Below are 57,671 nucleotides of genomic sequence, written 5' to 3'. Positions count from 1 at the left end.
GCTGAGCGATAAATTTATCGAGTCGCATGAGAGTGATTTTGCCTGTAATAATACGGAAATCGAGCGTTTCGCCCGAAAATTGAAGCCGTTATCCGCTCAGTATAACGGGCTCTATACTTCGCTCAAGGGAAATGATTCATGGCATACTAAACGCGGGATTCATTATCGCAGCGAGACCATGATTTTTACACTTCGTCCTTACCAGAAAGAAGCCGTGGATGCCACGCTCAACCATTTTCGCCACCATCGTTCCCCAGCGGTCATTGTCTTACCAACCGGCGCAGGAAAAAGCCTGGTGATCGCCGAACTGGCGCGCGTAGCGCGTGGGCGAGTGCTGGTACTGGCGCATGTAAAGGAACTGGTCGCGCAGAACCATGCAAAATATTGTGCGCTGGGTCTGGATGCCGATATCTTCGCCGCTGGATTAAAACGTAAAGAAAGCCACGGCAAAGTCGTCTTTGGCAGCGTACAGTCGGTCGCCCGCAATCTGGAACATTTTCAGGGTGAATTTTCCCTGTTGATCGTTGATGAATGCCATCGTATTGGCGATGACGAAGAGAGCCAGTATCAGCAAATCCTCACTCACCTGAGTCAGGTTAATCCTCATCTTCGTTTGCTCGGTTTAACCGCCACGCCATTTCGCCTGGGCAAAGGCTGGATTTACCGTTTCCATTATCACGGTATGGTACGCGGCAACGAAAACGCGATTTTTCGCGACTGTATTTACGAACTGCCGCTACGCTACATGATCAAGCACGGCTATCTGACGCCGCCGGAGCGCCTGGACATGCCGGTCGTCCAGTATGATTTTAGTCGTTTGCAGCCACAGAGTAATGGCCTCTTTAGCGAAGCCGACCTCAATCACGAGCTGAAAAAACAGCAGCGAATTACGCCGCATATCATCAGTCAGATAGTTGAGTTTGCCCAGACACGTAAAGGGGTGATGATTTTCGCTGCCACCGTTGAACATGCAAAAGAAATTGTTGGTTTGCTGCCCCGCGATGACGCGGCCCTGATCATTGGCGATACGCCGGGTGCTGAACGCGACACGCTGATTGAAGACTTCAAAGCACAGCGCTTTCGGTTTCTGGTCAACGTTGCGGTGTTGACGACCGGTTTTGACGCCCCGCATGTCGATCTCATCGCTATTTTACGCCCCACGGAGTCCGTCAGCCTTTACCAGCAAATCGTAGGACGCGGCCTGCGCCTGTCACCAGGGAAAACCGACTGCCTGATCCTCGATTATGCCGGTAACCCTCATGACTTATACGCGCCGGAAGTTGGCGCGCCGAAAGGGAAAAGCGACAACGTGCCCGTTCAGGTCTTCTGCCCTGCCTGTGGCTTTGCCAACACATTCTGGGGAAAAACCACCGCCGACGGCACGCTGATTGAGCACTTTGGCCGTCGCTGCCAGGGATGGTTTGAAGACGATGAGGGTCATCGTGAACAGTGCGATTTTCGCTTCCGCTTTAAAAACTGCCCGCAATGTAACGCGGAAAACGACATTGCGGCACGTCGCTGTCGCGAGTGCGATACCGTACTTGTCGACCCGGACGATATGCTGAAAGCGGCGCTAAAACTCAAAGACGCGCTGGTTCTCCGCTGCAGCGGCATGGCGATGCAACACGGTCAGGATGAAAAAGGCGAGTGGCTGAAAATCACCTATTACGATGAGGACGGCGCCGACGTCAGCGAACGATTTCGCCTGCAGACACCCGCTCAGCGCACCGCGTTTGAGCAGTTGTTTATTCGCCCCCACACCCGCACGCCTGGCGTTCCGTTACGCTGGATAACCGCCGCAGATATTCTCGTGCAACAGCCGCTGTTACGGCATCCCGATTTTGTTGTTGCACGCATGAAAGGCCAGTACTGGCAGGTACGTGAAAAAGTCTTCGATTATGAAGGCCGCTTCCGCCGGGCACATGAATTACGCGGATAATCGTACTTTTGATTGATGTGACGGGCATTTGAGTATAGAATTCCGCCCGCTTTTGCATACGCAAAGCAGATCACTTACCTGTTGCTGGGTCGCCTGTAGCAGGAATTATTTAAGAGAGATTTAAATGTTTACTATCAATGCTGAAGTACGTAAAGAGCAGGGTAAGGGTGCGAGCCGCCGCCTGCGTGCCGCTAACAAGTTCCCGGCAATCATCTACGGTGGCGCAGAAGCCCCGATTGCTATCGAACTGGATCACGACTCTGTGATGAACATGCAAGCTAAAGCTGAATTTTACAGCGAAGTTCTGACCATCGTTGTTGACGGTAAAGAAGTTAAAGTAAAAGCTCAGGCTGTACAGCGTCACGCTTACAAGCCGAAGCTGTCTCACATCGACTTCGTTCGCGCGTAATCGCCAATAAGTTGAAGAAAAACCCCGCTCCGGCGGGGTTTTTTTATGGCTCCTGGTCGGATAAGACTCGCTAGCATTACCATCCGACTGTGCGTTATTGCCTGATGACGCTACGCGTATCAGGCCTGTGACGGTATTCTCCAGCTTGTTAATTTCCGCCTGACGTCCGGCGTTGTAGCTGATCGCGCAGATTCGGCGGCGTGCCTTTGATGGTTAAGGTGTCGGTCGCTGGATCCCAGAAAATACGCTCACCTAACAGCATGGCGTCAAAGTTAATGGTTAACCCACCGCCGCTACCGGCGTATTTGGTCAACTGGCGTAATGTACTGCGATCGGCCGGGAAACTCTCTTCCAGCTCATAGCCTTTATCCGCCGTAAACTCACTGAAGCTGACCTCACTCACGCCAGAAAGCTCTTTTGACAGCGACTCGAGTTCAATCTCTTCACCCGCCTGAAGCTGTTCATTACAGTAGCTGTACACTTGCTGACGCACATTTTGGCGTTCTGCTTTCCCCAGTTGTGCTTCTGCCGTGAAGTCATCCACCGCCTGCAGCAGACCCCGGTTCTGCGCTTTCGCGTTAAGCCCTTCGCTCGCGCCGAGGAAATCCATAAAGAAATCAGCAACCTTACGCCCTACCCGACCTTTCAGGAAGGTCAGATATCGCGTGGATTCCGGATTGGTCTCCCACTCGGTTAAATCAATACGTGCAACAATATCTGCATGATTGATGTCCAGGTAGTGCGTCGGGTTAATGTCCAGATTCTCATTCACACGCATACTGCTTAAGTTGTTCAGCACCGCGACCAGCAGATATTCTACAGCCAGATAACGGTAGTGGCAGAACAGAACAATACCGCCGTCAGCAAACGGATACTTCGCCAGTTCATCACGTAAACGACCGGTTGCCGCACGGCTAAAAGCAAGAAAATCTTCCTCGCCCTGACGCTGTAACCGCAGCGTTTGCGCCAGTTCGCTCTCTTCGCTGAACAGGCCATACGCTTTGTTTTTCGCGCTATAAACCCGATGTAGTTCAGCCACCATCTCGACAACAGTGGTTGTCGGTTCCAGTAATGAATCGCGCAGGACCAGCTCAAGGTTTTGCTCATCACGCTTGATAAGCTGGTGCAGGGCAATCTGGTTGATATCCAGACTCATGATAAACTCTCCTTTAAGACCGGGCGGTATTCAACCACCAGCTGGTCAGTGACGCAATAGAAGATAAAAAAGCAGAAAAAAAACTGTTGCTACGGTAATATGTTGCCCTTTCATGAACAAACTGATTTCGATTTATGCCACAACACTCCCGCTACAGTGACGAACACGTTGAACAATTACTGAGTGAACTGCTCAACGTACTGGAAAAACATAAGGCGCCGACCGATCTTTCCCTGATGGTATTGGGAAACATGGTGACGAACCTGATAAACACCAGCATCGCTCCGGCCCAGCGCCAGGCGATTGCAGATTCTTTTGCCCGTGCCCTGAAGTCCTCGGTTAACGAAGACAAAGCGCACTAAGAACCGGTTCCGGGGAAAATAACGACAGTTTATGGTAACTCATCGTCAGCGCTACCGTGAAAAAGTCTCTCAGATGGTTAGTTGGGGGCACTGGTTTGCTCTGTTCAACATTCTGTTGGCCATGGTGCTTGGCAGTCGTTATCTTTTTGTCGCAGACTGGCCGACAACGCTTGCGGGTCGTATCTACTCCTACCTGAGCATTGTCGGGCATTTCAGTTTTCTGGTGTTTGCCACCTATCTGCTGATTCTGTTTCCCCTGACGTTTATTGTCATGTCCCAGCGGCTGATGCGCTTCTTATCAGCCATACTGGCGACAGCGGGCATGACGCTGCTGTTGATCGACAGCGAAGTCTTCACCCGCTTCCACCTGCATCTTAATCCCATTGTCTGGGAGCTGGTCATTAACCCAGACCAAAACGAGATGGCGCGTGACTGGCAGCTGATGTTTATCAGCGTGCCCATTATTTTGCTCATAGAAATGCTGTTTGCGACCTGGAGCTGGCAGAAGCTACGCAGCCTGACGCGACGTCGCCATTTTGCCAGACCGCTTGCCGCCTTCCTTTTTGTCTCGTTTATTGCTTCGCACATGGTGTACATCTGGGCTGATGCTAACTTTTATCGCCCGATCACCATGCAACGCGCAAACCTACCGCTCTCTTATCCGATGACTGCACGCCGCTTTCTTGAGAAACACGGTTTGCTGGATGCGCAAGAATATCAGCGACGTTTGGTGGAACAAGGGAATCCGGAAGCGGTATCCGTACAGTATCCATTGAGCGATCTGCAATACCGTGACATGGGAACAGGGCAAAACGTTCTGTTGATTACCGTGGATGGTCTGAACTATTCCCGTTATGAAAAACAGATGCCCGCGCTTGCCCGTTTTGCGGAACAGAGTATTTCGTTCACCCGTCATATGAGCTCGGGCAACACCTCGGACAACGGTATTTTTGGTCTGTTCTATGGCGTCTCCCCCAGCTATATGGACGGCATTTTGTCGACCAGAACGCCAGCAGCCTTGATTTCAGCACTGAATCAGCAAGGCTATCAGTTAGGCTTATTCTCGTCTGACGGATTCACCAGCCCGCTCTATCGCCAGGCGCTACTGTCAGACTTCTCGATGCCGACGATTCAGACTCAGTCTGATGCGCAAACGGCGAGTCAGTGGATTAACTGGCTGAGCCGCTACGCCCAGGAAGATAATCGCTGGTTCTCGTGGGTCTCCTTCAACGGCACTAACATTGACGACAGCAACCAGAAGAATTTTGCAAAACGGTATGCCCGCGCCGCGGAAGACGTCGATGCGCAAATTAACCGTGTGCTTACCGCGCTACAAGACGCCGGTAAACTGAACAACACGGTTGTGATCATTACTGCGGGTCGAGGTGTGCCGCTGACTCAGGAAGAGAACAATTTTGACTGGTCCCGCGGACATCTGCAGGTGCCGTTGATCATCCATTGGCCAGGAACACCAGCGCAGCGTATTAACAGCCTGACTGACCATACCGACCTGATGACGACATTGATGCAACGGTTACTGCATGTGAGCACGCCGGCTAACGAGTACTCTCAGGGGCAGGATCTTTTCAATGCGAAGCGCCGCCATTACTGGGTGACGGCAGCCGACGGCAGCACAATGGCGGTGACCACTCCGGAAATGACGCTGGTGCTGAATAATAACGGCAACTATCAGACGTATGATCTGCATGGTGAGAAGATAAAAGACCAGAAGCCGCAACTGAGTCTGCTGTTGCAGGTGCTGACGGATGAGAAACGGTTCATTGCTAACTGATTAATTATAAATCAGTTAGCAAGACATCCCCTTGCATTCGTGGTGGAAAACGGTAGTATTAGCACCCACGAGTCGGCACGTAGCGCAGCCTGGTAGCGCACTGTCATGGGGTGTCAGGGGTCGGAGGTTCAAATCCTCTCGTGCCGACCAAAATTCCCCAGGAAAACCAGCCTTTTATGGCTGGTTTTTTTATGCATGTAATTTTTTCCTATGACACCATTATGAAAGCTCAATTACTGGAAACTATTTTTTGAGTTGATCACGACTCAGCCGCTCATATTGAACCGACCAAAATGGAACATCACACTCAGTCTGAAGCGCTCCCTGTTCCGGTATCTTCTGGATTTTATTCTTAGTAACCTGATCTTTCTGTTCAGTGCTTCGGCATTCCCCTTTTAGGCATTGTGCCGCATTTCGTTCAGTATTCTGTATAACCTTCGAGTGACAGTTCCGGCCATGTATCTCATCACCAGTACATAGCAACTTCTCGCCAACGCGATCTACTGCTGCCCACTCTGAATGGTGTTTATCGCTCCACAGAATATTTTACCCATAGACGTGCTTAGCTCTTTTAGGGTTACGTGAGGCGCCAGTAAGGATTAATAAGTCGCATTGTCGCACCTAACGGCTCAAGCTGGCTTTCCGCTATCAGGCAGTGCCACGAAACGGGTTACACAGAAAAAAACAAGTTGTAGAAACACTTAAACCACTTCCCACCTTTGCTTAAACATTCCTAACTTTCAGAATTCACCCTGAATATTTCTTTCATCTCGTCCTTTTCTTAGGAGTACGATATGTAATCAGTAACAATGGATTTTATTGTGAGGGATTGAGAGATTTCAACAATCACTTACCGCACCCTACGAGACTACAACACCATAGCGAGAGGAAACGATAAGTTATGGTAGATAGCATTGAAGAGCGGGTATATGAGTTTGTCCGTCCCTATGCTGGAACGTACCTCTTTAACTGGAAGCCAGTAGAACTCTTATCAGAAACAGACCTCGACACTGATTTACAGATTGATGATGCTGAAATCGAAGATTTTATGAATGATTTCTTCAAAAAATTCAATGTTGAACGCGGTAACTTCAATATCGAAACCTATTACCCCAATGTGCCTTTTTCATGGAATCCTTTCAAAAAAACAGAACCCGTCCCCGTCCCTGATTTCACAGTAGGAATGTTGATCGAATCAGCAAAGGCCGGGAGGTGGTTGTACGACTAAATGCAGGAAAAATGGCGTATGACGAATGGGTCATTCTTATTTTCTGGCCCTAATTTCAATCTCAACTTTCGTATCACAGGTTGCAGTTTTTTTTAGGAAGCCCTTCCCCCACACAGGTTTTACTACGTACCCATAGATAAATTAGGGTAAAATTTACTATCTCATCAGCGTGACGAATCTGAACGTATGACACGCTGAAAACAATACGGATTCTAATAATCGCAGGAGAACAGCATGCCTGAAGCAACCCCTTTTCAGGTGCTCATTGTGGATGATCATCCGCTTATGCGGCGAGGTATTCGTCAATTACTGGAGCTGGATAACGCATTTAACGTTGTTGCCGAAGCCGGTGATGGCGCGAGTGCTATCGATCTGGCAAACCGTCTTGATATCGATTTGATCCTGCTTGATCTGAATATGAAAGGCATGAGTGGACTGGATACCCTGAATGCGTTGCGTCGGGATGGCATCACCGCGCAAATCATTATTCTCACTGTCTCTGACTCTGCCAGTGACGTTTATGCATTGATCGACGCAGGTGCTGATGGTTATTTGCTGAAAGACAGCGACCCTGAAGTTCTGCTGGACGCTATTCGCAAAGGCGCGAACGGCGGCAGCGTCTTCAGCGATCGCGTCAGTGAATACCTGCGCGAACGGGAAATGTTTGGCGCTGAAGAAGACCCCTTCAGCATGCTGACCGAGCGTGAACTGGATGTTCTGCATGAACTTGCTCAGGGACTGTCTAACAAGCAGATTGCCGCTGTGCTGAACATCTCAGAACAAACCGTCAAGGTGCATATCCGCAATCTGTTGCGTAAGCTCAATGTGCGTTCACGCGTTGCTGCGACGATTCTGTTTCTGCAAACACGCGGCCTGCATTAAAGAACAGCATGCCGGATAAGGCTGCTTATCCGGCAATTAGTCGATTACTCAGCCTGGGGCGACAGTTGCTGCATCGCCTGTTTAATACTGCGCTCAAGCACCGCCCTGCGCGTATCGTTGGCAGGCAGCATTTTCAGCATCATCTCCCAGGCCGCCACCGCCTCACCATACCGCTGCTGTTCAAAGGCATTAAACGCATACATGCTCAGCACCCGGACGTTCGCATGATCGCTTCTCACCAACTGGCGCAGTAACTCTCCTCCCTGTCGATTATCATCAGGATCGGAAGAGCGCGTTAACGCTTCTGCATAACCCAGCGCCGCGTCACTGTTTTTAGGATCCAGCCGGTAGGCATTGGCATAGGCTTGCGTCGCCGTGCTGGCATTTCCCAGCACCATACCGATACGCCCAAGCATAATCCAGCCTTCGGTATTACCTTCATCACTTTGCAGGCGAGTACGTAAACCCAGCGCCAGGCGCGTCATCTCTTCTTCATTGAGCGGTTGAGCCTTCGGATCCAGCGCGCGTTCAAGCAGAGCTGGCGTCTGTGCGGTGGCCTGTTGCCAGATTTTCACCTGCGCATAATTGCCGGTCTGATAATAACTGACCGCCCCCACGACAAGGGCAATCACAACCCCTGGAATATAGATACCCAACCCGGCACGTTTCTCCCCGGTGGGGAGTTCGTCAGGAAACGCTTCCCGTTTCAATCGTACACGGCGACGCGAACGGGCAAAAATAATCCAGCCCCCCGCACCGATAGCGACCGCTGGCAGTACCCACAGCAGTAAGGTCAGCGGGGTTAACGGGGGATCGTAGGTGACGAAATTACCGTAACGCGCCACCATATAATCGACGACCTCTTGCTGGCTTTTTCCTTCCTGCATGAGCTCGTACACTTTTTGCCGCAGATCGGTGGCAATCATCGAGTTGGAATCGGCAATGCTGTTGTTCTGGCATTTCGGGCAACGCAATTGCTCGGTAAGCTGACGGAACTGTTGTTCCTGCGCCTCATCCTTAAACTGCATCACATCAATGGTGGCCAGCGCCGAACCGGAGATCACCAGCATCAGCACCCCCAATAAAAATCTCATTGCGCGGCCTCCTTGCTGTATTTCTCCCACAGCGGCTTGATTTCGCTTTCCCACACCCGCGCGTTAAGATCGCCCGCATGACGGTAGCGAATGATCCCCTTACCGTCGATCAGGAAGGTTTCTGGCGCACCATAGACCCCCAGATCGAGACCAAGCATGCCGTCACCATCAAACAGACTTAAGGCGTAAGGGTTGCCTAGCTCTTTCAGCCAGACAATCGCTTTCTGGCGATCATCTTTGTAGTTCAGCCCCACCACCCGGATCCCCTGCGCCGAAAGCTGATTCAGATACTGATGTTCCGCACGACAGGTCGGGCACCAGGTCGCCCAGACGTTAAGCAATACCGGTTTGCCCTGGGTTAAGACGTCCGCCTGATAATGTTGACCAGGATTTTCCAGCGATTCCAGCCGGAAAGTCGGTACCGGTTTGCCAATCAGCGCGGATTCCAGATTGGTCGGATCGTCCCCCTTCGCATTACGCGCCAACTGCCATAACAGCGCAGCGGCGATGACGAGGAAAATAACAAAAGGTATCAACAGTACGTTACGCTTCATGCAGCCTCCGGCGCGGTGTTACGCGAACAAGCACGCTTGCGATAACGTGGGTCAAACAGGCAGAAAAGCCCGCCCAGCGCCATCAGCAACCCACCCGCCCATATCCAACGAATAAACGGTTTGTAATACAACCGCACGGCCCATGCGCCGTTTTCCAGCTCTTCGCCCAGCGCGGCGTACAAATCACGGGTGATCCCGCCATCAATCGCGGCTTCCGTCATCATCGAACGGCTGCTGTTGTAAAAGCGTTTCTCCGCATGGAGCGTTGCCTCGGCTTTCCCCTCTCGCGCCACATCAATGATGGCCACACCACCGCGATAGTTGGGTCCGGTGACCTCTTTCACTTCACGGAACGTAAAGCGATATTCGTGAATATCCACGCTATCACCCGCCTTCATGCGCACATCACGTTCAACGCTGTAGTTCTGGCTAAAAGCAATTCCCACCAGCGTCACCGCCAACCCGACATGTCCGGCCACCATCCCCCAGTGGCTGAGGCTCATTTTTGTGCCACGCGAAATACGCAGCGCCACTTCCGCCATTGCCAGCACAAAAACCCAGCTTGCCATTGCCAGTCCGACCACCGTCATCGCGACAATTTTGTTCTCAAACAACCAGGGGAGTAACAGTGAGAGCACCAACGTGGTGACAAACGCGATAACCAGTAACATTTTGATTTTACGCGGTCTATCGCGGCCCCAGCGTACCAGCGGCCCAATCCCCAGCAGCAGGGCGAATGGCGCCATCAGCCAGGTAAACATGGTATTGAAGAACGGTTCGCCGATTGAAATGCTACCCAGTCCTAACTGCTTATGCACCAGCGGCAGCAGCGTACCCAGTAATACCACCAGCATGGCGGCAATGAGCAGAACATTGTTGCCCAACAGCAGGGACTCACGCGACCACAGGGCGTTATTCACCCGCGAGCGTACCTTGTGCCCGCGCGTGGCGAACAGCAGCAACGAGCCGCCAATTACCAGCACCATAAAGGCGAGAATGAACATCCCGCGGGAAGGATCAGAGGCAAACGCGTGCACAGAGACCAATACGCCTGAACGCACCAGGAAGGTCCCCAGCAGACAAAGCGAGAAAGCGCAGATCGACAGCAGCAACGTCCAGGCTTTAAAGCTGGCGCGCTGTTCTGTCACCGCCAGCGAATGCATCAGCGCGGTTCCCACCAGCCACGGCATAAATGAGGCGTTTTCCACCGGATCCCAGAACCACCACCCGCCCCAGCCCAGCTCATAATACGCCCAGGCAGAACCCAGCACGATTCCAAGCGTCAGGAAAACCCACGCCGCCAGCGTCCAGGGGCGGGAGAAGCGAGCAAACGTGCTGTCCAGACGCCCACTCATCAACGAGGCGATAGCAAAGGCAAACGCTACCGAGAAACCCACATAGCCCATATACAACAGCGGTGGATGGAAGATAAGGCCAGGATCCTGCAACAGCGGATTTAAATCGCGCCCTTCAATGGGGAAGTCCGGCAATGTACGGGCGAAAGGATTTGAGGTGAACAGAATAAACAGCAGAAAACCGACGCTCACCATGCCCATGACCGCCAGCACGCGAGCGACGATGTCCAGCGGCATCCGCTGGCTGAACAGCGCGACGGCAAACGTCCAGCCGCTCATCAGCAGCACCCACAACAGCAGTGAGCCTTCATGCGCCCCCCAGGTGGCCGCCACACGATACCAGACCGGCAGTTGCGTGTTGGAATTACTGGCCACGTAGGTCACGGTAAAATCGTTCACCACGAATGCATTCACCAGCACCATGAAGGCACCCACGACACAAATAAACAGCAGCCATGCGAAAGGTCGCGATGACGCCATCATTCGCACATCGCCGCGCGCCACGCCCCATAGCGGGTAAATCGAGAGCAATAACGCTACGCCAAGCGCCAGGCACAGCAGTGCGTTGCCAATCTCAGGCATCATGAGGCTTTATCCTTGTAGACGCTTTCCGGACGACGATGGTTTTCCTGCATCGCTTTTTCAACTTCGGGCGGCGTGTAGTTTTCATCATGTTTGGCCAGTACTTCTTTTGCCTGAACATGATTGCTCTCCCCGAGCACTCCCTGTACCACGACCCCCTGCCCTTCGCGGAACAGGTCTGGCAGAATGCCCTCGTAAGTGACATCCACCACGCCTTCAGCGTCATAAATACTGAAGTTAACTTTGAGCGAATCCGGGGAGCGTTTCACACTGCCTGGCATCACCATTCCACCGACACGCAAGCGTTGGCCGACTTCTGGCAACTGCTGCGTTTCGCGCTTGCCATAAATAATTTCGCCCGGCGTGTAAAACAGATCGATGTTGGAACGCAGCGCATACAGCACCAGCGTGATGGTCAGCGCAAGACCGCCCAGTACGGCAACGGCTATCCACAAGCGATTTTTACGTCGAATATTCACGCAACCTCCTGTTGCGTCTGCACCGCACGCATTCGGGCTTCGCGCGCGTTTTGTTGCGCCACGCCAAGTAAAATCGCCCGGTGCTGTAAGACGGTATGCGCCACCAGCCCCACCAGCGGGATCAGCGTCATCACGACCGCCAGCCAGACATAAAAGGCGTAACCGCCCATTGCGAAGAAATCACTCCAGGATGCAAATGCGCTGGTCATTGGCGGCCTCTTTTTAATATCAGTTCACCCACCCACGGGCGGCGTTTTTCCATCATCAGAATCAGGTTGCGCATACGCATCAACGCCAGGGTCATAAACAGCAACAAATACCCCACAATCGCCAGACGAAGCGGGGAACGCATCGCCGGATCAATGCTTTGTTGCATACGCGTCGAGCCTTGATGAAGCGTGTTCCACCACTCCACCGAGTAATGAATAATCGGTAAGTTAACCACGCCAATCAGCACCAAAATACCTGCCGCACGGCCCGCCAAACGGCGGTCGTCAAACGCATGCCACAGTGCAATGGCACCCACATAGAGAAACAGCAGCACCAGCTCTGAGGTGAGTCGGGCATCCCATACCCACCAGGTTCCCCACATCGGTTTGCCCCATGCGGAACCGGTTACCAGCGCAATAAAGGTAAACACAGCACCAATCGGCGCCATCGCCGCCACCGCCAGGTTGGCCATTTTCATCTGCCAGACCAGGCCGATAAACGCGGCAACCGCCATTGAGGCATAGATCCCCATCGACCAGATCGCCGCCGGCACATGCAGATAAATAATCCGGTAACTTTGTCCCTGTTGATAATCCGCAGGGGCGAAGCCGAATCCCCAGATCCAGCCCGTTGCCAACACCACCACGGTGGCGATAGCCAGCCACGGCACAAAATAACCACAGATCTGATAGAGCCGTGGCGGGATCGCAAGTTGATGAAGTGTTTTCCACATAATTCAGTCACCAGACTCAAACAAAACCAATAAAAACCACGTTACTGCAAACTGATGCGTAACGCTGCCGCCGTCGCAAAAGGACTTAACGTCGCACTGCCTGCCAGCAGCGCGCCGAGGATCGCCATGTATCCCTCAACAGGCAAATGCATGGATGCCGCATCCATTGCGGCGGTTGCAAAAATTAATAATGGGATCGTCAGCGGCAACACCAGCACGCTCAACAGCACACCACCGCGTTTGAGCCCGACTGTCAGCCCCACGCCCGGCGCACCAAGAAAGCTCAGCGTCGGCGTCCCCAGCAATAATGTCAGCGCCATTATCTTCCAGCCGTAGACGTCCATTCCCAGCAGCAACGCCACCAGAGGGGAGAGGATCAGCAACGGAAGCCCCGTCACCATCCAGTGCGCCATCACTTTGGCCAGCACCACCGCCGGTAACGGCAACGGCAACAGCATCAACTGCTCAAGACTGCCATCCTGTAAGTCGTCGCGGAATAAGCGCTCCAGCGCCAACAGCGATGAGAGCAGCGCAGCAACCCAGATAATGCCAGGCGCAATGCGTGCCAGCAGTTGCGGCTCCGGGCCAATACTTAGCGGGAACAGGGTGATAACGATCAGAAAGAACCATAATGGATTGGCGATCTCCGCACTATGACGGAACGCAACCCGCAGTTCGAGACGGAAAATTCGCCACATCATTGCCCTGCCCTCTCACTGGTCAATGCAATGCGGCGGATCCTGTCGGTGTCGACATTCATCGGCTGGTGGGTGGTCAAAATCACGATCCCGCCCTGGTCGGTATGATGCGCCATCCGCTGCGTCAGACGTTCCACGCCGTTGACATCGATGGCGGTAAACGGTTCGTCGAGGATCCAGAGCGTGGCTTGTGTGAGCCACAGACGCGCCAGCGCAACGCGGCGCTGCTGCCCGGCAGAGAGTTGGTTAACAGGAATGTCTTCGTAGCCGGCAAGCCCGGCCTGCGCCAGAGCCTCCAGACACTGCGCGACATCGCCGTCCTGATGGAAAAAACGCAGGTTCTCCAACGCCGAAAGCCGGGTTTTAATCCCCGGCTGATGTCCGATCCACAGAAGATCCTGATGATAGCTCTCCCGCACGTTGCGTAGCGGTTGTTCTTGCCAGTAGACCTCCCCGGCATCAGGGCGAGCCAGCCCGGTAAGCAAGCGCAGGAGCGTGGTTTTCCCTGCGCCGTTGCTTCCGGTAATTTGTACCCATTCCCCGGCCTTCACGCAAAACGACAGTCCGCTGAACAGTGTTCTGTCGTCTCGCTCGCAGAGGAGTTCTCTGGCTTCAAGTATTCCCACTCATCAACATCCTGTTAAAAGCCTGGTTTCACGTCGCGCATATCCGGGAGTTTATGCGCTATACCTTTGTGACAATCGATACAGGTTTGCCCTTCTTTCACCGCCTGATCGTGCATTTTCGCCGCGACGCCTTTCTGGGCCGTTAAATCCATAAATTCGAAGTTGTGGCAATTGCGACACTCTTGCGAATTGTTGTCTTTCATGCGCCGCCACTCATTTTGCGCCATGGTCAGTCGATGAGCTTCAAATTTCTGCGGTGTGTCTATGAGACCAAATGCCTTTGCATACAGCTCTTTACTGGCTTTGATCTTACGGATCATTTTCGGGCCCCACTCGTGTGGGACGTGACAATCGGGACACGTTGCCCGCACGCCGCTGCGGTTGTTGTAGTGTACGGTTTCCATATATTCCTGATATACCGTATTACGCATTTCGTGGCAGCTAATGCAGAACTCTTCGGTGTTGGCTTTTTCCATACCGGTGTTGAAACCGCCCCAGAAAATAATGCCGCCGACAAAACCGATTAACAGTAACGTCCCCAGCGCCAGACGGCTGGGTCGACGCCACCATTGCCAGACGCGCTTAATGACACCCGGTTTACGGTTAGAATTTTCCATGATGACCTCTTATTTCCCGTAACCTTTCGAGGGCGTAAACGTGTTTTCAACAATCGGCGCCGCGTCTGCCTGTGGTACGTGGCACTGCAAACAGAAATAGCGGCGTGGCGCGACGTCACTGGACACTTTGCCGTCGCTGTCCATAAAGTGCGTTGGGCTGATACGCGGTGCCCCCGTTGTGCGATAGCTTTCTACGCCGTGGCATTGCAGACAGCGGTTGGTATTGGTTGTTACCTGGTATCCATCTACGCTGTGCGGAACCATAGGGGGCTGATTGACATAGTTCAGCGGCAGGCGCTCCTGCTCTTTAGGCATATGAATTGCCCCTTCCTGCGTCCCAGACACTTCTGGCGACTGGCTCAGATCTACTCCGTTTGCTGCCCAAACCGCACTACTGACAACCAGGGCCAGCCCGGCCGTCCACTGACACAGTGCTTTAATCAGGTCATGGCTTTTCATGATTTCGCTCCCGAACTCCATCGTGTTGTTATTGTAAAAACGTCCTCAGAACAGACATCCACACAGCGACCGCAAGTTATGCAGTCGCGGCTGGTGACCTGCACCGGGCTTTGCTCATCCAGCACCGGCGCACGTAGCACATGCGGTTCCGGGCAAACATGAAAACAATCCATACAGCGGTTACATTTCTGTCTGTCTTTCGCCGTAACGGTCAGCGCGCCGTGACTTCCCAGCACGCCATACAGTGCGCCTAAAGGACAGAGATGCCCGCACCAGCCGTGTTCAACGACCAGTAGATCAAATAAAAACAGAGCGATAATCAGCAGTGCGCCGCTACCGAATCCCATCACCAGGCTTCGACCCAGCAGAGAAACCGGATTGATCCATTCCCACAGTAGCGTTCCAGTCAGGGCCGAGCCTACCAACACCACAACCAGAAGCACGTACCGTATATGACGAGGAAGGCTCGCGGACTGATTCAGGTCAAACCTTCTGCGTAGCCAGTTCGCAAAATCGGTAACGGGATTCAGAGGGCAGACCCAACTGCAAAATAATCGCTTTCCGGCAAGGGCATACAGCACCGTGATGATCACCGCCCCGCTCAGCGCAACCGTGGCGGGTAAATGCCCGCTGGCCAGGCTTTGCAAGACAATCAGTGGATCGGTCAACGGGATGGTGTCGAACAGCAAACTGCTGCTGTAGTTGCCGTGGAGGATCCACACACCCAGCCACGGGCCGCTAAGAAACATTCCCAGCACCATCAGTTGACTCACGCGACGAAAAACCAACCAGCGATGGCTACGCCACCACCCTTTTTTTACCCGGGCTTCACGCCCGGCATCACGTTTACGATTTGCCATCGTTTCCCTCCAGCCAGCCAAAACGGTAGTGGTGACCCAACTCCCCTTTCGCCAGCGACAGCGGCAATACTTTTATTGCCGGTTGTTCCAGTACACAGACTTTTTCGCACTTACCGCAGCCAGTGCAGGCGTCGCTGTGAACAGTAGGAAGGAAACGCGCATGCTTGCCTGTGCGCATATTGCGCTCCAGTTCCAGGGTGATCGCCTCATCGATTTTCGGGCATTCGCGGTAGCAGACGTCGCAACGCAATCCCTGAAAGTTGAGGCAATTCTCCTGATCCAGCAATACCGCCAGCCCCATGCGGGAATCATCAATTGAGCGAATCTCCCGGTCCAGCGCCCCACTCGGGCACACTTTGGCGCACGGAATGTCTTCACACATTTCGCAAGGGATGTCGCGGGCGATGAAATACGGCGTTCCGGCTGCCAGCCCGGAGGCCAGCGTCGCCAGTTTTAGTGTGTCATACGGGCATGCCTGAACGCACTGCCCGCACCGGACACAGGCGCTGGCAAACGCGTTTTCAGCGATGGCGCCTGGTGGTCGCAACCGCACACCCGTTGCGCGTGCGGTTTGCTGCTGTAACCCCAGCGCCACGCCAACAACAGCCAGCCCGCCTGCTGCGCGAACCATATCGCGCAGAAAGCGGCGGCGGCCATTTTGCGATTTCGCTGACCGGGACATACCGAATTACACCTTCGCCAGTTTCACTGCGCACTTCTTGAAATCCGTCTCTTTGGAGAGGGGATCCGTCGCATCCAGCGTCAGGTTATTCACCAGCTGTGCGGCATCGAAGAACGGCATATACACCAGCCCCTGCGGCGGACGGTTACGTCCACGCGTTTCGACAATCGAAATCACCTCGCCACGACGAGACACCACTTTCACTTTGTCGCCACGGCGCAGGTCACGGGCTTTCGCATCCAGCGGATGAATGAACAGCACCGACTCCGGAAACGCACGGTGCAGCTCAGGCACACGACGCGTCATACTGCCGGTGTGCCAGTGTTCCAGCACACGACCGGTAGAAAGCCACAGGTCGTATTCTTTATCCGGCGCTTCCGCCGCAGGTTCAAACGGCAGCGCGAAGATCACCGCTTTGCCATCCGGTTTGCCATAAAACTTGTAGCCTTCACCCGCTTTCACGTATGGATCGTGGCCTTCGCTGTAACGCCATAACGTTTCTTTCCCATCGACCACCGGCCAGCGTATACCACGCGTTTTGTGGTAATCATCGAACGGGGCGAGGTCATGACCGTGTCCGCGACCAAACCAGGCGTACTCTTCAAACAACCCTTTTTGCAGATAGAAACCCAACTCGCGGGATTCATCATTGAGTTGATCTTCCGCCAGTTCTGTCAGTGGGTATTTGCTTACCGCAGGGGTGGCGAATAGCACGTCATACAACGTTTTACCGCGCAGTTCCGGTTTCTGCGCCAGCAGCGCTTCCGGCCAGACCTCTTCGGTTTTGAAACGGCGTGAGAACTGGACCAGTTGCCACAGGTCAGATTTCGCTTCACCCGGCGCTTTAATCTGTTGGCGCCAGAACTGGGTACGGCGCTCGGCGTTGCCGTAAGCCCCTTCTTTTTCAACCCACATCGCCGTCGGCAGGATCAGGTCGGCGGCCAGCGCGCTGACGGTTGGGTAAGGATCAGAGACAATGATGAAGTTGCGCGGATCGCGCCAGCCCGGCATACGCTCCTGGTTGATGTTCGGTCCGGCCTGCATGTTGTTGGTACACATCGTCCAGTAAACGTTCAACTTACCGTCTTTCAGCGCACGGTCCTGCGCTACCGCGTGCAAACCGATTTTGGCTGGAATGGTGCCCGTTGGGATCTGCCAGTGTTTCTCGCAGATGTCACGGTGCTTCTCATTGGTCACCACCATATCCGCAGGCAGACGGTGGGCGAAAGTCCCCACTTCACGGGCGGTACCACAGGCGGAGGGCTGACCGGTCAGGGAGAACGGTCCGCAGCCAGGTTGCGAAATTTTACCGGTCAGCAGGTGCAGGTTGTAGACCAGATTGTTGGCCCACACGCCGCGCGTATGCTGGTTAAAGCCCATCGTCCAGTAAGAGATGACTTTCTTCTTCGGATCGGCATACAACTGCGCCAGCTGTTCCAGCTGATCTTTCGGTACGCCGGTCATTTCGGCGGTTTTCTCCAGCGTGTACTCCGCGACAAACGCTTTGTACTCGTCGAAGCTAATTGGCTCAGAGGCGTCAGAACCTGGGTTTTTCGCGGCTTTCTCCAGCGGGTGGGTCGGACGTAAGCCATAGCCGATGTCCGTCGCCCCTTTGCGCAGGTTGACGTGTTTACTGAAGAAATCCTGATTAACAGCGTCGTTCTGAATAATGTAATTCGCGATGTAGTTAAGGATCACCAGATCGGTTTGCGGTGTGAACACCATGCCGTTATCGGCCAGCTCAAAACTGCGATGCTGGAAGGTGGACAGCACAGCCACGTTCACATTGGGATCGGACAAACGGCGGTTGGTAATGCGCGACCACAGAATCGGGTGCATCTCCGCCATATTGGCGCCCCAAAGCACAAATGCATCGGCCTGTTCGATATCGTCGTAGCAGCCCATCGGCTCATCCATACCGAAGGTACGCATAAAGCCCACCACCGCCGATGCCATGCAGTGGCGCGCGTTCGGATCGATGTTGTTCGAACGGAAGCCGGCTTTGAACAGTTTCGCCGCCGCGTAACCTTCCCAGACCGTCCACTGACCGGAACCAAACATCCCAACCGATTCTGGCCCTTTCTCCTTCATAGAGGTTTTGAATTTCTCTTCCATGATGTCAAAGGCCTGGTCCCAGCTAATCGGGGTAAACTCGCCTTCTTTATTGAACTTGCCGTCTTTCATACGCAGCATCGGCTGCGTTAAACGGTCTTTTCCGTACATGATTTTCGGCAGAAAGTAACCCTTGATGCAGTTAAGCCCACGGTTAACGGGTGCATCAGGATCGCCCTGACACGCCACAACGCGCCCCTGCTGAGTCCCCACCAGCACGCCGCAGCCCGTTCCGCAAAAACGGCACGGCGCTTTGTCCCACTTGATGGCTTCCTGCTGACCGACCACGGCGCGGGCAACGCCCGGCACGCTGAGTCCGGCAGCCGCCGCAGCGGCCGCAACGGCGTTAGCTTTCATAAAGCTACGACGACTGATTTTCATGGTGTTTCCTCACCTTGCTCATCCTGCTGGTGATAAACCAGCGACACCGCCAGCACGCCTGCAACGTTGCGTACCGACTCAATTGTTTGCATCAGCGTTTCGCTGTGTTCTGCTTCTACCACCACGATCAACTGACCGCTTTCCACATCACTAAGGGCAACTTCGCAGCCAGAAAACTGCTGTAATTGCGCGCTGATGTCGGTGATATGCTGGCTTTTTGCCTGAACGACCAGGCTACAAACCTGCCAGTTAGTGTGCATGGTTGTACTCCGCATTTATGGCTGACACCGGGCAACTGGCGACACACGCCCCGCATCCCCTGCACGCCTGATTGTTAAGTTGCGGTTGATAAATACCCGACAGCGTGGGCCGAAAGGTAATAGCCATTGGTTCACAGCTGTCCTGGCAGCGATGGCACTCAACAGACTGATATGCCAGGCAATCTTGCCCAAGGGTAAAATTCAGATCCCAGGCCCTGGTGTGGCGCGGAAGAAAAAGAGATTCGGTACAGGCTTGCGCGCAGGCATAACAAAAGCTGCACTCGCCCTGTTTGAAATTTACGTTTGGGTAGCCGCCCTGGCCTCGCTGCAGGATGTTGTTCTCACATGCCTTAATGCAGGCGTCGCAACGGGTACAATTTGCCAGAAAGTGTGAGACTTCCCCGCTCCACGGCGGACAGATCCCCTCGCTGGCTTTGCGCCAGGCGCCTGTCAACATACCTCGACGGGATAGTTCAACCATGACATTGTCCTTCCATAACGACGTTCATTCAGGAGGGTGAACGACAATAAAAACCGCACTTTTTATGAGTTGTTATTTTAACGTGTACATTATTTCAGGATGTGATAGAGGTGCATACCCCGATAGGGGTAAATGCTGTTGCCGGATCAAAAGAGTGTAGGATTGCCGTGAGGTAATGTGCATTTGCTCACATTTCAGCAGGTTATCTTTAAACCATCACCCGCAAACCACAAAACAGAGAGTCATCCTATTTACATAATTATTATCAGCATATAAATCCAGTCAATTAAGTAAAACCCTCATTCATACACTTAAAATATAAGTAAATTTAGATTAATACGACTCATGAATGTGTTACGCTGCGCGAAATCGTTCATAAGCGAGAAAAGGAAATAGCGTGAACACTACACTGAAGACCCTTGTTCCTGCGGTACTACTGGCCGCTTTCGCCAGTACTTCAACCATGGCAGCCACTCAAGAGACCAATTCTCAGCCGCTGGAAAAAGTCGCGCCCTATCCGAAGGCAGAAAAAGGCATGAAACGTCAGGTTATCCAGCTCACACCTGAGCAGGATGAATCTACCCTCAAAGTAGAACTGCTGATTGGTCAAACACTGGAAGTCGATTGCAACCGTCATCGTCTTGGCGGACAGCTGGAAAGCAAAACGCTGGAAGGCTGGGGCTACAACTACTATGTCGTCGATAAAGTCTCGTCCCCTGTTTCAACCATGATGGCCTGCCCGGATGGCAAAAAAGAGAAAAAATTCGTCACGGCGTACCTGGGCGATGCCGGAATGCTGCGCTACAACAGTAAACTGCCAATCGTGGTATATGCCCCCGATAACGTAGAAGTGAAATATCGCATCTGGAAAGCTGACGAGAAAGTTCAGAACGCGGTAGAGCGTTAAGACGTTTATTTCAGAGATAAAAAAAACCTGCCGAGGCAGGTTTTTTTATTTTACAGCAAGATATCTGCTTACAGCGCGATATCTGCGACTGCTTTACGCTCGGGCTGAGCCTGAGGTTTCAGTTGCGGTGTCGGCGCAGCGTCCGCCACCTGAGGTTTGTCATATTTCAGACCCAGCACCTCGCTGGTGTACTGCAACTCTTGTTCCGTCGCCTCAACGTTGCCGTTCAGTTTTGTTCCGTATGACGGCACAATCGTTTTCAGCTTCGCCTGCCATTGCTCAGTGGCGACTTTATCTTTAAACACTTTTTCCATCAGATGCAGCATGATCGGTGCCGCGGTTGACGCACCCGGTGACGCGCCCAGCAACGCCGCAATGGTACCGTCTTTGTCGCTTACCACTTCGGTGCCCAGACGCAATACGCCGCCTTTGTCTGCATCACGCTTGATGATTTGCACACGCTGACCCGCCTGCCACAGACGCCAGTCTTCTTTCTTCGCCTGCGGATAGTACTCTTTCAGCGCCTCAAAACGGTCGTCATCGCTCAGCATGACCTGGCTCAGCAAGTATTTCACCAGATCAAAGTTGTCCAGCCCCACGTTTACCATCGGCATAAAGTTCGAGGTCGTGGTTGAACTCATCAGATCCCACAGCGAACCGTTTTTCAGGAATTTAGTGGAGAAGGTCGCAAATGGCCCAAACAGCACAACACGTTTACCGTCCAGAACGCGGGTGTCGATATGAGGGACCGACATCGGCGGTGCGCCGACAGAGGCCTGACCGTACACTTTCGCCAGGTGTCGATTCACGACATCCGGATTATCCGAAACAAGGAACTGACCGCCTACCGGGAATCCGGCATAGCCATCGGCTTCCGGAATTCCGGACTCCTGCATCAGTTTCAGCGCCGCACCACCTGCACCGATAAAGACAAACTTCGCTTTGATGTCGTGCTCTGCTTCACCGTTTTTCAGATCGGCAACCGTCACAGTCCAGGAGTTATCCGCGTTACGCTTAAAGCCACGCACTTCCGTGTTCAGTTGCAGCGCAAAGTTCGGTTTTTTCTGTAAAGAAGCGATCATCTGACGGGTAATTTCACCGTAGTTCACGTCAGTACCGATTTCAGTACGCGTGGCGGCCACTTTCTGTTTCGGATCGCGTCCTTCCATGACCAGCGGCGCCCACTCTTTGATCTGTGCGTGATCTTCGGAGTAACGCATACCACGGAACAAGGTGCTCTGCTGGAGCGCCGCATAACGGGCACGCAGGAAGTTCACGTTCTCATCGCCCCAGACAAAGCTCATGTGCGGAACGGTCGTGATAAAGGAACGCGGATCGTGAAGGACGCCGCTGTTAACCTGATGTGCCCAGAACTGGCGAGATATCTGGAAGGATTCATTGATGTCGACGGCTTTTTCAATGCTGATGGAGCCATCGGCTTTCTTCGGCGTATAGTTCAGCTCCATGAGCGCTGAGTGGCCTGTCCCGGCGTTATTCCAGCCGTTTGAGCTCTCCTGCGCAACCCCATCCAGCCGCTCGACCATGGTCATGGACCAGTCCGGTTCCAGCTCCTGTAGATACGTCCCCAGGGTGGCGCTCATAATACCGCCGCCAATCAACAGGACATCCGTCTCCTGCTCTTCGGTCGCTTTCGCTTTTGCTGCCATAGAAACAACATTCAGCCCCACGGCCAGGGTGAAGAGCATGGCCGTCGCTTTTTTCATCATGTTAATGCCTTACTTTGAGTATCGCTTTTTGCTTTTCGCAGGTGAAAATCAATCGGCATTAACGTTAACATTTAAGTCATAAAATTTAAATATTGTTTATAAATTATATTAAAATTTTAAAGTTATTGTTGCTTATTTGAATATTTATCAACCTACAGAAGAAAAATGGTCGCCAGTCCCAGAAAAATGAAGAAGCCGCCGGTATCCGTCAGCGCCGTGATCATCACGCTTGAGCCCACCGCCGGGTCGCGCCCAAACTTCAGCATCGCCATAGGAATGATGACCCCCATCAACGCGGCGACCAACAGATTGAGCACCATTGCCAGCGTCATCACGGCCCCCAGCGCCATGTCGTCATACAGCCACCAGGTCACGCCCCCCATGATCCCGCCCCAAACCAGGCCATTGATCAACGCGACGCCCATCTCGCGCAGGATCAGGAAGGTTAAATTCCCCGGCTGAATATGTTGCAATGCCAGCGCCCGCACGATCATGGTGATGGTTTGATTCCCGGTATTCCCCCCGATCCCGGCGACGATCGGCATCAGAGAGGCCAGCGCGACCAGTTGTGAAATGGTGTGTTCAAATCCATCAATCACCCGGGAGGCGATAAACGCAGTACACAGATTGATCGCCAGCCACGCCCAGCGGGTTTTTACGGCTTTCGTGACCGGGGCGAAGACGTCTTCCTCCGCACTTAACCCCCCCATGCGCCGCAGATCGGTATCCGTTTCTTCATAGACCACATCGACAATTTCATCGATGGTTAAGCGGCCCATCAACTTACCGGATGTATCCACCACCGCCGCGCTAACCAGGTTTTCACGTTCGAAGGTTCGCGCCGCGTTTTCGGCTTTGTCTTCCGGGGCGAAGGTCATCGGGTCATCATCCATGACCTCACTCACCTTTTTCTGCGTATCGTTGAGCAAAATACAGGTTAACGTCAGCTCACCGACGAGCGTTTTTTTCCGATTGATAACAAAGAGTTTATCGGTGTTTTCCGGCATTTTTCCCAGTCGGCGTAAATAGCGCTGTACCGCTTCTAAGGTCACATCCGGGCGCACCGTAATGACTTCGAATTCCATGATCGCGCCAACGCGATTTTTCTCGTAGTGCATGACCTGACGCACGCGGGCACGCTCTTCCGGCGGCAATGTCGCCAGCAGTCGCCCAGTGAGATTACGCGGCAAATGCTGCACCAGATAAATCTGTTCATCGATGTCGAGATACTGCAATGCATCCAGCAACGCACGGTCGGTCATTTCGTCAATCAAATCGTCCCAGACGTTTTCTGAGGCTTCAATCAACACTTTGCCGCGTTTTTCACTGTCAACCAGTCGCCACAGGGCGTGACGCTCTTCGGAAGGTAACGCTTCCAGGGTGTCGGCGAGATCGGCAGGCGGCAGGCGGGCGACCAATGCCCCTACCTCAGCAATATCGTCGGATAACGTACCGACGTCATATTGCTCAGCCAGGGTAAGTTTGCCTAACAGGGTAGAAATAATGGCTTTGTCGGTGGTCAGCAACCAGATGAGGCGGGCACGCTCTTCATCACGTTGCCTGGCGGTATTTTTCGTTGTTACGGTCATGAGTTATAAATCCAAATTATGGAATGCCAATAAGGATGGTCTCCAAAAATGTAAATAACAATAAACGGTTAACGTGGTTGGAGAAAAAAACGGCGAATGCCCGGCCTGTGGGCCGGGCTCCAGATGATGGCGGTGTTTTATTCAGTGAATAAACGGTTACGCAGTACGGGCTACCGCGTCACGCGAGGCGGCATCGCGCTCATCACCCACCAGTTCGCTGAGCTGCCCATTGCGCATTTCGAGCAGACGGTCGGCGTGGATGAAATAGTGATCATCGTGGCTGATGGCAAAAATGGTTTTTCCCATTTCCTGCATCAACGGCAATAACACCTGGTAGAATTCGCGACGGAAATGCGGGTCCTGATCGGCTGCCCACTCATCCAGCAGGATGATGTCACGCTCTTCCGCCAGCGCCAGCAGCAGCGCCACGCGTTTTTTCTGCCCCTTCGACAGCTTCAGGTTGAGAATACGCCCATCGCTTAACTCGAGTTTGTGCGCCATTTTCAGGTGTTCAAGCCATTTATCTACCAGTGCAGAATCGGCGGGTTTTCCTTCCGGTCCCAACAGCTGATCAAACAACCAGACATCGGTAAATACCGCGGAAAAAAGCTTACGATAGTCTTCGGCGTTATCCGCCGGGATCGCTTCGCCATCCAGCAAAATCTCGCCGGATTGCGGCTGGTATAATCCGGTCAACAGCATCGCCAGCGTCGATTTTCCACTCCCGTTGCCGCCAATCAGGAACAGCAACTCTCCCCGATGGATGGTCAAATTGACCGGCCCCACCGAAAACGCATTGTCCTGGTAGTGGAACATGACATTGCGCAATTCCAGCGTTTTCCAGTTTGGGAATGCTTTGGGGCGTGGAAATTCCGCTTTAAAAGGTGCCAGAGAAAATTTATTGAGCTTATTAAACGCCACCTGCGCGGTGAGCAATGTCGGTAACGCCCCCACCGCAGATAACAGCGGCGTACGCAGGAAAAGCAGCGTCAGAGAGTAGGTCGCGGCCACGTTAGTGTCTGCCCAACCGAGACTATTTGCCATCCAGAAGACCAGACCAATAGCCCCTAACATCATGATATTCGACCAGTTGACGGCACTGAGATGGAAGGTGTCCGCGCGAATAATGTGGTGGCGATACTCTTTCGCATCCGGCAGATACAACTGGTTAAAAATATGTTCCGCACGCTCACGGTTCAGCGTCAGCTCTTTACGCCCTTCCAGCACGGTCTGATAGTCGTTATACAGTTTGTCTTCCGTTTCGCGCAGTGTCGCCATATGTCTGTACACCCGCGCGACCAGCACGAAGCCCCCCCAGATAGTTACCGCCACCCAAATTGCAGTGACCAGCAACATCTTGGTTGAGAGCATGGCGAGATAGGCCGCAGATCCGAGGGTCAGGATGATACCCTGCACCAGTTCAGGCAAGCGCACAAACGCAATGGTGATATTGCGGATGTCGCTGGTTAAGCCTGCGAGTAACGAAGCACTGCCCAGTTGTTCGATACGTTCAACACGGGTATCCAGAATACGTTTGATGAACTCGCTGCGCAGACGGTAGACAAAATGGTGTCCCAACGTCGTCAGCGCCAGCTGGGATCCAAGCGTCACCGCCATCAACAACAGCAGCAATCCGAGAAATTCCGGTAATACCCTCAGCGAGATGTCGACCGTTTCGATCAAGCGTTGATTGATAAACGCAATCAGCCCGATTCCCAGCGCAGCGCTGGCGAGGCTGAGCGCCATGACGCTGATAAATGGCCAGCGATACTGCCGCCAGACAAGAAGAAGAAGTTCCATTCAGACAACCCGGACAAGTAATAACAGCCCGCAGTTTAAACATCTCAACGCCGACAGCAATAATAATTCTTATTTTTATTCCCTTTTACCCGCCTGACGAAATGTCAGATTGTAGCGATAGTCGGCGGTCAAAGGATGAAAGCCCGATTTAATCGGTTGTATACCATGATAAAACAATCGCGATTCACCGCCCCAGACCACAACATCGCCATGCTCCAGCAACAGCCGTTTTAACGGGTCATTGCGATGTAAACCACCAAACAGGAAGACAGCCGGTAGCCCAAGGGAAACCGAGACGATAGGCGCTCGCAGATCCGGTTCATCTTTATCCTGATGCAGCGACAACTTCGCCCCTGGCGCATAGCGGTTGATAAGACAGGCGTCTGGCGTAAAGTCAGGATAACCTGCTGCGGTTGCTGCCTGTTGGCACAGGCTGGCGAAAGCCTCAGGCAATGGCGGCCAGCGTTCGCCTGTCAACGGGTCGATCGGCGAGTACAGATAACCGTGCTGATCGGTGGTCCAGCCCAGCGGACCGCAGTTGGTCATCGCCACTGACATGGTGTACCCGCCGGGTGTGATCATATGGCGAAACGGTGACTGGCGGGTAATGGTTAAAATGTCCTGCAACAGTCTCTGCGCCGCGCTGAAAGCAAAACGACGCAGGATAACCGCGCCTGGTGCCAGCGGCTCTTGCCAGGGCTCAGCGTCCGCAAACAGATCCAGCATCATGACTCCTCAGATTGCGTCTCGCGCTTGAGCAATTGCGCCTTACGCGCCACGCCCCAGCGATAGCCAGAAAGCGAGCCATCTCTCCGCACCACGCGATGACAAGGGATCACTATCGCCAGTTTATTTGCCCCACAAGCGCTGGCGACGGCACGGACCGCTTTCGGTTTTCCGATGGCGTTGGCGAGCTGCTGATAGCTGACCGTTTCGCCGCAAGGAATGGTGCGCAATGCCTGCCAGACCTGTTGCTGAAACGCCGTCCCCTGGATGTCCAGCGGTAACGCCAGCGGGGTGTTGCGGGCGTTGATACTGGTAATCACCTGTTGTACCCGTTGCTGAAAATCCGCATCGGCAGGTTCATCACGTGCGGCGGGAAACAGTTCGTGCAGTCCGGCGATAAGCCCGGCATCGTCGTCACCTAACAGGATCGCACAGATCCCGCGTTCGCTTTCCGCCACCAGGCAGCGACCCAATGTACAGTCCGCCATGGCATAGCGAACGGTAACGTTGTCGCCGCCTTTACGAAACTGCTTCGCCGTCATGCCTAATGTTTCATCAGCTTTACGATAATAACTGCTGCTATCAGGATAACCCGCGTTGAGAACCGCCTGCGTCACCGACTCCCCTTTTACCAGCGCGTCACGCAAACGGCGGGCACGCCAGGACTGCTGCCACGCTTTCGGGGTCATTCCCGTCGTCGCTTTAAACAAACGGTGTAAATGAAACGGGCTCATGGCAACGTTCTGCGCCAGAGCCTCCAGTGTGATGGGCGTATCCTGTTCCAGCAAATGGCACGCGCGGGTGATTTTATCCAGCCGCTGTTGATGAGCATTTTCTTTGTCTGGCTGGCAACGTTTGCAGGGACGGAACCCGGCGGTCAGCGCATCACGGGCATCGACGAAAAAACGGACGTTTTTACGCAGGGCATGCTTCGCCCGACAGGAGGGCCTGCAGAAGATCCCCGTCGTCGTCACCGCAAAGACAAACTGGCCGTCAGCAGCAGGATCACGATCCATTACCGACTGCCAGCGTTGATCATCGTTTACTCGTAAGACATTTTTCATCATGGACTCCTTCGGTAAGCATAGTGCTTAGTGTGTCCACAAACCATCGAACGAAAACCCGCAATCTTGCTTTTTAATTTTTCTCGCTGATGAGGAAACCCTTAAACTGCGGCGACATCCAGGTTTTAAACCCGTCGTCTTCTTTGACGATCATGTAAACAGCCAGCCCTTCACGGCGAACCACTTCTTTCGCTTTTTCCGTGCCGAGCACCATCAGCCCGGTATCCCAGCTATCGGCTTCCAGCGCCGTCGGGGCGATCACCGTCACCGACACCAGATTATGCTCAATAGGACGTCCAGTTTGCGGATCAATAACATGAGATACGCGTTTACCGTCCAGTTCATAATAGTTGCGATAGCTTCCGGAAGTGCTGATGCCATGCCCATTGATATCGACAATCGCCTGTACCGCATTCTCCTGATCGGTCGGTTTCTGGATAGCCACCCGCCACGGATGCCCTTCGGCATTCATTCCCCGACTGCTCAGCGCACCGCCAACAGAAACCAGATAGCGGGAGATACCTTCCTGCTCCATAAGATGCGCCAGGTGATCCGCCGCATATCCCTCGCCAACGGTGGAGAGATCAACGTACAAGCCCGCGATATCTTTTTGCAGATACTGTTGCCGCGCCTGCTCAATAACCGTCAGATGCTCCAGCCCGGTTTTAGCTTTTGCGACACGAATCTGTTCCTCCGTTGGGATCGTCACCGGCTGTTGTTCTGGGCCAAAGCCCCACAGATTGACCAGCGGACCGACGGTAATGTCCATCGCCCCATCCGTTTTCGCGCCAATACGCAACGCGGTGGTGATAATATCGGCCATCGCTTCACTGACGGGCCAGGGTGAGAGACTTTGCGACTGGTTAAAGCGCATTAATGCGGAGTCATTTTTATAGGTGGAGAGCAGTTGGTCATCAGCATCAAGCTGGGTCTGAATCCGAACCTTTAGTTCCTGGAAGCGTTTAGCGTCGACACCCACCACACTGACGCGCCAGAAGGTTCCCATCGTTTTACCTTCCAGCACCTGCGCCTCGGGAACCGGCTTAACCGGTTTTGGAGTGTTATCGCACCCCACAAAAAAGATCGTGACAGTCAACAGGACTGTTCGAAAAAAAGTCATTTCCATACGTGATTATCCTCATGCGAACGCGCGCAAGAGTACACCAAAAACCGTTGTTTGTACGCCGGAATAAAGGCATTAAAAAAGGGCCCGCAGGCCCTTTGGTCGACAAAACCGACAATTAGAACTGGTAAACCAGGCCCAGAGCGACGATGTCATCGGTGCTGATACCAGCATCGCGAGTGAAGTTGTTGTCATCCAGCAGGTTGATTTTGTAATCAACATAGGTGGACATGTTTTTGTTGAAGTAGTAAGTCGCGCCAACATCAACATATTTCAGGATATCTTCATCGTCGTAGTTACGACCGTTGATAGTCCCCAGGTCTTTACCTTTGGACTGCAGATAAGCCACGGACGGACGCAGACCGAAGTCGAACTGGTACTGTGCAACCACTTCGAAGTTCTGTGCTTTGTTTGCCCAACCTTCACCGCTCACACGCGTCGCGTTGTAAGTCTGGGTGTATTGCGCAGCCAGGTAAACGTTGTTGGCGTCATATTTCAGACCACCGGTATAGGTTTCAGCACGAGAGCCGGTACCGATATAAGTGCCATCGTTCTGATCATGGGTACGGTTAGAACCAGAAACCGCCGCACCGATACCGAAGCCTTCACCGATATCATAAGTGATAGAACCGCCTACCCCTTCGTCATTCTGGCGCAGAGCTTCACGGCTGTTGTTAGTTTGGTCTTCACCGCTCGGACCACCGTTTTTACCCTGATACTGAATAGCGAAGTTCAGGCCATCAACCATGCCGAAGAAGTCAGAGTTACGGTAGGTCGCAAAGCCGTTACCACGCTGTTGCATGAAGTTGTCAGAACCGTAGGTGTCGCCGCCGAATTCCGGCAGAACGTCGGTCCAGGAGGTCACGTCGTAAACCACACCGTAGTTACGACCATAGTCGAATGAACCTGCATCACCGAATTTCAGACCCGCAAACGCCAGACGGGTCCAGGAATCATTTTGGTTTTCAGAGGTGTTACCCTGAATCTGGTATTCCCACTGGCCGTAACCGGTCAGTTGATCATTGACCTGGGTTTCGCCTTTGAAGCCAAGACGCATGTAGGTCTGATCGCCATCAACGCTGTCATCATCGGAGAAATAGTGCAGACCGTCGACTTTACCGTACAGATCTAATTTGTTGCCGTCTTTGTTATAAATTTCAGCCGCATTCGCGGTACCCGCTACCAGCAGAGCCGGTACCAGGAGGGACAGTACTTTAACTTTCATTTTGTAAACCCTCTGTTATATGCCTTTATTTGCTTTTTTTATTGCCACTGCATACTGGTTAACCCTCATTAACCAGTCGGCAACTTCATTCTCCTCAAAATGACAAAATAATCCAACACGAATATGATACTAAAACTTTTAAAATGTTTCATTTATCCATACAGATGTTTCAAAATGTTAATTTCATGGAACTTTTTTAAAATAGGAAAATGATAAAAATAAGCACAAACTAACAAGATGATTTATTTTTTACTTTAAATTCAGGACATTACCCAACAAAACCCCATAGCACTGAATGATAAAACAAAATACTCGCTGGCCATTAAAATAAACACGCTATCATCATTAACTTTATTTATTACCGTCATTCATTTCTGAATGTCTGTTTACCCCTATTTCAGCCGAATGCACTGCATTCGGTTTTTTTTTACCCTTCTTTACACTACATCCCTCTACATTGTGCTATCGGATAAAAAGAATTATTGAAATTCAGCACTTACTTCCACATTCGCGCGGAATTAACGTCAAAAATATTTTCTTGCTATTTAATGCTACATTTTTCAGTATTTTCCTAAATATGTGTACCTCATTTCATGCGATGTACATATTTATGCGGTAAGAAGGGATCCCCCTCAGGTAGACAGAAATGCGGCGTTTGTAAGAGGCGAGAGTCTGGAAATTCACACATTACCCTTTATACTGCCCTATCCCCTTTCGCCTTGTTAACAGGTCATAAACACGAATGCGTCAGACTGACACAACGGTTTCTACCCGATTCTCCCTGCTGCCGGGAAGCATTACCCGTTTCTTCTTATTACTGATCATTGTGTTGCTGGTGACGATGGGTGTTATGGTGCAAAGCGCTGTGAATGCCTGGTTGAAAGATAAGAGCTATCAGATTGTCGACATTACTCATGCACTGCATAAGAGGGTTGATACCTGGCGCTACGTAACGTGGCAGATTTATGACAACATCGCCGCAACAGCGAACCCTTCAACGGGGGAAGGTCTGCAAGAAACGCGGCTGAAACAAGACGTCTACTATCTGGAGAAACCGCGTCGTAAGACCGAGGCCCTTATTTTTGGCTCCCATGACAGCTCAACGCTGGAAATGACCCAACGTATTTCAACCTATCTGGATACGTTGTGGGGTGCCGAGACAGTACCGTGGTCCATGTATTACCTGAACGGGCAGGACAATAGCTTAATCCTCATCTCTACGTTACCGCTTAAAGATCTCGCGTCCGGCTTTAAAGAGTCGACCATTGGCAATATCGTCGACTCACGACGCGCGGAAATGTTGCAGCAGGCAAACGCGCTTGATGAAAGAGAAAGCTTCTCTTCTCTGCGTCATCTGACATGGCAAAATGGCCATTACTTTACGTTACGCACCACCTTTAACCAACCCGGGCATCTGGCGACCGTAGTCGCATTCGATCTGCCCATTAACGATCTGATCCCGCCCGGCATGCCGCTGGATAGCTTCCGTCTTGAGCCCGACGCAACGCCAACGACGGTACATAATAATGAAAAAGAGTCGCCAGATAGCGTCAGCATCAGTTTCAACAGCGCAAAAATTGAGATTTCATCCGCCCTGAACTCAACGGACATGCGTCTGGTGTGGCTGGTACCTTTCGGGACGCTGTTGCTTGATACGCTGCAAAATATCCTGCTGCCGTTGCTGCTCAATATTGGCCTGCTCGCGCTGGCGTTATTTGGTTACACAACCTTCCGCCATCAGCCCGGCCGCTCGACGGACGTTGCACCCAATACAGCGGCCAATAATGAACTGCGTATTCTGCGTGCAATAAATGAAGAGATCGTCTCCCTGTTACCGCTCGGTCTGTTGGTTCATGACCAGGAAGCCAATCGGACGGTGATCAGCAATAAAATTGCCGATCATCTGCTGCCGCACTTAAATTTGCAGAACATCACCAGCATGGCGGAACAGCATCAGGGGGTCATTCAGGCCACCATCAATAACGAGCTGTATGAAATTCGCCTGTTTCGTAGCCAAATTGCGCCTCGAACACAGATCTTTATCATTCGTGATCAGGATCGCGAGGTGCTGGTTAATAAGAAACTTAAGCAGGCGCAGCGGTTGTATGAGAAAAACCAACAGGGCCGTGCCACATTTATGCAGAATATCGGCGCGGCCTTGAAAGAACCGGTACGTATGCTGGCGGTTAATGCCGCCGCATTGAATACACCTGACAGCCAAAAACTGGCTAATCAGGCTGATGTGCTGGTACGTATGGTGGACGAAATTCAACTCGCGAACATTCTGGAGAATGATAGCTGGAAGAGTGAACCGACACTGTTCTCGATTCAGACGCTGATCGATGAAGTGGTACCGGAGGTCCTGCCGGTGATTAAGCGCAAAGGCCTGCAACTGTTGATCAATAATCATCTTAGCGCCAGCGACGAGCGCCGTGGCGATCGCGACGCTTTGCGCCGGATTTTGCTGCTGCTCATCCAGTACGCCGTTACCACGACACAGATTGGCAAAATCACTCTCGAAGTTGATCAGGACGAGTCCGCAGAAGAACGCCTGACCTTCCGCATTCTCGATACCGGTGAAGGTGTGGCGCCGAATGAAATTGATAATCTGCATTTCCCGTATATTAATGAAACGCAGAGCGACCGTTACGGCAAAGCGAACCCGCTCACCTTCTGGTTGTGCGATCAATTAGCCCGCAAACTCGGCGGTCATTTGAACATCAAAACGCGGGAAACGCTCGGCACGCGCTATACCGTCCATGTAAAAATGACGCCGCATGACCAGCATGCTGACGTCGAAGAGCGCCTGCTTGATGACGTTTGTGTGATGGTAGATGTCACCTCTAACGACGTGCGTAACATTGTTGTTCGCCAACTGGAAAACTGGGGAGCGACGTGCCTCACGCCGGACGAACGGCTGGTAAGTCAAGAATATGATCTCTTTTTAACGGATAATCCGTCTAATCTTACTGCCTCAGGCTTGCTTTTAAGCGATGATGAGTCAGGCGTGCGAAAAATCGGCCCAGGCCAACTGCGCGTCAACTTTAATATGAGCAATGCTATGCAGGAAGCTGTCTTACAACTTATCGAAGAGCAACTGGCGCAGGAAGAGATCCCTGAGTCCCCTCTGGGAGGAGATGAAAACGCCGAACTTCATGCCAGCGGTTATTACGCGCTATTTGTAGACACAGTACCGGATGATGTTAAGAGGTTGTATACTGAGGCGGAAACCAGCGATTTTGCTGCGCTGGCCCAAACGGCCCACCGCCTGAAAGGGGTGTTTGCCATGCTTAATCTGGTACCCGGCAAGCAGTTATGTGAAACGCTGGAACATCTTATTCGTGAGAAAGATGCTCCAGGTATAGAAAAATACATCAGCGACATTGACACCTATGTCAAAAGCTTGCTGTAGCAAGGTAGCCCAATACATGAACAATATGAACGTAATTATTGCCGATGACCATCCGATTGTACTGTTCGGTATTCGCAAATCACTTGAACAAATCGAGTGGGTGAATGTTGTCGGCGAATTTGAAGACTCCACAGCACTGATCAACAATCTCCCTAAACTGGATGCACATGTTTTGATCACCGATCTCTCCATGCCAGGAGATAAATACGGCGACGGGATCACCTTGATCAAATATATCAAACGCCATTTCCCGAGCCTGTCGATCATTGTTCTGACCATGAACAACAACCCGGCGATCCTGAGCGCCGTGCTGGATCTCGACATTGAGGGCATTGTCCTGAAACAAGGTGCCCCAACCGACTTGCCAAAAGCGCTGGCCGCGCTGCAAAAAGGCAAAAAATTCACCCCGGAAAGCGTTTCTCGTCTGCTGGAGAAAATCAGCGCGGGCGGCTACGGTGACAAGCGTTTGTCACCGAAAGAGAGTGAAGTTCTGCGTCTGTTCGCCGAAGGTTTCCTGGTCACGGAGATTGCCAAGAAGCTAAACCGCAGCATTAAGACCATCAGTAGCCAGAAGAAATCGGCGATGATGAAGCTGGGCGTTGAGAACGATATCGCGCTGCTGAATTACCTCTCTTCAGTCACGCTGAGCCCGTCCGACAAAGATTGCTGATGATTTGGCGTCACGGACCTGATGGTGCGATGCCCATCAGGTTTAGACGTTGGTAATAACAGACCGGAAAGCCGGATCAGGCGAAACCGCCCTCCGGCATTTTTATGTCCGCATTTTTCTGACCCGCTCAGCATAGAGCGTCAAGGTTTGTTGCAACACATCCAGGGTGACCGGTTTCGACAGGCAGCTATCCATCCCCGACTCCAGACAACGTTGCTTCTCTTCCGCCAGCGCGTTGGCTGTCACGCCAACCACCGGCAGCGTCAGCCCTAACTGACGAATACGCTGTGTCAGGCGATAGCCATCCATATTCGGCATATTGACGTCACTCAGCACAATATCGATAGGGTTTTTGCTCAGTACATTCAGGGCGTCCACACCGTCATTGGCTGTTTTGCACTGATATCCCAGCGTTCCTAACTGATCGGCCAGCAGACGGCGGTTGATAGGATGATCGTCCACCACCAGAATCATCATATCGTCATTGGCGTCACCGACTTTTTCAGGTGCCGGCAGCGCCGTTGAGGGATCTTCACTGTCCAGTTCAATGCTGTAAATACGCGCCAGCAGAGCGGGTAATTCGTGTGGCGACGCAACGCTATGCACCCACTCGCCTGCCGCTCTTTCCACCGGAATCCCGATATGACGACGGCAGAAAATGACTGCGGCACGCCCCTGCCACGGTTGCTCCAGCGCGTCATCGGTTATCAATACGTCATCTGGTGCGGGTTCCTGACCGTCATAATGGAGCACCTGCACGCCATTACGCGCCAGACTGGATTCCACAAAATGGGCCAACGAGGCGTTACGCACCGCCAGCCAGCAACGGGTTTTCGCAAGATCGTCCGCGGTTTTTCGCGCAGGGAATTGCGCGCCATACAATGGGATACGCAGCGTAAACTGGCTGCCCATTCCGGGTTCAGAATCCACGGCGATATCGCCGTCCATCATGCTGATCAGTTTCTCGCAGATCGCCAGCCCCAGGCCTGTTCCCTGGAAATTCCGCTGTACCCCGGTTCCCACCTGGAAGAAGGGATCGAACAAACGCACCACTTCTTTCGCCGGAATCCCCACTCCTGTGTCGCGCACCCGAATGCTGAGATAGTCGCCGTCACACTGAACATGCAACACAATGCAGCCCGTATCGGTAAATTTAATGGCATTGCTGAGCAGGTTGGAAATTACCTGCTGCAGACGCATCGGATCGCCATTCAGCGTGACCGGGACATCCGGTTCGATAAAGCAATACAGCCCTAACTGTTTACGGACCACCAGCGGCAAGTAGTTTGCCGTAATGTGGCTCATGACTTCCCGGGGCGAAAACTCGCGTGGCTCAATTTTCAACTGCTCAGACTCGATTTTTGAGAAGTCGAGAATATCGCTAATGATTTTCAGCAGCAGACTGGAGGAGTTATTCATCGCTGTCACCAGGCGATCCACCCCTTTCGGTAGCTCTTTGGTTTGCAGCAGATCGAGGTTACCAATAATTCCGTACAACGGTGTGCGCAATTCATGACTCACGGTGGCGAGGAACATCGATTTAGACTGACTGGCCTGCTCTGCCGCCTGCGCCATCTCCTGCAACGACTCTTCCATCTTCACGCGGGCGCTCACATCCACCAGCACGCAAATCGCCACGTTTTCATTGCGATAGCGTGAATGAACAAAGCTAATTTGCAGGTTGGTGTTATTGCTGGTCAACACGTCCACGAAGTTAACCTGCTGCCCGCAGATGATTTGCGTGAGTCTCTGGCGATCCTCGTGGGTGAGCATGTTCAGATAGGTATGCGCAAGTTCATTACTGAGGATATTGATGCCGTCGATGGTGCGCAAAATACAGATCCCCACGGGTGCGGAGGCAACAATTTTACGGTTGAACTGTTCATGTTCTTCCAGTCGCTGAGCGTCACTTTCCGCAGGAATGAAAATCCGTCGTTCATACATGCGCGCCAGCGTAAACAGGGCTGCGCCTACCAGTACATTCAGCACAATGGCATTAAGGATCAGCATGCGGATATGTTCGAGCACCAGATCGACAGGCACCGAGTAGACAATACTCAGGGATGACGGCGGCAGATTTTTCTTCAGCACCAGTTCGTGGAAACCGGGCGTATAGCCAAACCAGGAGCGTTCCTGCATCCAGCGCGGTTCCGCTGTGATAGTGCCATCCGGACCGGCGAGCGAAATTAAGGCATGGCCGTTTTCATCCAGAATCGTTACCCCCATGGGCAGGCTTCCGGGCGTGAAAAAGTTTTCCATGCGAATAGGCTGTTCAACGCCCAGCAGCGCCTGCAGACGATTGGCCAGATAGACCGGCGTCAGCGCATAAAAATAGCCGATGCCCGGCCGTGGCCCCTGACCTATCCAAAAGAGGTTATTCCCGCTCTCTTCTTGTGGTGCATTACGGTACTTAACGATACGCTCGTGTAGCGCTTTCAACGCTGCATCACGCTCAACAGGCATGTCGCGCAGGCCAAAATTCGCCATACAGAGGTTATCGCTACCGATCAGAAATACGCGATTCAGGTCGTAAGCGGCAGAGAAATTGTCGCGCCAGTAGCGCATAAACCATGACAGCGACTCCAGCGATCCCCGCCACATGTTGCTCATGGCGGCACAGTCGGAGTCAGCGAAAAGTGGCTCGAAAGTGGGCACTTCGGTCTTTTCGTCCCGCGTCCGCGAAGACATCACGCCGTTTTCCGCCGTAAGGCGATTTTCAGCAATATACTTCAGTTCTTTCATAACGTCTGAGGTACGCTGAATGTAGCGCTGGGCCTGATCGGAACTGAGGTTAAACTCCTGGCGAATTTCTGACTCTCGCTGATGCAACGCATTCACGATGTAAAACACCGAAGCAAACGCAATCAAAAGCCAGATTAATAACGCCAACGCCCTGAACAGGTAGCGCGACACTTTCAGAGTTGTGCGGAAGGAAGCAAGGTATTTCAAAAGGGCGAAGCTCCGCCTCAGGGTGTAAATAGAGTGTGATTAAGGTAGCGGTAAATGACCGACGTCGCAATGGTCTCGCATGACGGGAATATGATGCACCGCTGAGAAACGTGCGCCCTAATCACCGATAATCGGCGTTTGCCTGAAAAACACAACATGGAATTCAGCATGCGCTATCTACAATGGGTAATTCGCCGCTTATACCCACGTCGCTTGCGAAACCAGATGATCCTGGTAGCCATATTGATGGTCATTATACCCACTGTTTCTATTGGTTATATCGTAGAAACTGAAGGCCGTTCAGCAGTATTGTCCGAAAAAGAGAAAAAACTGTCGGCTGTCTTAAGCCTGCTTGACGATGCATTAGGCGATCGTTTTAACCTCTATACTGAACTGCCACGCGAGGAACGCATTCGCGCGCTTAATGCTGAGTTAGGTCCCATCACCGAACGTATTACTGCCGCGTTTCCCGGAATTGGCGCAGGCTATTACAACCAGGCGTTAGACGCCGTGATCACCTATGCGCCCTCGGCGCTTTATCAGCATAATGTCGGCATCACAATATCACCCGACCACCCTGGCCGCGAGGTCATGAGTCGCCATTCTGCGCTGGTGTACTCAGGAAAGCAGGTGCGGGGAGATATCCTTAACTCCATGATCCCCATTGAGCGCAACGGTAACGTTCTCGGCTATATCTGGGCCAACGAACTGACCGAAGACATTCGCCGACAAGCGTGGAAAATGGATGTCAGGATCATCACGGTGTTGGCCGCAGGCCTGATCGGTAGCCTGTTGCTTATCATCTTTTTTTCACGGCGGCTCAGCGCTAACATCGGTATTATTACCGATGGCCTGTCGCTCCTTGCGCAAAATAGCCACATGCGTCTCCCCTCTCTTCCCGGCGAACTGGGGCAAATCAGCCACAGTGTCAACGCGCTGGCGCAAACGTTGCGGGAGACCAAAACCCTTAATGATCTGATCATTGAAAACGCCGCCGACGGCGTTATCGCCATCGACAGACAAGGCGACGTCATCACGATCAATCCGGCCGCAGAACAAATTACAGGCTATAAGCAACAGGAGCTGGTGGGTAAATCGTATGCCAGCCTGTTTACGCACTCGCAATTTTACAGTCCGGTACTCGATACCCTTGCACACGGAACGGAGCATCTGGCCCAGGAGATCAGTTTCCCCGCCCGCGATCGCACCATTGAGATCCGCGTCACCACCAGCCGAATTCATAATGCCTGGGGAGAGTTAATCGGCGCCCTGGTCATTTTCTCCGACTTGACGGCCCGCAAAGAGCAACAACGTCGGCAGGCACAAACGGAAAGACTTGCCACGCTGGGAGAATTGATGGCGGGCGTGGCGCATGAAGTGCGCAACCCGCTAACCGCCATCCGTGGCTATGTGCAAATTATCCGCCAGCAGATCACTGAGCCTCAGCACCAGGAGTACCTCGGGGTTGTGCTCAATGAAATCGACTCCATCAATAAAGTCATCCAACAGCTGTTAGATTTGTCCCGCCCCCGCCAGAGTCAATGGCAACAGATCGCTCTCAACGCGTTGGTCGAAGAGACGCTTATCCTGGTCCAAACCGCTGGCGTTCAGGCGCGGATTTCCTTCCACATGGACTTAGATAACCAACTGTCGCCGATAGTTGCGGATCGTGAATTGCTCAAACAGGTGCTCCTCAACATCTTAATTAATGCCGTTCAGGCGATCGGCACCCGGGGGGAAATTCGTATTCGCACCTGGCAGTACACGGCGTCACAACAGGCGGTGACGGTTGAAGACAATGGTTGCGGTATTGATATCGCAATGCAGAAAAAGATATTTGATCCCTTTTTCACGACGAAAGCCTCAGGAACAGGTCTTGGGCTGGCGCTTAGCCAGCGCATCATCAATGCGCATCAGGGCGATATCCGCGTTGCCAGCATGCCAGGCTGTGGGGCGATTTTTACGCTTATTTTACCGATTAATCCGCAGGGAACCGTCTCTGAATGAAATCCACCTACCGAGTTCTCATTGTTGACGACGAAGACAATGTTCGCCGTATGCTGACCACCGCTTTTTCGCTACAAGGGCATGAAACACACTGTGCCAGCAACGGCAAGGCCGCACTGCAATGCTTTAAAGAAATAGAGCCGGACGTGGTACTGATGGATATCCGTATGCCGGAAATGAGCGGTATCGAAGCGCTGAAAATCATGAGAGCCCAGCAGCCCCGGATCCCCATCATTCTGATGACGGCCTACGCTGAAGTAGAGACAGCCGTCGAAGCGCTTCGCAGCGGCGCATTTGATTATGTCATAAAACCCTTCGACCTGGATGAGCTCACTTTAGTCATTCAGCGTGCGCTTCAACTCCAGGCGATGAAGCAAGAAATCCGCAGCCTCCACAAAGCGCTGAGTAGCAGTTGGCAGTGGGGACATATCCTGACCAACAGCCCGGTCATGATGGATATCTGCAAAGATACGGCGAAAATCGCCCTCTCTCAGGCCAGCGTGCTGATCAGTGGGGAGAGTGGAACGGGGAAAGAGCTGATCGCCCGTGCGCTCCACTATAATTCCCGCCGGGCTAACGGACCGTTCATCAAGATCAACTGCGCCGCGCTGCCGGAATCGTTACTGGAAAGCGAACTGTTTGGCCATGAAAAAGGGGCATTTACCGGCGCGCAAACATTACGCCAGGGGCTGTTTGAACGTGCTCATCAGGGAACGTTATTACTTGATGAAATCGGTGAAATGCCGCTCGTCCTACAAGCCAAGCTGCTGCGTATTTTGCAAGAACGAGAGTTTGAACGCATTGGCGGGCATCAAACCATTCAGGTCGATATTCGTATTATTGCCTCCACCAATCGCGATCTCCACGCGATGGTAAAAGAAGGCGCCTTCCGCGAAGATCTGTTTTATCGATTAAATGTGATTCATCTGATGCTACCGCCCTTAAAAGAGCGCCGGGAAGATATCCCCTTACTCGCCAACCACTTTTTACAAAAATTTAGCTCAGAAAATCAACGCGATATTATAGAGATCGACCCTACGGCAATGTCGAGACTCAGTGCATGGCCGTGGCCGGGGAATATCCGCGAGTTATCGAATGTGATTGAGCGTGCGGTCATCATGAATACTGGAGCGGTTATTTTTGCTGACGATTTACCCGCTCAGTTTCGCCAGCCTGTCAGTCCCGCCAGCGAACTCAAAGCGCCCCAACCGGGAGAGCGCAACCTGAAAGAAGAGATCAAGCGCGAAGAAAAACGCATTATCGTTGAAGTGCTTGAACAACAAGAGGGAAACCGTACACGCAGCGCCCTTATGCTGGGGATCAGCAGACGCGCCCTGATGTACAAACTTCAGGAGTATGATATTGACCCGGCAGATAGCTGATACCTGAATCTGCTATGCAGAATTTTGCACAGTGCGCAAAATTCTGCATATTCCCCCTCGACTCAAACCCCCACCCACTAAAAAATAAACCTTCATAATTAATACGTTAACTAATATTTTCATTATTGCACGCTTCTGGCATTCCGCTTGCTATTCCCTATGCGTACCCAACATGGAGTATGCAAAAGGGAAACATAATGAAAACAAAACTGATTACCTTACAGGACGTACCCGCTTTCTTTCGTGACGGCATGACCATCATGGTTGGCGGTTTTATGGGGGTTGGCACCCCGCCCCGTCTGGTCGAGGCTCTCCTTGATTCCGGCGTCAGAGATCTCACGCTAATCGCCAACGATACCGCCTTTGTTGATACCGGTATTGGCCCGCTTATTGTCAATGGCCGGGTGCGTAAAGTCATCGCCTCGCATATTGGCACCAACCCCGAAACAGGTCGGCGAATGATTGCCGGAGAAATGGAGGTACTGCTGGTTCCACAAGGAACCCTGATAGAACAAATCCGCTGTGGCGGAGCGGGTCTGGGCGGTTTTCTGACCCCCACGGGCGTCGGTACTGTGGTAGAAGACGGTAAACAGACCATGACGCTCGACGGAAAAAAGTGGCTGCTTGAGCGTCCGCTACGTGCCGATCTGGCGCTGATCCGCGCCCACCGCGCCGACCCCCTCGGCAACCTGACCTATCAACTCAGCGCCCGCAATTTTAACCCTCTGATTGCGCTCGCCGCCGATATCACACTGGTGGAACCTGACAAACTGGTCGCAACAGGCGATCTCCTGCCGGACCAGATTGTCACCCCAGGCGCGGTTATCGACCACATCGTTATGCCACAGGAGTGTTAATCATGGATGCTAAACAGCGTATTGCGCGCCGCGTGGCGCAAGAACTTTGTGATGGAGATGTTGTTAACCTGGGGATTGGTCTACCTACGCTGGTCGCCAATTATCTTCCCGCCGATATCCACATCACGTTGCAATCAGAAAACGGTTTTCTTGGGCTGGGTCCCGTTACCACTGCCCATCCAGATTTAGTGAATGCTGGCGGGCAACCGTGCGGCATTTTGCCCGGCGCAGTGATGTTTGATAGCGCAATGTCGTTTGCATTGATTCGCGGCGGTCACGTTGATGCCTGCGTCCTCGGCGGATTGCAGGTGGATGAACAAGCCAACCTCGCCAACTGGGTCGTTCCCGGCAAACTGGTGCCCGGTATGGGGGGCGCGATGGATCTGGTGACTGGCGCGCGCAAAGTGATCATTGCCATGGAACACTGTGCGAAAGACGGTTCAGCCAAAATTCTGCGTTACTGCACCATGCCGCTAACCGCCCAGCATGCGGTACATATGCTGGTGACTGAGCTCGCCGTCTTTCGTTTCATCGACGGCAAAATGTGGCTCACCGAAATCGCTGAAGAATGCAACCTCTCCACGCTTCGCGCGAAAACCGAAGCGCATTTTGACGTTGCAGCCAACCTGATAATCCAACGAGGTGATGCATGATAGGTCGTATCTCACGCTTTATGACGCGCTTTGTCAGCCGCTGGCTTCCCGATCCGCTGATCTTCGCCATGTTGCTGACGCTGCTGACGTTTGGGATTGCGCTCTGGCTAACGCCGCAAACACCCATCAAGATGGTCAAGTTCTGGGGCGACGGTTTCTGGAACCTGCTGGCATTCGGGATGCAGATGGCGTTGATCATTGTCACGGGTCATGCTTTGGCCAGTTCCGGACCGGTTAAAAGCTTACTGCGAACGGTCGCTTCCGTCGCCAAAACCCCCGCACAGGGGGTGATGCTGGTGACGTTCTTTGGGGCGGTCGCGTCCGTCATCAACTGGGGTTTTGGTCTGGTGGTGGGGGCGATGTTTGCCCGTGAAGTCGCCCGCCGGGTGCCCGGTTCCGATTATCCCCTGCTCATTGCCTGCGCCTATATCGGCTTTATCACCTGGGGCGGCGGTCTCTCTGGTTCAATGCCGCTGCTCGCCGCGACGCCAGGTAACCCGGTCGAACATATTGCAGGTTTAATTCCGGTCGGTGACACCATTTTCACTAAGTTCAATATTTTCATTACGTTGAGTCTTATCGTGGTGATGCCGTTCATCACCCGTTTGATGATGCCAAAACCGTCTGATGTCATCTCCGTCGATCCCTCATTGTTGCAGGAAGATGCGGATTATCAGAAAACATTACCGGCAGATGCCCCGCCGTCTGAACGTCTCGAAGAGAGTCGTATTCTGGCGCTGATCATCGGTGCGATGGGCATTGCTTACCTGGCATTCGACTTTGCAGATAAAGGTTTCAATATCACGATTAACACCGTCAATCTGATGTTCCTGATTGCCGGATTGTTGCTCCACAAAACCCCTATGGCCTACATGCGCGCCGTTAGCGCAGCCGCCCGCAGTACCGCAGGTATTCTGGTTCAGTTTCCCTTCTACGCGGGTATCCAGTTGATGATGGAACACTCAGGACTCGGCGGGCTGATTACCGAGTTCTTCATCAATGTCGCCAACAAAGACACCTTCCCCCTCATGACCTTCTTCAGCTCTGCGCTGATTAACTTCGCCGTGCCCTCAGGCGGCGGACACTGGGTCATCCAGGGTCCGTTCGTGCTTCCGGCCGCCGAGGCACTTGGCGCCGATCTTGGCAAGTCGGTCATGGCGATTGCCTACGGCGAACAGTGGATGAACATGGCGCAGCCCTTCTGGGCGCTACCTGCGCTGGCCATCGCCGGGCTTGGGGTGCGCGACATCATGGGTTACTGCATCACTGCCCTGCTTTTTTCCGGGTTCATATTCGTCATTGGCCTGAGCGTGTTCTGACGACAAACTTTCACATTAAGGAACAGAAAATGAAAAACAGTGTCATCGTCAGTGCAGCACGTACCGCCATTGGCAACTTTAACGGCGCGCTGGCAGCCACCAGCGCCATCGACCTTGGGGTAACGGCGATCAAAGCCGCGCTTGAACGTGCGCAACTCGATCCGCAACGGGTTGACGAAGTGATCATGGGGAATGTGCTACAGGCGGGTCTGGGACAAAATCCGGCACGCCAGGCGCTGTTAAAAAGCGGTCTTGCCGATACGGTTTGCGGTTTTACCGTCAACAAACTGTGTGGTTCTGGCCTGAAAAGCGTTGCGCTTGCCGCACAGGCGATTGCGACAGGACAAGCACAGGCCATCATTGCGGGCGGCATGGAGAACATGAGCCAGGCGCCCTATTTGCTGGATGCAAAAGCCCGTTGGGGTTATCGCCTCGGTGACGGACAATTATCCGACTCTATTTTGCATGACGGCCTGCTCTGCGCCATCCACGGTTATCATATGGGGATCACCGCGGAAAACATCGCTCGTGAATACGGCATCAGCCGCGAAATGCAGGACGAACTGGCTCTCCACTCGCAGCGTAAAGCCGTCACGGCGATTGAAAACGGAGCGTTTCAGAAAGAGATCGTCCCCGTCAGCATCACATCACGCAAGAAAACGCTGGTTTTTGACCGTGATGAATTTCCGAAAGCCGAAACAACGACAGAAGGACTCGCTGCGTTACGTCCCGCTTTTGACAAACAAGGTACCGTGACTGCCGGTAATGCCTCGGGGATCAACGATGGCGCCGCGGCGCTGGTGGTAATGGAAGAATCTGCCGCCCTGGCGGCGGGGCTGAAGCCTCTCGCGCGTATTAAAGCGTATGCCAGCGGCGGCGTCGCACCCGCATTGATGGGGATGGGGCCGGTTCCTGCCACCCAAAAAGCGCTGCTACAGAGTGGGCTCCAGCTTTCTGATATCGATCTCATCGAAGCCAATGAAGCATTTGCCGCGCAGTTCCTCGCGGTGGGAAAAGTCCTTGGATTCGATCCTCAGAAAGTGAATATCAACGGCGGCGCTATCGCACTCGGACACCCTATCGGTACCAGTGGCGCGCGGATTCTGGTCACGCTGCTTCACAGCCTGGAGGCGCACGATAAAACATTGGGACTGGCAACGCTGTGCGTGGGAGGTGGTCAGGGGATCGCGATGATTGTTGAACGGATGAACTAAACGAAAAAGGGCCGGAATTCCGGCCCTTTGCATTTCAAGGTGATTACTCGTCAGCATCTTCCGCAGAGTCGTCAGCATCGTCTGCGTCTGAGACGTCATCGTCGCTTTCCACTTCCGGAGCGATATCATCGTCCCCTTCTGCGGCGCTACCGTCGATTGAATCCAGTTCTTCATCATCAACAGGCTCAGCAACACGCTGCAGACCCACCACGTTTTCATCTTCCGCAGTACGGATGAGGATAACGCCCTGGGTGTTACGCCCTACCACGCTTATCTCGGAGACGCGTGTACGTACCAGCGTACCGGCATCCGTGATCATCATGATCTGGTCGGCATCATCTACCTGTACCGCACCGACAACAGAACCGTTACGTTCGGTGACTTTGATAGAGATAACCCCTTTCGTCGCACGCGACTTGGTTGGGTACTCTTCTACCGCCGTACGTTTACCGTAACCGTTTTGTGTTGCCGTCAGGATAGCGCCTTCACCACGTGGGATGATAAGCGAAACCACTTTGTCGCTCTCGCCTAAGCGAATACCGCGAACACCGGTGGTGTTGCAACCCATCGCACGAACAGAGGCTTCCTTAAAGCGAACCACTTTACCTTCGGCAGAGAACAGCATGACTTCATCATCACCGCTGGTCAGATCCACGCCGATCAGTTCATCGCCTTCGACCAGTTTGATCGCCACTTTACCCGCAGTACGCAGACGATTGAACTCGGTCAGAACGGTTTTCTTCACCGTACCGTTGGCTGTCGCCATGAAGACTTTCACGCCTTCTTCAAACTCAGTCACTGGCAAAATCGCGGTGATACGTTCATCCTGCTCAAGCGGCAGCAGGTTGACGATCGGACGGCCACGTGCGCCACGACTCGCTTCCGGCAGTTGATAGACTTTCATGGAGTAGACGCGGCCACGGCTGGAGAAGCACAGAATATGATCGTGCGTATTCGCCACCAGCAGTCGGTCAATAAAGTCTTCTTCTTTAATGCGTGCGGCAGATTTACCTTTCCCGCCACGACGCTGCGCTTCGTACTCAGAAAGCGGCTGATACTTCACATAACCCTGGTGAGACAGCGTCACAACCACATCTTCCTGGTTGATCAAGTCTTCAAGGTTGATGTCCGCGCTGTTGGCGGTGATTTCAGTACGACGCTTATCGCCAAACTGCTCGCGAATTAATTCCATCTCTTCGCGAATCACTTCCATCAGACGATCGGCGCTGCCCAGAATGTGCAACAGTTCCGCGATCTGCTCCAGCAGCTCTTTGTACTCATCGAGCAGTTTTTCGTGCTCAAGGCCGGTCAGTTTCTGCAAACGCAGATCCAGAATCGCCTGCGCCTGCTGTTCGGTCAGATAGTATTGACCGTCACGTACGCCGAACTCCGGCTCCAGCCATTCAGGACGTGCCGCGTCATCACCCGCACGTTCCAGCATGGCAGCCACGTTGCCCAGATCCCATGAGCGCGCGATCAACGCCGCTTTGGCTTCCGCAGGCGTTGGCGCACGACGGATAAGCTCAATGATCGGGTCAATGTTCGCCAGCGCAATCGCCAATGCTTCGAGGATATGCGCACGATCGCGGGCTTTACGCAGTTCAAAAATAGTACGGCGAGTCACCACTTCACGACGGTGGCGCACGAACGCAGAAATAATGTCTTTCAGGTTCATGATCTTCGGCTGACCATGGTGCAACGCAACCATGTTAATACCGAAGGAGACCTGCAGCTGCGTCTGGGAATAGAGGTTATTCAGTACCACTTCCCCAACCGCATCGCGTTTGATTTCAATCACGATGCGCATGCCGTCTTTGTCAGACTCGTCACGCAGCGCGCTGATACCTTCAACGCGTTTATCTTTCACCAGTTCAGCAATCTTTTCGATCAGGCGAGCTTTGTTCACCTGATACGGGATTTCATGAACGATGATGGTTTCGCGACCGGTTTTTGCGTCAGCTTCAACTTCCGCACGCGCGCGAATGTACACTTTACCGCGACCGGTACGATAGGCTTCTTCAATGCCGCGACGGCCATTGATGATTGCCGCTGTCGGGAAGTCCGGGCCGGGAATATGTTCCATCAGCCCTTCAATGCTGATGTCTTCATCGTCGATATACGCCAGACAGCCGTTGATCACTTCCGTCAGGTTGTGCGGCGGGATATTGGTCGCCATACCAACGGCGATACCGGACGAACCGTTCACCAGCAGGTTAGGAATTTTGGTCGGCATGACGTCAGGAATTTTTTCCGTGCCGTCATAGTTGTCTACGAAATCTACCGTCTCTTTTTCCAGATCGGCCATCAATTCATGGGCAATCTTTGCCAGACGGATTTCCGTATAACGCATCGCCGCAGCAGAGTCACCGTCGATAGAACCGAAGTTACCCTGACCATCCACCAGCATATAACGCAGCGAAAAGGGCTGTGCCATACGAACAATGGTGTCATACACCGCGGAATCACCGTGGGGATGGTATTTACCGATTACGTCACCAACGACACGGGCAGATTTTTTGTAGGCTTTGTTCCAGTCATTGCCCAATACGTTCATGGCGTAAAGTACGCGACGGTGTACCGGCTTCAGGCCATCTCGGACATCCGGAAGCGCACGGCCAACAATGACCGACATCGCATAATCCAGATAGGAGCTCTTCAGCTCTTCCTCAATGTTGACCGGTGTAATTTCTCTCGCAAGGTCGCTCATCTAACCGCTATCCCTCTACTGTTTCCCGGATTCAAAGGTCGCAAATTATAACACAACCACGCTAATACAGGTAAATGGATTGCCTCCTTGAGAGGCTTTATTCGTCCCGTCAGGCTGATATACTCATTCGTCTTGCTAAATAAGGAGTAGAAGCACCCATGAATGCCGAAAAACCCCCGGTAACCCACAACGTTGACCATGAAGAAATTGCCAAGTTTGAAGCAGTCGCGTCGCGCTGGTGGGATCTTGAGGGAGAATTTAAGCCTCTGCACCGCATCAATCCTTTGCGACTGGGCTACATTACCGGGCGCTCAGGCGGCCTGTTTGGTAAAAAGGTGCTCGATGTCGGTTGTGGCGGGGGCATTCTGGCAGAGAGCATGGCGCGTGAAGGCGCAACGGTCACCGGCCTCGATATGGGCTTTGAGCCGCTGCAGGTGGCAAAGTTACATGCGCTGGAAAGCGGTATCCAGGTGGAATACGTGCAGGAAACCGTTGAGGAACACGCGGCGAAACATGCGCATCAGTACGATGTCGTGACCTGTATGGAAATGCTGGAACATGTCCCGGATCCGCAATCGGTCGTCAGAGCGTGCGCGCAGTTAGTGAAACCCGGCGGCGACGTCTTTTTCTCCACGCTGAATCGCAACGGGAAATCCTGGCTAATGGCCGTTGTGGGCGCTGAGTATATTTTGCGCATGGTGCCCAAAGGTACGCACGATGTGAAAAAATTCATTAAACCCGCTGAACTGTTAGGCTGGGTTGATCAGACTGACCTCAAAGAACGCCACATGACCGGGCTGCACTACAATCCGATCACCAATTCGTTCAAATTAGGCCCAGGCGTTGATGTTAACTACATGTTGCATACAACGGCAAAAAACGACTGACGTTATCAGTTCTGCTTATAAAGATTGCGCTGCATCATAAGGCGCAATCTTTTTATTCTTCGCCGAAGAAATCAGCACTCGATCAAATTTTCATTTTTTTTTGCGAATTATTGACATGGCCTCCAGGCCTTATAAGACGCGCACTTAGCGTTTCTTACCCTTTTGCAACCTCAATTTAACCTCAAAATCAACTCTTGTACTGAAAAGAATCCCTACTAGAATACTCACCATATAGCGTTTCTTTTAACACCCAACCCCTACATATAGTATTTATCCACAGAGTTAGTCACAAGTGGATAAGCCAGGGGATATTTTTTCTTTCACGGACAGGTAAAACATGAATCAGAGTCTGCTGGTGACAAAGCGTGATGGTAGTACAGAGCGCATCAATCTCGACAAAATCCACCGAGTTCTGGATTGGGCGGCAGAAGGGCTGAATAACGTATCGATTTCTCAGGTTGAACTGCGCTCTCACATTCAATTTTACGACGGTATTAAGACTTCCGATATTCACGAAACGATCATCAAAGCGGCTGCAGACTTGATCTCGCGCGACGCACCGGATTATCAGTATCTGGCTGCGCGTCTGGCTATCTTCCATCTGCGTAAGAAAGCGTACGGTGAGTTTGAACCCCCCAAACTGTTCGACCATGTGACTAAAATGGTTGAAATGGGTAAATACGACAATCATCTGCTGGAAGACTACACGGAAGAAGAGTTCAAGCAGATGGATTCGTTTATCGTGCATGACCGCGATATGACGTTCTCCTACGCCGCCGTAAAGCAGTTAGAAGGTAAATACCTGGTACAAAACCGTGTCACCGGTGAAATCTACGAGAGCGCGCAATTCCTCTATATTCTGGTCGCGGCGTGCCTGTTCTCTAACTACCCGCGTGAAACTCGTCTTGAATACGTCAAACGTTTTTACGACGCGGTCTCCACGTTCAAGATTTCTCTGCCAACGCCGATCATGTCGGGCGTGCGTACCCCGACGCGTCAGTTCAGCTCCTGTGTGCTGATCGAGTGCGGCGACAGCCTGGACTCAATCAATGCGACCTCCAGCGCGATTGTGAAATATGTCTCCCAGCGTGCCGGTATCGGTATCAACGCCGGTCGCATCCGTGCGCTGGGCAGCCCGATTCGCGGCGGTGAAGCATTCCACACCGGTTGCATCCCGTTTTACAAGCACTTCCAGACGGCGGTGAAATCCTGCTCTCAGGGTGGCGTACGCGGCGGTGCGGCAACGCTGTTCTACCCGATGTGGCATCTGGAAGTTGAAAGCCTGCTGGTGCTGAAAAACAACCGTGGCGTTGAAGGCAACCGCGTGCGTCACATGGACTACGGCGTACAAATCAACAAACTGATGTATACCCGTCTGCTGAAAGGCGAAGACATTACCCTGTTCAGTCCGTCTGACGTCCCGGGTCTGTACGACGCGTTCTTCGCCGATCAGGACGAATTTGAGCGCCTGTACACCAAATACGAAAAAGACGACAGCATCCGTAAGCAACGTGTTAAAGCTGTTGAGCTGTTCTCCCTGATGATGCAAGAACGTGCTTCTACAGGCCGTATCTATATTCAGAACGTTGACCACTGCAACACCCACAGCCCGTTTGACCCTCAGGTTGCGCCGGTACGCCAGTCTAACCTGTGTCTGGAAATCGCATTGCCGACCAAGCCGCTGACTGACGTCAACGATGAGAACGGCGAAATTGCGCTATGTACCCTTTCCGCGTTCAATCTGGGGGCAATTAACAGCCTGGATGAACTGGAAGAGCTGGCGGTATTGGCGGTTCGTGCACTGGATGCCCTGCTGGATTACCAGGATTACCCGATCCCTGCGGCAAAACGCGGTGCGATGGGTCGTCGTACGCTGGGTATTGGCGTGATCAACTTCGCCTACTGGCTGGCGAAAAACGGCAAACGTTACTCTGATGGCAGCGCCAATAACCTGACGCACAAAACGTTTGAAGCCATTCAGTATTACCTGCTGAAAGCCTCTAACGAACTGGCGAAAGAGCAAGGTGCCTGCCCGTGGTTTAACGAAACCACCTACGCGCAAGGGATCCTGCCGATCGACACCTATAAGAAAGATCTCGATGCGGTCGCCAATGAACCGCTGCATCTTGACTGGGAAACGCTGCGTGAGTCCATCAAGACCTTTGGTCTGCGTAACTCCACGCTTTCCGCTCTGATGCCGTCCGAAACCTCTTCGCAGATTTCCAATGCCACCAACGGCATTGAGCCGCCGCGCGGTCATGTCAGTATCAAGGCTTCGAAGGATGGTGTTCTGCGCCAGGTAGTACCTGATTATGAATCGCTGAAAGACGCGTATGAGCTGTTGTGGGAAATGCCGAATAACGACGGTTACCTGCAACTGGTCGGCATCATGCAGAAATTTATCGATCAGGCGATTTCCGCCAATACCAACTACGACCCGACACGTTTCCCGTCAGGTAAAGTGCCGATGCAGCAGTTGTTGAAAGACCTGCTGACCGCCTATAAATTTGGCGTGAAAACCCTGTACTATCACAACACCCGCGACGGTGCTGAAGATGCGCAGGACGATCTGGCGCCGTCTATTCAGGACGATGGCTGCGAAAGCGGCGCATGTAAGATTTAATTTTTTGCCGGATGATGGCGTAAAACGCCTTATCCGGCCTACAAATCATTTCGAGGCGTTGTAGGCCGGGTCAGCGAAGCGCCACCCGGCATTACACTCCGACAGGACTCACATCAATGGCATATACCACCTTTTCACAGACGAAAAACGACCAGCTCAAAGAGCCGATGTTCTTCGGTCAGCCGGTCAACGTGGCACGCTACGATCAGCAAAAATATGACATCTTCGAAAAGCTGATCGAAAAGCAGCTCTCTTTTTTCTGGCGTCCGGAAGAAGTTGACGTTTCTCGCGATCGTATCGACTACCAGTCCTTACCCGATCACGAAAAGCATATTTTCATCAGCAACCTGAAGTATCAGACATTGCTGGATTCTATCCAGGGACGCAGCCCAAACGTGGCGCTCCTGCCACTTATTTCCATTCCTGAGCTGGAAACCTGGGTAGAAACATGGGCTTTCTCCGAGACGATCCACTCCCGTTCGTACACCCATATTATTCGTAATATCGTTAACGAGCCGGCCGTTGTTTTTGACGACATCGTCACTAACGAGCAGATTCAGAAACGTGCGGAAGGTATTTCGCATTACTACGATGAATTGATTGAAATGACCAGCTACTGGCATCTGCTGGGCGAAGGCACGCATAACGTCAACGGCAAAACCGTCACGGTGAACCTGCGAGCGCTGAAAAAGCAGCTGTACCTGTGCCTGATGAGCGTTAACGCGCTGGAAGCTATCCGTTTCTATGTCAGCTTTGCCTGCTCTTTTGCCTTTGCAGAACGCAAATTGATGGAAGGTAACGCCAAAATCATTCGTCTGATCGCGCGTGATGAAGCGCTGCATCTCACTGGCACTCAGCACATGCTGAACCTGCTGCGCAGCGGTGTTGACGATCCGGAAATGGCGGAAATTGCCCAGGAGTGTCAGCAAGAGTGCTATGACCTGTTTGTGCTGGCCGCGCAGCAGGAAAAAGAGTGGGCGGATTATCTGTTCCGCGACGGCTCAATGATCGGCCTGAATAAAGATATTCTGTGCCAGTACGTTGAGTACATCACCAATATTCGTATGCAAGCGGTTGGTCTGGATCTGCCTTTTAAAACGCGCTCAAACCCGATCCCGTGGATCAACACCTGGCTGGTTTCGGATAACGTGCAGGTTGCGCCGCAGGAAGTCGAAGTCAGCTCTTACCTGGTCGGGCAGATCGACGCCGAAGTCGATACCGACGATCTGAGCAACTTCCAGCTCTGATGGGACGCGTGACGCTTCGCATCACTGGCACACAGTTACTGTGCCAGGATGAACATCCTTCCCTGCTTACCGCGCTCGAATCGCATAACGTCAACGTTGAGTATCAGTGCCGGGAAGGTTATTGCGGTTCCTGCCGAATTCGGCTGGTCGCCGGTCAGGTTGACTGGATAGCAGAGCCTCTGGCCTTTGTGCAACCTGGGGAAATCTTGCCCTGCTGTTGCAAGGCAAGAGGAGATATCGAACTTGAAATGTAGAATGTAGTGCGCGTTACAGCGCGTAGTAATGCGCTTTCACCTGCTCCCAGTCCGCTTTCGGGATTGGGTCAAGATACTTTTCCAGCTGTGAAAAATCATGATTAGCCGCTTTATGGCGACGTAAACGACGGCGGCTTTTTTCGAGATCCAGGAAACCTGCCTCAACCGTACCTTCCGTTTTCACGTAGATATGGCGAACGTAGCAGCAGCCATGTTGGCAATTCACGCTGTGCATCTTTTTAAAGGCGACTGCCACGGCTTTCAGCATCGCTTCACGCACATCATCAGGATACGGTGTTTCGGCATGTTGATGATACCAGTCAGCAATACTGACAAACCCTGCCATGTCTTCGGTGACCAGCAGCGCACGCCACTCACCCTCGACCTTTGTCGCTTCGCCGTAGATGATTTCAGGCACGATAACACCCGCGCTTTTCAACTCTTTAATTACCGCGATTTCACGAACAATGGTCGGGCGACCAAAAGGATAACGCACAGAGTGAAACAGGTGTTGGGTCATGCGTTTAACATAGACTTTTTTGCCGTTACGCTCCACGCACTGCACACCACTCATCCCATTACGACGGTAGTTAGGTTCTTCGACCCAATCCCCTTCCGTTGCCCACCAGCGCTCAAATTCATTGTGTGTTGCTGACAATGCCATACCTACCGCCCGTTATTCTGACCCGATACTATTTCCGGCGGTAAATATAAAGTTTAAGTTAAGTAAATCTTAAGATATTCGTGCTGAATAGTGGATTTCTGAGGAAAATGTGGGCAAGACCTTCACGATCAATTTCATTCACAGCATAAATTCATTTCGAATGATGATTATCTTCCGACTGACTCAGCAAATTCATTAGCAAACGTCGACGCAAAAAAAACTGCACCTTACTCAGTGGACTTTCCACCTTTGGGGTGCAGTTTTGCTGCGCTAACCGCGCGAGCCGTTATTTTTTATTCAGGAACATGACCGCTTTATCCGGGAAGTCGGTAAACAACCCGTCAACACCCGCCTGGTTATACAGAATGTCGTAAAGCTGGTTTACGTCGGTCGCATACTCCGGAAGCAGATCAGCACGAACGGTATAAGGGTGCACCACCATCTTATTCTGATGGGCGTCCTGTACCATGCCAGTGAGTTGGATATTCCCCTTCTTAGACTTTTCGTCAATCAGCATATGGTAGTCAGGGCCGATGCCGTCAGCATATTCCGCGACTTGCTTCATTGCACCTGGCTTAAACATCCAGTCGTAGTTGTAATTAACCCAACTGCCGTCCGGCTGTTTCTGCTGTGTTTCGTTCCAGTCGGTGTACGCAATCAGCTGAACCAGGTTGAGATCCATCCCCATTTTCGGTTCCAGCTCGTGCTTGATGCGCTTCAATTCTGCGGCATCAAAACACTGCAAATACACGTTATCCTTCTTACCGGTGTAACCGTACTTTTTCAGCACTTCCAGCGTCTTCGCCGCGATGTCCTTCCCTTCCTGGTGATGGAACCACGGCGCTTTCATTTCCGGATAAATGCCGATGTTCTTACCGGTCGAGTGATTCAGGCCCTGAACAAACTCGATCTCTTCTTCAAAGGTATGAACCCGGAAATCAGATTTCCCCATCGGGAAGCGCCCTGGATAACTCTGCACTTTCTTACCGTTTTCAATGTCGAAGCCTTCGGTAAATTTCAGCGACTTAATTTCATCCAGCGTGAAGTCGATGGCGTAGTAGCGACCGTCTTTACGCGCCCGGTCTGGAAAACGTTCGGCAACATCGGTGACCCGGTCAAGATAATGGTCATGGAGAACGACTAAACGGTCATCCTTGGTCATGACCAAATCCTGTTCCAGATAATCTGCGCCTTGTGCATACGCCATCGCTTTGGCGGGCAGCGTATGTTCAGGCAAATAGCCGCTGGCACCGCGATGGGCAATCACGGTTTTGTCACTTTTATCGGCGGCAACCGCGCTGCTTCCCATCGCCATTCCAGCCATCATCAGCGCAACGCTCAGACTCTTTAGCATCATTTTCATTTGATTAGCTCCCGCTGCGTTTCAGCGTCAGTTCTTCGTGATGACGTTTTTCGCCAATCATCACTACAACGAGCAGAATAACCGCCAGCACGCTGCCGCCGATCATCACCATGAAACCGCCGTCCCAACCGAAGAAGTCGACGGTGTAACCCACAATGGCGCTCGCCGCCACGGAACCGCCCAGATACCCGAACAGGCCGGTAAAGCCTGCCGCCGTACCTGCCGCTTTTTTCGGTGCCAGTTCCAGAGCGTGTAAACCAATCAGCATGACCGGACCATAGATAAGGAAGCCGATAACGATCATACACGCCATATCCACACCTGGATTACCCGCTGGGTTCATCCAATAAACGATGGTGGCGATAGTCACCAGCGTCATAAAGAACACGCCGGTCGCCCCACGGTTACCACGGAAGACTTTATCCGACATCCAGCCACACAGCAGCGTGCCCGGAATACCGGCATATTCATAAAGGAAATAGGCCCAGGATGATTTATCCAGCGCGAAATGTTTCACTTCTTTCAGATAGGTCGGTGACCAGTCGAGGATGCCGTAACGCAGCAGATACACGAACACGTTAGCAATCGCGATGTACCACAGCAGTTTGTTCGGCAACACGTACTGCATAAAGATTTGCTTCGCAGTCAGCTCTTCTTCTGCTTTCTCGTTGTAATCGTCCGGATAGTCGTTTTTGTACTCTTCGATAGACGGCAAGCCACAGGATTGCGGCGTATCACGCATCATCGCAAAGGCAAAGAACGCAACAATGATTGCGCCAAACGCTGGCATATAAAGTGCCGCTTTCCAGTCGTTAAACCAGGCCATCCCCAACAGGAACAGCAACGGTGGAATACCGCCGCCCACGTTATGCGCACAGTTCCAGACAGAAACAATGCCGCCGCGTTCTTTCTGCGACCACCAGTGCACCATAGTACGGCCACACGGCGGCCACCCCATCCCCTGGAACCACCCGCAGATGAACAACAGGACGAACATAATCGCGATACTTGACGTCGCCCACGGCACAAAGCCCATGAACAACATGACTGCCGACGCCAGAATCAGACCTGCCGGCAGGAAAACGCGCGGATTCGAACGGTCAGAAACTGACCCCATGATGAATTTTGAAAAACCGTATGCAATGGAAATCCCTGACAAAGCAAAACCAAGATCGCCACGGGAAAAGCCCTGCTCAACCAGATACGGCATCGCCAGAGCAAAGTTTTTACGTACCAGATAGTACGCGGCGTAACCAAAGAAAATCCCCAAAAATATTTGCCAGCGCAACCGACGATACGTCGGGTCAATCTCTGCCGCTGGCAAACGCGTGCTGTGCGTCGCTGGTTTAAAAATACTTAGCATATGTAGCCTCCGTGGCCGTATTTAGTTTTGAGATAGACACCGCAGTTCGTTCAAACAGCCCCTCTGCTCCCAGTGTGGTCGCGATGTTAAGGAAAGATACATGGCGTTAATGTGAATTACAGCACATATTGTTACAGCCTTATGACAAATGTTCCAAAAGGTGCACGAAATCACGTTTCAATTTCGAATCATGAGCGATTATGCGCGAAATCAAACAAACCATATTTTTTATATGGCTAAATGATAAAAAAACGAACAATGAGGAAAAACAATGAAAACTCGCGACTCGCAATCAAGTGACGTGATTATCATTGGCGGAGGCGCCACGGGTGCAGGGATTGCCCGCGACTGTGCATTACGCGGATTACGCGTCATCTTAGTCGAGCGTCATGACATCGCGACCGGCGCAACATGTCGTAACCACGGACTGCTGCACAGCGGCGCGCGTTACGCGGTGACGGATGCCGAATCCGCTCGCGAGTGTATTAGCGAAAATCAGATCCTGAAAAGGGTTGCCCGCCATTGTGTGGAACCCACCGACGGCCTTTTTATTACCCTGCCAGAAGATGAATTATCTTTTCAGGCGACCTTTATTCGCGCCTGCGAAGACGCCGGGATCCGTGCTGAGGCGATCGATCCCCAACAGGCGCGGATCATTGAGCCTGCGGTAAACCCTGCGCTGATCGGTGCCGTCAAAGTGCCGGATGGCACTGTTGATCCTTTCCGACTGACCGCCGCCAACATGCTGGATGCGAAAGAGCACGGCGCCACCATTTTGACGGCGCACGAAGTGACCGGCTTAATTCGCGAAGGGGCAACCGTGTGCGGCGTCAATGTGCGCAACCATCTGACAGGCGAAACCCAGTCTCTACACGCGCCGGTCGTGGTGAACGCCGCCGGCATTTGGGGTCAGCGCATCGCTGAATATGCAGACCTCAGTATCCGCATGTTTCCGGCGAAAGGGTCGCTGCTCATCATGGATCACCGTATTAACCAGCATGTGATCAACCGCTGCCGGAAACCATCCGATGCCGATATTCTGGTTCCAGGCGATACCATTTCGCTGATCGGTACGACCTCGACGCACATCGATTACAAGGATATTGACAGCAACCGCGTGACCGCCGAAGAGGTTGATATCCTGCTGCGTGAAGGTGAAAAACTGGCTCCGGTAATGGCGAAAACGCGCATTCTACGCGCTTACTCCGGTGTACGACCGCTGGTCGCCAGCGACGATGATCCGAGCGGGCGTAACGTTAGCCGTGGCATTGTGCTGTTTGACCACGCCGAACGTGATGGTCTGGACGGGTTTATCACCATTACCGGTGGGAAGCTAATGACCTACCGCCTGATGGCAGAATGGGCAACCGACGCCGTTTGCCGCAAACTGGGCAACAGCCGTCCCTGCGTTACAGCGCAAACTGCGCTGCCCGGCTCGCAGGAACCCACTGAAAATACGCTACGCCGCATCATTTCCCTGCCAGCGCCGTTGCGCGGCTCTGCCGTGTATCGCCACGGCGATCGCACGCCAGCATGGCTAAGTGAAGGGCGTCAGCATCGCAGTCTGGTCTGTGAATGCGAAGCGGTCACGGCGGGAGAAGTTCAGTATGCGGTCGAAAATTTAACCGTGAACAGCCTGCTGGATTTACGTCGCCGGACCCGGGTCGGGATGGGAACCTGCCAGGGCGAACTGTGCGCCTGTCGCGCCGCCGGCCTGCTACAACGCTTTAATGTCACCACCGCCGCGCAATCTATCACCCAGCTTTCTCAATTCCTCAATGAACGCTGGAAAGGGGTACAGCCTATCGCCTGGGGTGATGCGCTGCGCGAGAGTGAATTCACCCGCTGGGTTTATCAGGGATTATGCGGTATGGAGAAGGGGAAGGAGCAGCAGAATGAAATTTGATACGGTCATTATGGGCGGAGGTCTCGCCGGATTACTGTGCGGCCTGCAACTGCAAAAAAACGGACTCCGCTGCGCTATTGTC

Annotated in this window: 50 protein-coding genes, 1 tRNA gene and 3 pseudogenes (1 of these 54 running past the window's edge); 24 read left to right on the top strand and 30 right to left on the bottom strand. The window is 52.7% G+C overall.

Translation table 11 applies throughout. The features are described from left to right. Positions 1-28 carry the 5' portion of a 16S rRNA pseudouridine(516) synthase RsuA gene (gene rsuA / locus CJP72_RS01895; protein ID WP_162379214.1) on the bottom strand. The gene continues 668 nt to the left of window position 1, outside the view, so 28 of the gene's 696 nt are visible here — the first part of the coding sequence; its start codon is at positions 26-28; its stop codon lies off the left edge, out of view. A 150-nt stretch (positions 29-178) separates the two neighbouring features. Between rsuA and CJP72_RS01890 the strand changes: the two genes are divergently transcribed. Both CJP72_RS01890 and rplY read left to right on the top strand, forming a co-directional pair. Next, positions 179-1,939: a DEAD/DEAH box helicase gene (locus CJP72_RS01890; RefSeq protein WP_162379213.1), complete on the top strand. Its 1,761-nt coding sequence runs from the start codon at positions 179-181 to the stop codon at positions 1,937-1,939. 124 nt (positions 1,940-2,063) lie between these two features. Next, positions 2,064-2,348, top strand: a complete 285-nt coding sequence (gene rplY, locus CJP72_RS01885) for a 50S ribosomal protein L25 (protein ID WP_162379212.1) — start codon at positions 2,064-2,066, stop codon at positions 2,346-2,348. Between the two features lie 148 nt (positions 2,349-2,496). On the opposite strand, the gene yejK is transcribed toward rplY, so the two are convergent. Beyond that, positions 2,497-3,504: a nucleoid-associated protein YejK gene (gene yejK / locus CJP72_RS01880; RefSeq protein ID WP_162379211.1), complete on the bottom strand. Its 1,008-nt coding sequence runs from the start codon at positions 3,502-3,504 to the stop codon at positions 2,497-2,499. 134 nt (positions 3,505-3,638) lie between these two features. Here yejK and CJP72_RS01875 point away from each other — a divergent pair, with 134 nt between their 5' ends. The 4 genes and pseudogenes from CJP72_RS01875 to CJP72_RS26250 all read left to right on the top strand — a co-directional run. After that, positions 3,639-3,866 (top strand): YejL family protein, encoded by a 228-nt coding sequence (locus tag CJP72_RS01875; RefSeq protein WP_162379210.1) that lies wholly within the window; start codon positions 3,639-3,641, stop codon positions 3,864-3,866. 31 nt (positions 3,867-3,897) lie between these two features. Then, entirely contained in the window at positions 3,898-5,658 is a 1,761-nt protein-coding gene (gene yejM, locus CJP72_RS01870; RefSeq protein ID WP_162379209.1) for an LPS biosynthesis-modulating metalloenzyme YejM, read from the top strand. 73 nt (positions 5,659-5,731) lie between these two features. Continuing rightward, positions 5,732-5,808, top strand: a tRNA-Pro gene (locus CJP72_RS01865). Next, positions 5,764-5,850 (top strand): annotated as a pseudogene (locus CJP72_RS26250) (hypothetical protein); the annotation flags it as partial. The gene CJP72_RS01865 and the pseudogene CJP72_RS26250, both read left to right, overlap by 45 nt. Before the next feature lie 74 nt (positions 5,851-5,924). Here CJP72_RS26250 and CJP72_RS25355 read toward each other — a convergent pair. Next, positions 5,925-6,104: pseudogene (locus CJP72_RS25355) on the bottom strand (transposase); the annotation flags it as partial. A 387-nt stretch (positions 6,105-6,491) separates the two neighbouring features. Here CJP72_RS25355 and CJP72_RS26245 point away from each other — a divergent pair. From CJP72_RS26245 to narP, 3 genes and pseudogenes are all read left to right on the top strand, one after another. Continuing rightward, a pseudogene (locus CJP72_RS26245) lies at positions 6,492-6,566 on the top strand (STM2901 family protein); the annotation flags it as partial. Continuing rightward, on the top strand, positions 6,560-6,886 hold the full coding sequence (locus CJP72_RS01860) for a DUF1493 family protein (protein ID WP_162379208.1): 327 nt from the start codon (positions 6,560-6,562) through the stop codon (positions 6,884-6,886). The pseudogene CJP72_RS26245 and the gene CJP72_RS01860, both read left to right, overlap by 7 nt. 234 nt (positions 6,887-7,120) lie before the next feature. Then, the gene (gene narP / locus CJP72_RS01855; RefSeq protein WP_162379207.1) at positions 7,121-7,768 is read left to right on the top strand and encodes a nitrate/nitrite response regulator protein NarP; all 648 of its coding nucleotides are present in this window, start codon (positions 7,121-7,123) and stop codon (positions 7,766-7,768) included. Positions 7,769-7,812: 44 nt separating this feature from the next. Here narP and CJP72_RS01850 read toward each other — a convergent pair whose 3' ends face one another. From CJP72_RS01850 to napF, 15 genes are read right to left on the bottom strand one after another with little or no spacing between them, the layout of a single operon-like run. Beyond that, a complete protein-coding gene (locus CJP72_RS01850; protein ID WP_162379206.1) occupies positions 7,813-8,862 on the bottom strand; it encodes a cytochrome c-type biogenesis protein CcmH in 1,050 nt (349 codons plus the stop codon). Further along, on the bottom strand, positions 8,859-9,416 hold the full coding sequence (gene dsbE, locus CJP72_RS01845) for a thiol:disulfide interchange protein DsbE (RefSeq protein WP_162379205.1): 558 nt from the start codon (positions 9,414-9,416) through the stop codon (positions 8,859-8,861). The genes CJP72_RS01850 and dsbE overlap by 4 nt, the downstream gene beginning before the upstream one ends. Beyond that, positions 9,413-11,356 carry a heme lyase CcmF/NrfE family subunit gene (locus tag CJP72_RS01840; protein ID WP_162379204.1) on the bottom strand — a complete coding sequence of 648 codons (1,944 nt, stop codon included), beginning with the start codon at positions 11,354-11,356 and terminating at the stop codon, positions 9,413-9,415. Before CJP72_RS01840 ends, dsbE begins: the two co-directional genes overlap by 4 nt. Then, positions 11,353-11,832: a cytochrome c maturation protein CcmE gene (gene ccmE, locus CJP72_RS01835; protein WP_162379203.1), complete on the bottom strand. Its 480-nt coding sequence runs from the start codon at positions 11,830-11,832 to the stop codon at positions 11,353-11,355. Before ccmE ends, CJP72_RS01840 begins: the two co-directional genes overlap by 4 nt. Then, positions 11,829-12,041, bottom strand: coding sequence for a heme exporter protein CcmD (gene ccmD / locus CJP72_RS01830; protein ID WP_162379202.1), 213 nt, complete (start codon positions 12,039-12,041; stop codon positions 11,829-11,831). The genes ccmE and ccmD overlap by 4 nt, the downstream gene beginning before the upstream one ends. After that, positions 12,038-12,775, bottom strand: coding sequence for a heme ABC transporter permease (locus tag CJP72_RS01825; RefSeq protein WP_162379201.1), 738 nt, complete (start codon positions 12,773-12,775; stop codon positions 12,038-12,040). The genes ccmD and CJP72_RS01825 overlap by 4 nt, the downstream gene beginning before the upstream one ends. Positions 12,776-12,816: 41 nt before the next feature. Continuing rightward, the gene (gene ccmB / locus CJP72_RS01820; protein WP_162379200.1) at positions 12,817-13,476 is read right to left on the bottom strand and encodes a heme exporter protein CcmB; all 660 of its coding nucleotides are present in this window, start codon (positions 13,474-13,476) and stop codon (positions 12,817-12,819) included. Continuing rightward, positions 13,473-14,099 (bottom strand): cytochrome c biogenesis heme-transporting ATPase CcmA, encoded by a 627-nt coding sequence (gene ccmA, locus CJP72_RS01815; RefSeq protein ID WP_342212274.1) that lies wholly within the window; start codon positions 14,097-14,099, stop codon positions 13,473-13,475. Before ccmA ends, ccmB begins: the two co-directional genes overlap by 4 nt. 14 nt (positions 14,100-14,113) lie before the next feature. Further along, on the bottom strand, positions 14,114-14,716 hold the full coding sequence (napC, locus tag CJP72_RS01810) for a cytochrome c-type protein NapC (protein ID WP_162379199.1): 603 nt from the start codon (positions 14,714-14,716) through the stop codon (positions 14,114-14,116). Between the two features lie 9 nt (positions 14,717-14,725). Further along, positions 14,726-15,175 (bottom strand): nitrate reductase cytochrome c-type subunit, encoded by a 450-nt coding sequence (napB, locus tag CJP72_RS01805; protein WP_162379198.1) that lies wholly within the window; start codon positions 15,173-15,175, stop codon positions 14,726-14,728. After that, on the bottom strand, positions 15,172-16,035 hold the full coding sequence (gene napH / locus CJP72_RS01800) for a quinol dehydrogenase ferredoxin subunit NapH (protein ID WP_162379197.1): 864 nt from the start codon (positions 16,033-16,035) through the stop codon (positions 15,172-15,174). The genes napB and napH overlap by 4 nt, the downstream gene beginning before the upstream one ends. After that, positions 16,022-16,717, bottom strand: a complete 696-nt coding sequence (gene napG / locus CJP72_RS01795; RefSeq protein ID WP_162379196.1) for a ferredoxin-type protein NapG — start codon at positions 16,715-16,717, stop codon at positions 16,022-16,024. The genes napH and napG overlap by 14 nt, the downstream gene beginning before the upstream one ends. Positions 16,718-16,723: 6 nt before the next feature. Beyond that, positions 16,724-19,210 carry a nitrate reductase catalytic subunit NapA gene (gene napA / locus CJP72_RS01790; RefSeq protein WP_162379195.1) on the bottom strand — a complete coding sequence of 829 codons (2,487 nt, stop codon included), beginning with the start codon at positions 19,208-19,210 and terminating at the stop codon, positions 16,724-16,726. Then, complete coding sequence (napD, locus tag CJP72_RS01785; RefSeq protein ID WP_162379194.1) at positions 19,207-19,470, bottom strand: chaperone NapD; 264 nt, start codon at positions 19,468-19,470, stop codon at positions 19,207-19,209. The genes napA and napD overlap by 4 nt, the downstream gene beginning before the upstream one ends. Beyond that, complete coding sequence (napF, locus tag CJP72_RS01780) at positions 19,460-19,951, bottom strand: ferredoxin-type protein NapF (protein WP_162379193.1); 492 nt, start codon at positions 19,949-19,951, stop codon at positions 19,460-19,462. Before napF ends, napD begins: the two co-directional genes overlap by 11 nt. A gap of 409 nt (positions 19,952-20,360) precedes the next feature. Here napF and eco point away from each other — a divergent pair, with 409 nt between their 5' ends. Then, complete coding sequence (gene eco, locus CJP72_RS01775) at positions 20,361-20,858, top strand: serine protease inhibitor ecotin (protein ID WP_162379285.1); 498 nt, start codon at positions 20,361-20,363, stop codon at positions 20,856-20,858. A gap of 68 nt (positions 20,859-20,926) precedes the next feature. On the opposite strand, the gene mqo is transcribed toward eco, so the two are convergent. From mqo to CJP72_RS01740, 7 genes are all read right to left on the bottom strand, one after another. Continuing rightward, a complete protein-coding gene (gene mqo / locus CJP72_RS01770; RefSeq protein WP_162379284.1) occupies positions 20,927-22,582 on the bottom strand; it encodes a malate dehydrogenase (quinone) in 1,656 nt (551 codons plus the stop codon). Positions 22,583-22,737: 155 nt separating this feature from the next. Then, a complete protein-coding gene (gene mgtE, locus CJP72_RS01765; protein ID WP_162379192.1) occupies positions 22,738-24,174 on the bottom strand; it encodes a magnesium transporter in 1,437 nt (478 codons plus the stop codon). 156 nt (positions 24,175-24,330) lie between these two features. Beyond that, entirely contained in the window at positions 24,331-25,974 is a 1,644-nt protein-coding gene (locus CJP72_RS01760) for a multidrug ABC transporter permease/ATP-binding protein (RefSeq protein WP_162379191.1), read from the bottom strand. 75 nt (positions 25,975-26,049) lie between these two features. Beyond that, positions 26,050-26,700: a DNA oxidative demethylase AlkB gene (alkB, locus tag CJP72_RS01755; protein ID WP_162379283.1), complete on the bottom strand. Its 651-nt coding sequence runs from the start codon at positions 26,698-26,700 to the stop codon at positions 26,050-26,052. Further along, positions 26,700-27,764, bottom strand: a complete 1,065-nt coding sequence (gene ada / locus CJP72_RS01750) for a bifunctional DNA-binding transcriptional regulator/O6-methylguanine-DNA methyltransferase Ada (protein WP_162379282.1) — start codon at positions 27,762-27,764, stop codon at positions 26,700-26,702. Before ada ends, alkB begins: the two co-directional genes overlap by 1 nt. Positions 27,765-27,837: 73 nt before the next feature. Further along, the gene (gene apbE, locus CJP72_RS01745) at positions 27,838-28,890 is read right to left on the bottom strand and encodes an FAD:protein FMN transferase ApbE (RefSeq protein ID WP_162379190.1); all 1,053 of its coding nucleotides are present in this window, start codon (positions 28,888-28,890) and stop codon (positions 27,838-27,840) included. 115 nt (positions 28,891-29,005) lie between these two features. Beyond that, positions 29,006-30,112, bottom strand: coding sequence for a porin OmpC (locus CJP72_RS01740; protein WP_162379189.1), 1,107 nt, complete (start codon positions 30,110-30,112; stop codon positions 29,006-29,008). Positions 30,113-30,854: 742 nt separating this feature from the next. Here CJP72_RS01740 and rcsD point away from each other — a divergent pair. After that, positions 30,855-33,524, top strand: a complete 2,670-nt coding sequence (gene rcsD, locus CJP72_RS01735; protein ID WP_162379188.1) for a phosphotransferase RcsD — start codon at positions 30,855-30,857, stop codon at positions 33,522-33,524. Between the two features lie 16 nt (positions 33,525-33,540). Next, complete coding sequence (gene rcsB, locus CJP72_RS01730) at positions 33,541-34,194, top strand: response regulator transcription factor RcsB (RefSeq protein WP_162379187.1); 654 nt, start codon at positions 33,541-33,543, stop codon at positions 34,192-34,194. A gap of 102 nt (positions 34,195-34,296) precedes the next feature. Here the strand turns inward: rcsB and rcsC are convergent, their stop codons facing one another. After that, positions 34,297-37,143: a two-component system sensor histidine kinase RcsC gene (rcsC, locus tag CJP72_RS01725; RefSeq protein WP_162379186.1), complete on the bottom strand. Its 2,847-nt coding sequence runs from the start codon at positions 37,141-37,143 to the stop codon at positions 34,297-34,299. 168 nt (positions 37,144-37,311) lie between these two features. On the opposite strand from rcsC, the gene atoS reads away from it, so the two are divergent. The 6 genes from atoS (at position 37,312) to CJP72_RS01695 (ending at position 44,575) form a co-directional block, all read left to right on the top strand. Beyond that, positions 37,312-39,150: a two-component system sensor histidine kinase AtoS gene (gene atoS / locus CJP72_RS01720; protein ID WP_162379185.1), complete on the top strand. Its 1,839-nt coding sequence runs from the start codon at positions 37,312-37,314 to the stop codon at positions 39,148-39,150. Then, on the top strand, positions 39,147-40,532 hold the full coding sequence (gene atoC, locus CJP72_RS01715) for an acetoacetate metabolism transcriptional regulator AtoC (protein ID WP_162379184.1): 1,386 nt from the start codon (positions 39,147-39,149) through the stop codon (positions 40,530-40,532). The genes atoS and atoC overlap by 4 nt, the downstream gene beginning before the upstream one ends. 197 nt (positions 40,533-40,729) lie before the next feature. Then, a complete protein-coding gene (atoD, locus tag CJP72_RS01710; RefSeq protein ID WP_162379183.1) occupies positions 40,730-41,389 on the top strand; it encodes an acetate CoA-transferase subunit alpha in 660 nt (219 codons plus the stop codon). 2 nt (positions 41,390-41,391) lie between these two features. Continuing rightward, positions 41,392-42,042 carry a 3-oxoacid CoA-transferase subunit B gene (locus CJP72_RS01705; RefSeq protein WP_162379182.1) on the top strand — a complete coding sequence of 217 codons (651 nt, stop codon included), beginning with the start codon at positions 41,392-41,394 and terminating at the stop codon, positions 42,040-42,042. Beyond that, on the top strand, positions 42,039-43,361 hold the full coding sequence (locus CJP72_RS01700) for a TIGR00366 family protein (protein WP_162379181.1): 1,323 nt from the start codon (positions 42,039-42,041) through the stop codon (positions 43,359-43,361). The genes CJP72_RS01705 and CJP72_RS01700 overlap by 4 nt, the downstream gene beginning before the upstream one ends. 29 nt (positions 43,362-43,390) lie before the next feature. Next, complete coding sequence (locus CJP72_RS01695) at positions 43,391-44,575, top strand: acetyl-CoA C-acetyltransferase (RefSeq protein ID WP_162379180.1); 1,185 nt, start codon at positions 43,391-43,393, stop codon at positions 44,573-44,575. Positions 44,576-44,618: 43 nt separating this feature from the next. On the opposite strand, the gene gyrA is transcribed toward CJP72_RS01695, so the two are convergent. Then, on the bottom strand, positions 44,619-47,282 hold the full coding sequence (gene gyrA / locus CJP72_RS01690) for a DNA topoisomerase (ATP-hydrolyzing) subunit A (protein WP_162379179.1): 2,664 nt from the start codon (positions 47,280-47,282) through the stop codon (positions 44,619-44,621). 158 nt (positions 47,283-47,440) lie between these two features. On the opposite strand from gyrA, the gene ubiG reads away from it, so the two are divergent. The 4 genes from ubiG to yfaE all read left to right on the top strand — a co-directional run bounded on the left by ubiG (position 47,441) and on the right by yfaE (position 52,293). Then, positions 47,441-48,169, top strand: coding sequence for a bifunctional 2-polyprenyl-6-hydroxyphenol methylase/3-demethylubiquinol 3-O-methyltransferase UbiG (ubiG, locus tag CJP72_RS01685; protein WP_162379178.1), 729 nt, complete (start codon positions 47,441-47,443; stop codon positions 48,167-48,169). A 337-nt stretch (positions 48,170-48,506) separates the two neighbouring features. After that, positions 48,507-50,792: a class 1a ribonucleoside-diphosphate reductase subunit alpha gene (gene nrdA, locus CJP72_RS01680; protein ID WP_162379177.1), complete on the top strand. Its 2,286-nt coding sequence runs from the start codon at positions 48,507-48,509 to the stop codon at positions 50,790-50,792. A gap of 116 nt (positions 50,793-50,908) precedes the next feature. Then, positions 50,909-52,039, top strand: a complete 1,131-nt coding sequence (gene nrdB, locus CJP72_RS01675) for a class Ia ribonucleoside-diphosphate reductase subunit beta (protein ID WP_162379176.1) — start codon at positions 50,909-50,911, stop codon at positions 52,037-52,039. Continuing rightward, positions 52,039-52,293 (top strand): class I ribonucleotide reductase maintenance protein YfaE, encoded by a 255-nt coding sequence (gene yfaE, locus CJP72_RS01670; RefSeq protein WP_162379175.1) that lies wholly within the window; start codon positions 52,039-52,041, stop codon positions 52,291-52,293. Before nrdB ends, yfaE begins: the two co-directional genes overlap by 1 nt. A 13-nt stretch (positions 52,294-52,306) precedes the next feature. Here yfaE and inaA read toward each other — a convergent pair whose 3' ends face one another. From inaA to glpT, 3 genes are all read right to left on the bottom strand, one after another. Then, positions 52,307-52,957: a lipopolysaccharide kinase InaA gene (gene inaA, locus CJP72_RS01665; RefSeq protein ID WP_162379174.1), complete on the bottom strand. Its 651-nt coding sequence runs from the start codon at positions 52,955-52,957 to the stop codon at positions 52,307-52,309. Between the two features lie 286 nt (positions 52,958-53,243). Further along, positions 53,244-54,320 (bottom strand): glycerophosphodiester phosphodiesterase, encoded by a 1,077-nt coding sequence (gene glpQ, locus CJP72_RS01660; RefSeq protein ID WP_162379173.1) that lies wholly within the window; start codon positions 54,318-54,320, stop codon positions 53,244-53,246. A gap of 4 nt (positions 54,321-54,324) precedes the next feature. Continuing rightward, the gene (glpT, locus tag CJP72_RS01655; protein WP_162379172.1) at positions 54,325-55,683 is read right to left on the bottom strand and encodes a glycerol-3-phosphate transporter; all 1,359 of its coding nucleotides are present in this window, start codon (positions 55,681-55,683) and stop codon (positions 54,325-54,327) included. Positions 55,684-55,954: 271 nt separating this feature from the next. Between glpT and glpA the strand changes: the two genes are divergently transcribed. Then, on the top strand, positions 55,955-57,589 hold the full coding sequence (glpA, locus tag CJP72_RS01650) for an anaerobic glycerol-3-phosphate dehydrogenase subunit A (protein ID WP_162379171.1): 1,635 nt from the start codon (positions 55,955-55,957) through the stop codon (positions 57,587-57,589). After that, positions 57,579-57,671: FAD-binding protein (locus tag CJP72_RS01645; protein ID WP_162379170.1), on the top strand; the 93-nt coding region annotated here is incomplete at its 3' end. The genes glpA and CJP72_RS01645, both read left to right, overlap by 11 nt.

It is taken from the genome of Citrobacter sp. NCU1 (assembly GCF_010231475.1).
Lineage (GTDB): Bacteria > Pseudomonadota > Gammaproteobacteria > Enterobacterales > Enterobacteriaceae > Citrobacter_D.
The sequence above is the reverse complement of the archived record's forward strand: the minus strand, read 5'-3'. Positions and strand labels throughout refer to the sequence as shown.

Bases quoted from the DNA above. Each gene is read 5' to 3' on its own strand.
- atoS (WP_162379185.1), top strand. From the start codon at position 37,312: ATGCGCTATCTACAATGGGTAATTCGCCGCTTATACCCACGTCGCTTG.
- atoC (WP_162379184.1), top strand. From the start codon at position 39,147: ATGAAATCCACCTACCGAGTTCTCATTGTTGACGACGAAGACAATGTT.
- inaA (WP_162379174.1), bottom strand. From the start codon at position 52,957: ATGGCATTGTCAGCAACACACAATGAATTTGAGCGCTGGTGGGCAACG.
- napF (WP_162379193.1), bottom strand. From the start codon at position 19,951: ATGGTTGAACTATCCCGTCGAGGTATGTTGACAGGCGCCTGGCGCAAA.
- napA (WP_162379195.1), bottom strand. From the start codon at position 19,210: ATGAAAATCAGTCGTCGTAGCTTTATGAAAGCTAACGCCGTTGCGGCC.
- ccmD (WP_162379202.1), bottom strand. From the start codon at position 12,041: ATGACCAGCGCATTTGCATCCTGGAGTGATTTCTTCGCAATGGGCGGT.
- rcsB (WP_162379187.1), top strand. From the start codon at position 33,541: ATGAACAATATGAACGTAATTATTGCCGATGACCATCCGATTGTACTG.
- ccmB (WP_162379200.1), bottom strand. From the start codon at position 13,476: ATGATGTGGCGAATTTTCCGTCTCGAACTGCGGGTTGCGTTCCGTCAT.
- napG (WP_162379196.1), bottom strand. From the start codon at position 16,717: ATGTCCCGGTCAGCGAAATCGCAAAATGGCCGCCGCCGCTTTCTGCGC.
- atoD (WP_162379183.1), top strand. From the start codon at position 40,730: ATGAAAACAAAACTGATTACCTTACAGGACGTACCCGCTTTCTTTCGT.
- ubiG (WP_162379178.1), top strand. From the start codon at position 47,441: ATGAATGCCGAAAAACCCCCGGTAACCCACAACGTTGACCATGAAGAA.
- narP (WP_162379207.1), top strand. From the start codon at position 7,121: ATGCCTGAAGCAACCCCTTTTCAGGTGCTCATTGTGGATGATCATCCG.
- glpT (WP_162379172.1), bottom strand. From the start codon at position 55,683: ATGCTAAGTATTTTTAAACCAGCGACGCACAGCACGCGTTTGCCAGCG.
- CJP72_RS01760 (WP_162379191.1), bottom strand. From the start codon at position 25,974: ATGGAACTTCTTCTTCTTGTCTGGCGGCAGTATCGCTGGCCATTTATC.
- CJP72_RS01695 (WP_162379180.1), top strand. From the start codon at position 43,391: ATGAAAAACAGTGTCATCGTCAGTGCAGCACGTACCGCCATTGGCAAC.
- CJP72_RS01840 (WP_162379204.1), bottom strand. From the start codon at position 11,356: ATGATGCCTGAGATTGGCAACGCACTGCTGTGCCTGGCGCTTGGCGTA.
- nrdB (WP_162379176.1), top strand. From the start codon at position 50,909: ATGGCATATACCACCTTTTCACAGACGAAAAACGACCAGCTCAAAGAG.
- gyrA (WP_162379179.1), bottom strand. From the start codon at position 47,282: ATGAGCGACCTTGCGAGAGAAATTACACCGGTCAACATTGAGGAAGAG.
- CJP72_RS01825 (WP_162379201.1), bottom strand. From the start codon at position 12,775: ATGTGGAAAACACTTCATCAACTTGCGATCCCGCCACGGCTCTATCAG.
- nrdA (WP_162379177.1), top strand. From the start codon at position 48,507: ATGAATCAGAGTCTGCTGGTGACAAAGCGTGATGGTAGTACAGAGCGC.
- napC (WP_162379199.1), bottom strand. From the start codon at position 14,716: ATGGAAAATTCTAACCGTAAACCGGGTGTCATTAAGCGCGTCTGGCAA.
- CJP72_RS01740 (WP_162379189.1), bottom strand. From the start codon at position 30,112: ATGAAAGTTAAAGTACTGTCCCTCCTGGTACCGGCTCTGCTGGTAGCG.
- mqo (WP_162379284.1), bottom strand. From the start codon at position 22,582: ATGAAAAAAGCGACGGCCATGCTCTTCACCCTGGCCGTGGGGCTGAAT.
- apbE (WP_162379190.1), bottom strand. From the start codon at position 28,890: ATGGAAATGACTTTTTTTCGAACAGTCCTGTTGACTGTCACGATCTTT.
- mgtE (WP_162379192.1), bottom strand. From the start codon at position 24,174: ATGACCGTAACAACGAAAAATACCGCCAGGCAACGTGATGAAGAGCGT.
- ada (WP_162379282.1), bottom strand. From the start codon at position 27,764: ATGAAAAATGTCTTACGAGTAAACGATGATCAACGCTGGCAGTCGGTA.
- CJP72_RS01875 (WP_162379210.1), top strand. From the start codon at position 3,639: ATGCCACAACACTCCCGCTACAGTGACGAACACGTTGAACAATTACTG.
- glpA (WP_162379171.1), top strand. From the start codon at position 55,955: ATGAAAACTCGCGACTCGCAATCAAGTGACGTGATTATCATTGGCGGA.
- CJP72_RS01700 (WP_162379181.1), top strand. From the start codon at position 42,039: ATGATAGGTCGTATCTCACGCTTTATGACGCGCTTTGTCAGCCGCTGG.
- yfaE (WP_162379175.1), top strand. From the start codon at position 52,039: ATGGGACGCGTGACGCTTCGCATCACTGGCACACAGTTACTGTGCCAG.
- dsbE (WP_162379205.1), bottom strand. From the start codon at position 9,416: ATGAAGCGTAACGTACTGTTGATACCTTTTGTTATTTTCCTCGTCATC.
- alkB (WP_162379283.1), bottom strand. From the start codon at position 26,700: ATGCTGGATCTGTTTGCGGACGCTGAGCCCTGGCAAGAGCCGCTGGCA.
- yejM (WP_162379209.1), top strand. From the start codon at position 3,898: ATGGTAACTCATCGTCAGCGCTACCGTGAAAAAGTCTCTCAGATGGTT.
- yejK (WP_162379211.1), bottom strand. From the start codon at position 3,504: ATGAGTCTGGATATCAACCAGATTGCCCTGCACCAGCTTATCAAGCGT.
- CJP72_RS01890 (WP_162379213.1), top strand. From the start codon at position 179: ATGATTTTTACACTTCGTCCTTACCAGAAAGAAGCCGTGGATGCCACG.
- glpQ (WP_162379173.1), bottom strand. From the start codon at position 54,320: ATGAAAATGATGCTAAAGAGTCTGAGCGTTGCGCTGATGATGGCTGGA.
- napD (WP_162379194.1), bottom strand. From the start codon at position 19,470: ATGCACACTAACTGGCAGGTTTGTAGCCTGGTCGTTCAGGCAAAAAGC.
- CJP72_RS01850 (WP_162379206.1), bottom strand. From the start codon at position 8,862: ATGAGATTTTTATTGGGGGTGCTGATGCTGGTGATCTCCGGTTCGGCG.
- CJP72_RS01705 (WP_162379182.1), top strand. From the start codon at position 41,392: ATGGATGCTAAACAGCGTATTGCGCGCCGCGTGGCGCAAGAACTTTGT.
- napH (WP_162379197.1), bottom strand. From the start codon at position 16,035: ATGGCAAATCGTAAACGTGATGCCGGGCGTGAAGCCCGGGTAAAAAAA.
- CJP72_RS01860 (WP_162379208.1), top strand. From the start codon at position 6,560: ATGGTAGATAGCATTGAAGAGCGGGTATATGAGTTTGTCCGTCCCTAT.
- rplY (WP_162379212.1), top strand. From the start codon at position 2,064: ATGTTTACTATCAATGCTGAAGTACGTAAAGAGCAGGGTAAGGGTGCG.
- rcsD (WP_162379188.1), top strand. From the start codon at position 30,855: ATGCGTCAGACTGACACAACGGTTTCTACCCGATTCTCCCTGCTGCCG.
- napB (WP_162379198.1), bottom strand. From the start codon at position 15,175: ATGAAAAGCCATGACCTGATTAAAGCACTGTGTCAGTGGACGGCCGGG.